Below are 45,595 nucleotides of genomic sequence, written 5' to 3' on the forward strand. Positions count from 1 at the left end.
GCTTAAAATTTAAAGTAGTTTTTCGCGTTGTAATAAGATATATCGCTAGCAATTTTCCCTAATCGATCGATATCACAAGGATATTCCCCATCAATAACCCACTGCGCTAGTAAATTACAGAGAATTCGCCTGAAATAATCATGTCGCGAAAAAGATAAAAAACTTCGAGAATCTGTTAACATACCAATAAATTGGCTAAGTACCCCAGTATCCGCTAACACTTCCATCTGTTTAAGCATGCCACGCTTCGTGTCATTAAACCACCAAGCCGATCCTAATTGCATTTTACCTGCTATTGCATCACCTTGAAAACTTCCCATTATTGTTGCAAGAATAGGGAGATCATTAGGGTTCAATGAGTACACAATTGTACGTGGTAAAGCTCCTTCCCTCTCTAACTGATCCAAGAACAAACGAAGTGGTTGAGCAATTAGGTGATCATTGATCGCATCGAATCCTGTGTCTGGACCAATTTGGTTTAACATCTTTGAATTATTATTTCTTAAAGCATTCATGTGCAGTTGCATCACCCAATTATGCTCTTGATATTTTTCCCCCAAGAAAACTAAGGTTAATGATTTATATTTGACCACTTCAACTGCAGAAATACTTTCCTTATTTCGTACTTTATTGAAAATGATCGATACTTCTTCTTCCGATGCTTGGATAAATTCAAAATGATCAAGTCCATGATCGGAAATTCGACAACCAATCTGGTGAAAATAATCGATTCGCATGCCAAGTGCTTTTAGAAAATCTTGATAAGATTGAATCGTCATTTCCGTTAAGCTTGACAATTGATCTACCCAATCTAAAAATCCTAACGAATCGATAGCTAAACCTTTATCTGGACGAAAACTTGGTTTTACCCGAACGTTAAACGATTGATCTTCAGACAGGCTTTGATGGAATTCTAATGAATCAATCGGATCGTCTGTTGTGCAAATCACTTCAACACCAGATTTTTCAATGAGATCTCTTACGTTTAATTCACCACTATTCAATAGAAGGTTTGCTTTTTCCCAAATTAATGGGGCGGTTTTTTCATCTAACGTTTCATGAATATCAAAGAATTGCTGTAATTCCATGTGCGTCCAATGATACAAAGGATTGCCAATCAATTGTGGTACAGTTTTAGACCAAGCAAGGAACTTCTCATAATCACTCGCATCTCCCGTGATATAGTGTTCATCAATACCCACCGCTCTCATCGCCCGCCATTTGTAGTGATCTCCGGCTAACCATGCCTCTGTTAGTGTTGTATAGCCTCTATTTTCATAGATCTCATTTGCACTAAGATGACAATGATAATCTATGATCGGAAGTTCTTTTACATACTGATTGTATAATCGAATCGCCAAGTCACTTTGCAGTTGAAAATCTTCTCCCATAAATCTTTTCATACTATCTCCCCCATTTAGATATTGTTCCAACACTGACCAAGCTTAAGAAAACAAAAACCACCGGTTATAAACGGATGGTTTTCGTTTTCGCTATGACCAAGACACAAACAGTTTGCAGAGACACTTTTTGGTTTTTTCCGTTTGCGTCTTCAATCAACAATTATCTTTTACACTGATAACTCGGTCAAACGCTGGTTTTGTATTTCCTGATTCGTCAAATAAAAATGGCCAGTTCTTCCTTCCTACTACCGGAAAATCACTTAACCACGTATACGCATCTGAGATACCCCAAAAAGTCACTGACTCAATTACATCACGATAACTATGAAAAACTTTAAAGAACTGCTGATATCTTTCTGCTTGTAAATACAGCATTTCTTTCGTAGGGCTAGTGACATCCTTTCGTTCATCCTCAAACGAAAACATGGACACATCTAATTCCGTAATATGAATCTTTAAACCAAGTTCTGCATAGCTCTCAATGGATTGTTTAATATCTTTTATTGATGGTTGATATAAATTCCAATGTGCTTGAAGTCCAATCCCATGAATCGGAACACCACGATCAAGCAACCCTTTGACCAATTGATAGATCTTTACTCTTTTCACAGGATCGGATTCATTATAGTCATTATAAAAAAGTGTTGCGTCAGGATCTGCTTCGTGAGCATAGTGAAAAGCATAATCAATAAAGTCTTCCCCAATAATGTTCAACCATTTTGATTGACGATAAAGATCATCACCCTCATCTAATACCGCTTCGTTTACCACATCCCACGCGTGAATTTTCCCTTTATAACGCGAAACAACAGTAAATATATGCTCTTTCATCCGTGCTAAGAGCTCTTCACGGCTTACATCGTTTCCGTCATCATCAAGAAAAAACCAATCCGGTGTTTGGTTATGCCAAACCAACGTATGCCCTCTCATCTTCATATCATTTCCCTGTGCAAAAGCAACAAATTGATCAGCAACATCAAAGGTGTATTTTCCTTTCTCTGGTTGAAGGTTTTCAAATTTCATTTCGTTTTCAGCAGTAATAGAATTAAAGTGTTGTTTTAACAGCTCCTGTTCCGATTGATCTGTATATTTGTTAACAGCTGCCCCAATGATAAAATCTGTTTGAAATTGCTCTTTCAATGTATTCATTAATTATTTCACCTCTTTTTGAATTAAAAATATAAGGGGAAAACTCTGCGTTTCGTATTGCTTGAAGTGTGTGTTAATAAACCTTTGACGAAAGCAACCATGCTTTTCGCCTTAACCCGTTGGTCTAAACCCTTGACACACTTGAAAACAGCTACTCGTTTCAAAAAATATGTTCTTTGTTATCTACATGCCTCACCCCTTAAAATTCACTATACGCCAGAATAAGCCATAAACCCTCCATCAATCGGTACACTAATTCCTGTAACAAATGCACTATAGCTATCATCCACTAACCAAAGCAAGACGCCGTGCAAGTCTTCAGGTTTCCCTAAACGTCCCATTGGAGTATGATCTAGTATTTTTTTCGTTCGATCTGTATATGTTCCATCCTCATTCGTCAATAGTTTACGATTCTGTTCCGTTAAAAAGAAGCCTGGTGCAATCGCATTGACACGTATACCAGTTTTAGCAAAATGAACAGCCATCCATTGTGTGAAATTACTAATCCCTGCTTTAGCCGCACTATAGGCCGGAACTTTGGTCATTGGGGAAGGTGCGCTCATGGAAGACATATTAATAATTGATCCACTAGTCTTTAGCAATTCTTTTGTAAAAACTTGTGAAGGCAACAGTGTTCCCATTAAGTTTAAATGAAACACATGATGAAATCCCTCTTTTGTTAAGTCAAAGAAACTACGAACCGACTCGTCTTCAACATCATCTTCATGGTAGATCTCATTCGTTGTTGAACCATCAGGATGGTTACCACCAGCCCCATTAATTAATAAATCAACTTGACCAAATGCGGAAACCACCTCATCTTTGGCAACTTCCACAAGTTCACGATCTGTTACATCGCAAAAAACAGAAATAGCCTCTCCACCGCTTTGATTAATCAATTCGGCTGCCTTATCTCCTTGTTCTTTGGGATAGTTTAGAATGGCTATTTTCATGCCGTGTTTTGCTAATTCACACGCCATTGATCCACAGAGGACACCCCCTCCACCAGTGATGACTGCTACCTTACCGACTAGATTTGTATGTTTAGTATTCATATTATTCCTCCTCTAGTGAATCCCAAATACCTTGCATATAGACAGCGCCAAGCGCGCGATCATATAAACCATAGCCAGGTCGACCGTCTTCCCCCCAGATCATTCGTCCGTGATCTGGACGTAAATAACCGTTAAATTGATGTTTATGCAGGACCTTAATAAGGCCAACAACATCTACTGAACCAGAGCTATCTTTATGTGCAACTTCATGGAAGTCTCCATTTTCTAAATGAGCAACATTTCGTATATGAATAAAAGGAACACGGTCCATCATAATAAATTTTTCAAAAATACGGTTTAGCTGATTATCACGGTTTGCTCCTAGTGAACCAGAGCAAAGCGCCAGACCATTTTCAGGCTCATCGACAGCTTCGATAATTCGATCTAAATCCGCCTCATTCTTAACAATTCTCGGTAAGCCAAAAACAGACCATGGCGGATCATCCGGATGAATAGCTAATCGAATATCGCATTCTTTTGCCACTGGAACGACTTGCTCCAAAAAGTACACGAGATTTTCAAAAAGTCGATCTTCGGTCATCCCTTCATATTGTTCAAACAGTTTTGCAATTTGCGTCAATCTTTCTGGTTCCCATCCCGGCATGGCGTGACCTTTTGATTCATTTAAAATGCGCTCAATCATTTCATTTGGATCAACATTTTCAATTTGATCACGGGCATAGGCAAGAACAGTTGACTGATCTTCTAAAGGCATTGCTAAATCAGATCGAGTCCAATCAAATATCGGCATGAAATTGTAAACAACTACTTTAACTCCGTATTTGCTCAGTGTTCGTAACGTTGATTTATAGTTTTCAATATACTGATCTCTGGTCGGCAAACCTAGTTTAATGTCCTCATGAACGTTAACACTTTCGATAACATCAAGTGATAAATTGGCATTTTTCGTTTGTTCAAATAACTGTCTAACATCCGCTTCAGGCCAATCTTCTCCAGCAGGTATGTGAAAAATACCTCCAACAACCCCCGTCATTCCAGGGATCTGCTTCATATAAGTGAGTGGAATTTGATCATCTCGACCAAACCACCTGAAAGTCATTTTCATTATAAGATTCCCCTTTTTAATAAATCGTCCGATTGTGTCTATCCGCTATTCCTGACTTTCGATAAAAATACGTATTGATAATATCACGCCATTCTTTAGCATTTTCAAGTTGATGGTTCAATCGTTCTTGTACATCTTGATGACGTTTTGCATCCATAAAGCTGGATAATGCCTCCCACTTTTCCATCATTGATTGAACTTGTTCTACCCCTTGAAAATGCGTATCATAAATGTGCTGAATAACCGTCTTACCACTCTTTAATTTGTGGGTGTAAGGGACATGGTGAAAAAAGAGTAATAATTCATCTGGACACGTTTCTACCTGTTCATAAAGACTTTGATTTTCTTGATGATATTGGCTTGTGTACCCTGTTCCGGTTTCTTGAGTTCGATCAACACCAAGACCGTTTCGATCAGCAAAATGGTACGTCCCCCACGCCATATATTCATAGCCATCAATGTTTGGACCATAATGATGATTTACATTTACCATCCAACCGATTCCAAGAGGAGATGTATAATTTTCATAAGTCTCCCAAGACGGCATAACGATCTCCATTAATAATTTAATAACGGTAGGATGATTTCCAAAGGTTTGCTTTATCCACTCCAAAGCAATCTCTTCTGCTGTTAAATCCGGGTTCCAAATCAAGCGTCCATAACCATATAAATTCAACTGGGCGATCGTGTGTCCTGTCCAGTTATAATCGTTACCTATATTGGATACCGCGACAATTCCTGATATATTATTGTCAAAAACATCTCCACTTACGATTTGTTTAACAGTCGTTCCTTCTCCTTTTGCAAACGTATCAAATTCTAGTACCTCTTTCCATTGTGGAATAAGGTAGACTAAATGACGTTGTTGGCCTAAATATTCTTGGGCAATTTGGAATTCTAGGAACTGATTTGTCTTTTCTAATCCACCAATAAGAGGCGATACTGGCTCTCTCACTTGAAAATCCATTGGACCGTTCTTAATTTGAAGCACCACATTATCGTTAAACGAACCATCAAGAGGCATAAAATGATCATAAGCTGCTCGTGCACGATCAGTTGTTCGATCACGCCAGTCTTGCTTACAGTTATAAACAAAACAACGCCAAATCACTTTTCCACCATAAGGTTCCATTGCTTCAGCAAGCATATTAGCTCCCTCTGCATGATTTCTACCGTACGTAAATGGACCAGGTCTATTTTCAGAATCTGCCTTGACCAAGAACCCACCTAAATTAGGAACAACCTCATAGACGTGTTGAGCAATATCTTTCCAGAAAGCTCTAACTTTAGGATCTAGTGGATCTGCGCTATCCAAACCACCAATTTCAATTGGGGCAGCATAGTTTATACTTAAAAACAATGTTATTCCAAACTGATTGAAAATATCAGATGTTTGTTTGACTTCTGCTAGATACGTATCCGTTATTAATTTTGATTCTATTTGATGCACATTGACATTATTGATTGTAATTGCATTAATACCAACAGAACTTAATAATCTAGCATAGTCATAAATACGTTGGCGATCTTTACTAAATTGATAATCTTTATAAAAAATCGATTCACCGGCATATCCTCGTTCAACTGACCCATTCATGTCGTCCCACTGATTGATCATTCGAATGGCGTTTTTTGGCACTTCTTTTATCGACAATCCTGTTAACTTAGATTGTTGTTGAATTAGACGCAAGAGATGGAAGACGCCATACAAAATAGCGCGGCTTGAACCACCTCGCAACATACTTTTTTCACTGTTTAAATTGATCGTATACATTTCCGCTTTGTATGTAGGATCAATCATTATGATTAACATGGACCTATCCTCTTCATTTCGGACAACCGCTGGTTTATAACCGATCATTTGGTCAAGGCCGAAACTTAACTCATCTAAAGCTCGATCAATAACCTCATTACGATCTTTCACACAGATTGTTGATAATAGATGCATAATTTCTTCTCGATAATCTTGTTGATTGATCGGGTTATATTGTAACCAAGCCCGATAACTTGTTAATTGATCTTCGGTTAAACTGTGAACCAATCGTTCTGAATCTCTAAATTGCATATTCTACGTCTCCGTCCCTTCAGTAAAATAATATAGCGCCCACAGCTAATTAGCCTCAGACGCTATGTTATCCTATTAACCTTTTACTCCACCAATGGTTAACCCTTTAACAAAATACTTCTGTAAGAACGGGTAAACACAGATAATTGGAACAGACACAACAATTGTCATTGCTGCTCGTACGGATTGCGGTGTGACCGTTTCTATTTGACCACTTGCTGATCGAGCAAACTGGTCTGCTGCTCCTGCACCCGAACCATACGCTGCATTTGAATTACTTAAAACCTTCATTAGCTCGTATTGAAGTGTACTTAACTCAGGGATGGATGAGTTGTATATAAAAACATCAAACCATTGATTCCACTGAGCAACCGCAACAAACAATGAGACTGTAGCAATAACTGGTAAAGATAACGGTAAAGCAATTTTGAAAAACTGAGTAAACTCTCCAGCACCGTCTATTCGTGCGGATTCAAATAAGGTTTCCGGTAAACCCTCAATAAATGAACGAATGATAATAATATTAAATACACCGATTAGTGTAGGAAGAATATAAACCCAAAAGGAACCAACTAATCCTAATTCACGATGTAGTAAATAGGATGGAATAAGCCCCGCATTCATGTACATCGTTAATACAAAGGCTAATGTAACGAATTTTTTCATAAAAAAGTGTGGACGAGATATTGTATACGCAACCATTGCTGAGGCGAATACACCAAGTGCTGTACCAATTACCGTTCTGAGTACTGAAGTCAACCCTGCACGTAAGATTGTCGCCTCTGTAAACACATGTTCATAGTTAAAGGTGGTAAACTCTCTTGGCCAAATATGAATACCTCCACGTACAGAATCCGTTGAGACATTAAATGAAATGGCCAGTGTATTCAACATTGGGTATAACATAATGACGATCAAGATTAACATAAGAATGATATTTACCGTATCAAAGATAAGATCATCAACCCCGCGTCTTCTTCCTACTAACTTTTTAAACACTCCCATACTAACCCTCCTTTAAAACAGTCTTGCTTCTCCGAGTTTTTTCGCAATGGAATTTGCTGAGAATAAGAAGATAAATGAAACCACCGTCTTAAACATACCTGCGGCTGTTGCAAGTGAGAAATTCGCCATTGAAATACCATAACGTAAGACGAAAATATCTAAATTCTCTGCGTAATCCATATTCATTGGGTTTCTCAGCAAATACTGTGCTTCAAAACCCGATTCCAAAATGTATCCAATGTTCATAATCATTAAAATAATAACAACGGAGCGTATACCAGGTAATGTAATATAACGAATGCGTTGTAAACGTGAGGCTCCATCTATTTCGGCTGCTTCATATTGTTCTTGATCAATCATTGTAATAGCAGCTAAATAAATAATGGAGTTCCAGCCAACACTTTTCCATACATCAGAAGCACCAATGATGCCCCAAAAATACTCACCGACACCTAAAAACATGATCGGTTCATCGATCAGACCGATGTTCATAAGTAGGATATTCACAATACCGTCTTCCATAGCCAATGCTGATGAGACTAATCCTGCTACAACCACCCATGATAAAAAGTGTGGCATGTAACTAATCGTTTGAACAATCCGCTTAAATTTCACATTTCTTAATTCATTTAGCAATACCGCCAACGTAATGGCTGTTACAAACCCTAGAACGAGGTTAATAATACTCATCGCAAGTGTATTTCGCATTACTTCCATAAAACGTTGATCGGAAAAAAGAAATCTAAAATGTTTAAGCCCTGCCCACTCTGAGTCGAAAAACCCTCGTGCTGGTCGATAATCTTGAAACGCCATTACCCAACCACCGAGTGGTAAATATCTGAAAATAAAGAGCCAGATTAGGAACGGTGCACTCATCCACACTAATTCTTTTTGCTCTCGGCATCGTCGGAAAAAGTATTTAAACCCATTTCTAGGTTTTCTTTGCTTCTTTGGTTTTTTCACTTTTTTTAAATCTTCTGTTACCGCAAGTGGACTTGCTGGTTCTCCCACGATAAACAACCTCCTTTACTTCTCGTTCGTCTATAATTAATTTAGAAAAATAAACGAACCTGTTCATAGCTGCTGCTTTTTATAGTTTGATTGAGTCACAAAACTACGTTTATTTTTCATTTTTTATTTTTCTATTTAATTAACTGCTATCCCGCCTATTTTTCTAAATTAATAAGGCTTAACGATTTCGGGATAAACAAATAAGCTCACTTTATTCATCATCCATTTAACAATAAGGTCGATGGGCAAACAAATGACGTTTGCCCTCGACTTTTTTAAAGTTTTCTTTTACTCAAATTGCCAATTACCTTTTAACCGTTCTTGAACTGAACGTGTGAAGAACGCTTCATATGCCTCAACATCTAAAGCACGATAGTTTGAAACGAAATCATTCCATTCATCTTCAAAATCAGCTGGATCAGCTAAAACGATTCTTGGATAATGACGCTTCAAAATTTCTTCTGATCTTTCCGCAAAGATTGCTGGTTCAGAACCTTGTGGAACGTTTGTACTCCACGCTGGGTACCAAGGACGATCCTGTGGTTGCGCAAATAGTTCTGAGAATGTTTCAATGCCATAAGCTTCTAAATATTCTAGATCATCTTCATCATAGTTTTGTAAAGCAACTGCAGGTTGACGACGTGCCTCCACTGCATTTCCATCAGAGAATGTACCATTAATACGTGGCCAATCCCACTCAAATGTTGTCATACCAAAGTCATCACGGAAATCTTGATCTTCTACAATAGCCATTTGTTCCTCTGTTTGATAGAACATACCATCTTCGTCTACGGTGTAATGTTCACCTTCACGTCCCCACATGACCAATCTTTGGTTCTCTTCTTTAACAAGATTATCAAAGAATTGAATGATACGCTCTGGGTTCTCAGCATCAACCGAAATACCTACACCACGGTTTTGAGTGAAAGCAGGCGGATCAATATATTGGTCCTCTATGCTCTCGTCAAAGGTTATAGGTAGAGCCATATACTCTTTGTCTGGGTCATCCATATCTTCAATGGCAATTCTTGCTTGACCCCACTGCCAACCATAATCAAAGAATCCAAGTACACGTCCTGATGATAATTTAGCTAAATAATCATCGTTGTTCATAACAAACATTTCTCGATCTAAATAACCTTCTGCATTTAATTCATTTAATGCTTGCAAGTAGCGTTTTGCATATTCAGAATCACCATAAACAGAAGCTTCGTGCGTTTCCATGTCAACCATTACACTACCATCATTCGGATAACCCGCAAGGTGATTTGGCACGTTAGAGAAGGTAAAGAAACTTGTATCATAAGTTAATCCCGTAAATGGAATCGTATTCATTCCATCGATTTGAGGATTCTCATCTGCATAGCGTTTAATAATATCAAAGTACTCATCTAATGTGTTAACTTCTGGGAATCCGTATTCTTTTAAAATCCCACGTTGAATCCAGAAAGCACCTTGATCGATATTAGGGTTAGGCATAAATTCGTTAATTGTCGGACCAAATGGAATATAATAAATATTTCCATCCGTCATTGTGAATCGGTCAATATAATCTCCATACATTTCTAAAATATTTGGACCGTGTTCTTCTAATAAATCATTTAGTGGTATAAATGCACCAGCATCGAGTAGCATTTCAATTCCATGGTCTGGAACAATAACATCAGGATAGGATCCACCCGCGACCATAACACCGAGCTTTTCCATTAAATCTCCAACTAAATATTCAACTTGGAAATTAACACCTGTTTGTTCTTCAAACAATGCACCTAATTCTGTTTCATTCGTGTGAAGATCTGAACCAGCTACACCGATGAAATAATGATACGTTACAGGCTCAAGGTCATTTGCTTCTTCTCCAGAATTATTGTCACTATTTTCTGATGTGTCATTAGAATCTGTTGTTGTGTCATCTTCACTTCCGCAAGCAACAAATACCATAAGTAGACTTAAAAGAACGAGTAACAAAAACGATTTCTTTTTAACCACTTGATTAACCCCTTTCAAATTATAAATTTGTTACTTTCAATTATGAAAGCACTTTCATTATATCGTTTACCTTGATATCGATCACTAGGATAAACTATAGACTATCCACTAAAAATTAAAGATTTATTTTTCTTTTCAAAAGACATAATCTCGAACGGACAAGCATATAGAAGTTTTTTGTGGTTTTAGAGGTATTCGTTTCTGGTGCATAATCTGACCATTTAGGAAGTTATTCCGATCCTTCATTCCAGGTTACTGTATGTAAAGACGATCGATTTTTTACGTATTGAATTAGAAATTTAAGAGGCGATATTGGAGGCTTAACTCAGTGTAGTCTCTTCGTAAAAAACAAAATGAAACTATATTTTGTAAGGTCCTGATGGTGACACTTTCCAATTAAAAAGGCAACAAAACAAACATTCAAGCAGCATTATGCTGCTTGAATGTTTGTGAAATTACCTATAGTATTTTCGGCAAAAGTTCTGATCAACTTCATTTGACAAAAGCCTTTTTTACAAATAAAAAGCTATGGACGTTTTTTCCGAGCCGGTGATTCCGACTTGCATGGTAAACAAAGAACTACTCGTGTGCCTTGATTCGGCTCACTTTCCATATGAAACAGAAAATCATTTTTATAGTATAACTTTAATCGGTAGTAAACATTTTTAATGCCTACACTTTCCCCCATACTATCTTCTTGCTTCAATTGTCTTATCAGGTTTTCCACCATACTCTTGGACATGCCTACCCCATTATCGGTAACTTCACACTTAACTCTATTTCCTTCCTTTTTTATTACGACCTTAATATTCCCCTGTTGCTTTATATGTTCAATACCATGGATACTAGCATTCTCAACAAAAGGTAAAAATGATAGGTTAGGAACTAAACAATCTTTTACCTTGGGATCCACTTCCACCTGATAAGATAATTTATCACCAAATCGGTAAGCTTGTATTTCTAAAAACGAATAAACTAAATTAACCTCATTTTCTACAGTGACCCATTCTTTTCCCCAGGAAAGCGAATTCCGGAAAATCCCAGCCATGTTTTCAATAATCTTTGCTGTTTCTTCCTCCCCTTTGATTAAACTTCGCATTCGAATAGTTTCTAGAGAATTAAACAAAAAGTGTGGGTTAATTTGACTTTGCAATGCACTTAATTGCGCTTGTTTTTCCTTTAATTCTAAATCCTTCTTATCCAAATTAGCGGTAAACACTTCATTAAATAATTGATTTATCTTTCGTGTCATTCGATTAATTTGCCTCGCCAACTGACCGATCTCATCTTTTGATTTAACATGCGGATATTCTTCAAAATTTTGCTTTTCTATTTTTTTCATATGCTTAAGGATTTTATCTAAACGCGAATGAAATGACTTTGAAATAAATACAATTGTCAATGTCGGTAAAATAAAATTAATTAGTGCGATAATAAAAATTACCCTACTTGATTCTAGTAATTCTTCATTAAAAATCGTTTGATCAACTACTGCAATGATTTGCCAATCTCTTAAGTAGTTATCTGTAAATGTTTGTGATGATAGGTAATGGCTTTCCGGATACTTTCTATCATAAAAATTCTCCATAATATCTACCGTATTGTTACTGGTGTAGATTACACGGCCATGTGCATCTAACAAATATAAATCACCTTGTAACGTTACATTTTGGATTACTTGGTTAATCGACTGATTGCTTATATCAATTCGAATCATCGTTTCATATCTACTGTTTAAATAAAAATAATTCATTTGATTAAAAACAGATAAGCTTACTTCCTCTTCTTCTGTCATCACTTCAATAATCGGTAAACTAGATTGTTTGGCGCGTGTATACCATTCTTGATCTCTCTCTGTTTCTAAGCTCCGAACGCCACCTGAATAAAGTACAGAAGGATTGTCTGTGTAAAAATTTAACCCCTGAATGGCATTATACAGGGGCATAGTAGTGCTATATTGTTTCAATACATAATTATATCTCTCCACATATTCAATTGGCGTTTGGTAGTGGTGATTAAAGAACTCATACAACCGAACATCTAAGTATAATGTCGTTGCCATCCCGAGTGCCTGGTCAACAAGCTGTCTAAATTGATCATTGGTTTGATCAACAACCAAATCAATATCCATCCGTTTCTGCTCTTGAAATCTTTCCGTTGTCATCACATAAAACACTGAATTTGATACAACAATTGGAAGGAACACAGAAAGAAAGTAGATAATGAGAAACTTATTACGAATTTTTAAATTATTAAATGACTGTGTTAGATGGAATTTTTTCAATTGTGTTATCCGTCCTTTCAAACTAGCGGAGTGCCGAACGAACTTTTTCTTTTAATTGTTTCCCTTTTGTGATAATGGATTGATATTCTCCATTATCAAGCTGATCTTTTTTTTGTTCGAGCCGACGAAATGCATGCGTTGCATTCCACATAAAAAGCCAACCGAAAACACTAGTCAAAAAAACAGGAATAAGTCCAGGAACTAGGTAAAAAAGGGTGTATGCTAATAGGACTGACAGAATTAGTGACGCTATCGTTAAAGGACTAGACAACGCTAGCAACAGCGCTACCTTGAAATTTCTAAAAAAAGGTAGCTCGTAGTGAACATAAACTGGGAATAAGAATACTGCCACAGTGATAAACAAGAGAGCAGACATTACCCAACCTATCGAGAGAATAGTATGTTCAATTCCATTAGCCTCACCTATATATTGAAAATTAAAAAGCAGTATATATCCCACCGGTAACAAAAGGTACCCTAACCCATTTGCCTTTATAAAATCCTTTTTATACGTTTCAAAAAATGTCTTGAATACGGAGACATCCGGATCACCTATTAACCATTTCCTTACTACCGCAAATAGAGCAGCAGTTGCCGGAAAAAGTCCAAAAATAACGAAACCAACAAGGGAAAATGCTAACCACAATAAATTCAAGTATGCGAAGCGCCAAATCCATTCCATTGCGCGATAAAATTTGGTGTGAATAAACCCATAGTTATTTTCCATTTACTTCATCCCTTCTTTTAAGAACAACTGTTCAATTAACTGAAACGCAGCATCTCTATGCGGACTTGTATTTACAACCCCTACAAGCAAGTCTTCCTCCAGATCTAAGCCTAGATCTTGGATGAATAGATGATTGTCTAAAAGAGGAATAGCATATAGGTTTTCCTCCCCATTTGATTCGTCTTCTCGTTGAAACCTCGTGTGATCGACATGATCTGGCAGACGCTCTGTAAACTTATCTAAAGGTGTTAACAAATAAGGATCTATTAAAATATTTTCTAAAAACTCATCAACAACAAATACATCAACTTCTCGATTGATAATCTCTACGGTAAGCCGATCATAAGAAGCGAAATTCATGGAAACTTCAATTTCAAGCCCCTGATTGACTTCCTTCGTCAAATATTGTTCGAAGTATTCGACCATAACCTCTTGGTAAGAAGGTGGTACACTCGAAATGAACATAATATGGATTTTATCTGGATCATGTTCTCCATCTGTACGATTAACCGAACACCCTACCAATAAAAACAAAGTTATACCTATATATAAGAAAAAACGGTATCTCTTATTTTTCATTTCTCCACCCCCGTCACCTTCATGTTAATAGCCCTACCACTAACGGTTGGACATACCAAATAAATAATGTGAAGGTCACAAAATATACAATGATTAGAACAAGATGTGCTTGACCAGACCTATTTTGACGTTTCAATTCTCTAACGCGGCGTATAGCGATCGCACTGATGAGTATTCCAAGCAAAAAGTGGAGGAAGTGACGATAGTCTGTGAAAAAATAAAACTGTAAGACAAAGATCGTGATAAAAAGTAAGATAAATCTATTTTTCTTATGATTCAAAATGTATCATCTCCCTCTTATTGTAACTTTAAGTTTACTATTTGTTAAGCGTTTTCACTAGCAAATAAGTAAAGAGAATCCTTAAAGAAGTAAAGGACTTTTAGGCGGTAATGAAAACAAATCTTTTCATTTCACCTATACTTTTTGAACCAAAACCTATAGATCATGACCTTCTCATGAAAGGCGCTCTCCTATATGATTAGAATAACAACCATACAGAAAGGAGGGCTTATCATTTCTATTAACAGAACAACAGGGTAATCCTTGGGGCGTTTGGAAACAGCTTGGTCGACCAAGCTTTCCAAGTAAAAAACAGATCGATATTATGAAAGCGCCATCAATGCCAGTGGTTGAAACAGCACAGTTACAAGCAAACACCAATGACACGATTACTTTGGAGAAAAACGAAGTAACATTACTCACCTATTTTTCGATCAAAGATGAGACGAAAGATTACGTTGGTTTGGATGATGGTAATCTAACATCCTACTCGATGGATGAAAGGAGTGTATTTTTGTGAATAAAGGAGCTTATTATACTGGTCAGTACCGCAATCTTTTTGCTAAGCTCGGGATTGATTCTGAAGCTGTTGATAAGAAAGTCACGGATACATGGAACCGATTATTTAGCAACAACTACCCAGAAACACAAATTTATTTTGAAACAGATGACGAGATGGGGTACCTTGTTGATACAGGAAACAACGATGTACGTACTGAAGGCCAGTCATACGGGATGATGATGGCTGTTCAAATGGATCGTCAAGATATTTTTGATCGAATATGGAAATGGGTAAAAACCTACATGTATATGGAGGAGGGGTTACACGAAGGGTACTTTGCCTGGTCTTGTCAATTAGATGGAACCAAAAATGCATACGGTCCTGCCCCTGATGGGGAAGAGTATTTTGCGCTTGCTTTGTACTTTGCTTCGAACCGATGGGGAGATCGAGAAGCACCCTTTGATTATTCCCAGCAAGCAACAGCTTTATTAAGCGACTGTATACACAAAGGTGAAAATAACGATGGTTATCCCATGTGGGATCCTGAAACGAAGTTGATTAAATTTGTTCCCGAGGTTGATTTCACGGATCCTTCCTACCATCTCCCTCACTTCTACGCATTATTTTCTGAATGGGCGGATGAGGTAGATCGCCCTTTTTGGAAAGAAGCGACAAATGCTAGTCGACATTATATTCGTGTCGCTGCTCATGAAAAAACTGGGCTTTCCCCTGAATATGCCTTTTATGATGGAAGTCCAAATCATATTCGTGGTTTTGGAGACTTTTTTAGTGACTCCTACCGCGTTGCTTGTAACATCGGTCTTGATTATGAATGGTTTGGTGAACCAGAAACACCTGTCGAAGTGAACGAAAAGATACAACGTTTTTTTGAAGGAGTTCCACCTGAAGATTATCGCCGGTACAAAATTAATGGCGAACCCTTTGGAGAGAAGGCTTTACATCCGATCGGATTACTTGCATCATTAGCAATGGGTTCACTCGCAACAGACGGAGAATTAAGTAACCATTATGTTTTAAAATTTTGGGACACTCCACTTCGTCAGGGAGAGCGTCGTTATTACGACAATTGTTTGTACTTTTTTAGCTTATTATCCCTATCCGGGAAGTTTAGAATTTGGAAATAAACGGAGGAATCTATAATGAAAATTCAAAATCCTATTTTAACAGGCTTTCACCCCGATCCAAGTATTTGCCGAGCAGGTGAAGACTATTATATTGCAACATCTACATTTGAATGGTTCCCAGGTGTGACCATTCATCATTCTAAAGATTTAAAAAACTGGAAGCTTGTTTCACGTCCGCTTAATCGAGTTTCACAATTAGACATGAAAGGGAATCCAAATTCTGGAGGTGTTTGGGCACCTCAACTTTCTTATCAAGATGGGAAGTTTTGGTTAATTTATTCTGATATTAAGGTTACCGAAGGACATTGGAAAGATTCCCACAACTATTTAACGGTTTGTGATACGATCGACGGTGAGTGGTCAGAGCCTATTTATATGAACAGTTCTGGTTTTGATCCATCACTATTCCATAACCCGAATGACGGAAAAAAATACTTTGTTAACATGGTATGGGATCATCGTCAAGGCCACCATAATTTCTATGGCATTGTGTTACAAGAATATGACCATGACCAAAGAAAACTTGTTGGTGACAAAAAAATTATCTTTAAAGGGACAGACATAAAACTAACAGAAGCACCTCACCTTTATTATGTTGATGGTTATTACTATTTACTAACCGCGGAAGGTGGAACTACATTTGATCATCAAGCAACGATTGCTCGTTCTAAAACAATTGACGGACCTTATGATGTGCACCCAGAGAATCCATTGATCTCATCTTTTGCCCACCCACGCATTACTTTACAAAAAGCAGGTCATGGATCCTTTGTCCATACACATACAGATGAATGGTATTTTGTTCACCTAACAGGTCGTGTTTTGCCTAAAAAATCAGATGCTTTGCTTGACCCTAGAGGCTATTGCCCACTCGGTCGTGAAACAGCTATTCAGCGTGTAGAATGGAAAGAGCAATGGCCATATATTGTTGATGGAAATTATCCAAAAGATGAAATTGATGGTCCTAACATAGAAGAACAACCATTCCCTGCTGCACCGGTTAAAGAAGATTTTGATACGGAACAACTGCCGTTAGACTTTCAAACATTACGGATTCCTTTAGGCGAAGATATCGCTTCACTAAAAGCAAGACCTGGCTATTTACGCCTTTCAGGACGGGAATCGTTAACATCGTTGTTTACGCAAGCATTTGTTGCTCGTCGTTGGCAACATTTCCAATTTACTGCAGAGACGAAAGTGGAATTCAGACCTAACAGTTTCCAACAATCTGCTGGGCTCGTTAATTATTACAACACAGAAAATTGGACATATCTCAATATTACACATCAAGAGGAAAAAGGACGTATTTTAGACATTATGGTCAGCGATAATACAGCCTTTTCACAACCAATCAAAGGAGAAGAAATTGTACTACCACAAACAGATGCTCCCGTGTATTTACGAGTTGTTGTTGATTATAATGACTATCACTATGAATACAGCTTAGACGGAACGTCATGGGAGAATGTTGGCCCTGTCTTTTCATCTTATAAACTTTCTGATGACTATATCCAAGGCGGTGGCTTCTTTACCGGAGCATTTGTTGGCATGGCTTGTCAAGATACATCAGGGGAACGCCTCCATGCAGACTTTGACTATTTTAGCTATGATCCCGAATAAAGTGAAACTTCAACCAGTGGGGGTTTTTAGGTATTCCCCCACTGATTGTTAGCCCTAAAGGATGACCTAAAGGCCTTTGAACCATTCGGGGTGCTAGCCTCCGTTACTCCCACGTAAACAACTTGATATTCTCGTTGTTTTGAAGTGGGAGTCTTACGGACGGTTGCTCCGGGATAAAAAGGTGAAGAAAAATTTCAACCCGTGGAGTTTTGGCACTTGATCTAGACGTGGCTATTTCTGTCCTAAAATCATCTGGTGTTCAACATTTTATCTTTTCCTAAGCAACAACAAAGACCCATCTGTGAATCTTCACTTGATTCGCAGATAGGTCTTTTATTTCTTCTTATTCATTTTATATATTGAGTATCCGTTGGCGATAGTTAGATGGTGTCATCCCTTCTTTTTTTTCAAACTGCACAACAAAATAATCAGGGCTAGAAAAACCAATTTGATCTGCTACCTCGTAAATTCGCAGATCAGTCTGACGTAATAGTTGCTTTGCTTTTTCCATTCGTACGTTTAGCAAGTAATCTTTAAAGTATGTCCCATGATTTTTCTTGAACAACTGACCAAGATATACAGGGTTCATATAAAACTCATTTGCTATCTTCTTCAAGGTTAAGTTTTCTTTATAATGCTTATCAATATAGTTTTTCACTTTGTAAATGTCACCACTATGTTTCTCTTTATTTAATTGACACAATAATTTCCCTGCGCTAATGACATAGATTTTCATTGCATCTTTTAATTCAGCTAGCGTTTTTTTCTCTTCACAAACAGCAGTAAGTGAACCTAATCTTGTCTCCTCATCCCCTTCATCTGTTACACGTCGGATCGCACCTTTCAATTCCTTTTCAAGATGAAAGATGAACATCTTAACCGACTCCATCGAAGCGGATATGGTCACTACATCCCTTACCCATTCGTCTACGAGTTGATGAATCATATCAATATTGTTTTCTTCTATTTTTTCTAATATCTGATCAATATATTGATATTTTAGTTGCCCCTCTTCTTCCTCAAATCTTTTTTGGAATACAAGGGGATCATCATGAAGTTGACTATAACGCCGATCACTAGCAATTCGAGCAGACTGATAAGATGCTCGCAATCCCTCGAATCCTTTGTTTAACTCTCCCGCAAAGAGAAAAATCTTTTTGTTTATTTCTTTTTCGATATGCTTTTTGAATCGTAATAAAAATGGGGACAGTCCATTAAAATGGTTGGGAAGGTGTTGTTCACGAAAAACAACTCCAAATTCTCCTCGTTCTATTGGATGAATAAAGATCTGTTCGTCTCCAATAAAGCTCGTAATTGCTTTTATGAGGTCTTGTTCAATCAACTCCCAATTCAGATAATCGCGAATATCGACTATGACATAACAGATGTTCGTCTGACTATCACCTACGAGTAAAGTGATTTCTTTTGGTTTCGGCTCTTCCCTTTCCATGACAATTCGTTGAAATAGACTTGTGTTTAGAAAACGTTTATTTAATTGTTCCTTCATTCGTTCCTGTTCAATGACCTCAGTTAAACTTAAGAATGTATTTTCTAGTTCTTTTTTGTCAATTGGTTTTAATATAAAATCTGTTACACCCATACGAACAGCACGTTGGGCATATTTAAAATCATTATAGCCACTTACGATAACAAATTTTGGAACGTGTGTTGATTTTTGCTTGACAAAATTAATTAATTTTAAACCATCATAAATAGGCATGCGTATATCTGTTAAGACAACATCAGGTTTTTGTTTTAGAATCATTTCTAACGCATCTTCTCCGTTGCTCGCTTCTCCCACCACTTGGTACTTAATTTTTTCCCAATTGACTAAGGCCCGAATTCCTTTTCTAACGAACTGTTCATCGTCTACTAAAACTACCCGATTCATCAAACCCCTCCATAATGTAAGCGTTATCAAAATTTATGCTATAATTTTTTCGTTACATGCTTAGCTATGTTTTTGACAACCACCTTTTCGTTATCCTACTGCTAGGTAGGCTTATGTCAATTACATATAAGTCCTCCTTTTCCTTGTTTGATATTTGTCATCTTTTCCAATAACTTCTATACTTAGTTTAATCGTTATACAAAGTCGTGTCAAGGGGATACGGATTAAGAAATGATTTTTTTATCTAATCCTTAGTCACTCATACTTCTAAACATTTTTATTTTCATGTAATTGCCCCTCTTTAGTTAAGTTTACGAGTAAAAGAAAATTGTTATTTATTTGAATGATTTTCTAATAAAACACCACTTTGTACAGATATGTGTAAATCATTTATTTCAGCACCTGTTACGTTCCTAGTTCTTTATCTATTTTACCAGTCTTCTCTATTAAAAAATTTAAATTTTTTAATAAAAAACTATTAAGAAAGCGCTTTAGTTGTCGATATAGATAATATGTGAATTGTTTCAAAATATTCGTTACTAAACAAAGCAGATGGGATGGTCATATGAAGAAAATCTTTAAAAAAACAAAAAAGTTGCGTAACAAGAAAGGTAAGGAGAAACGGAACATAATGAATTTACATAATCTCAAGCTCATATGGAAGAGAAGAAGTTTAAATAATGTTAGGCTTACATGGAAGTACATGTCTGTATTTTGTTTTATTATTTTCTTGTTCTTTTTATCTTCAACGTTTGTTTTTATCACATTAACAAATGTCCAAAGTGACATGGAAAACCAGGAACAAAGTGTTTCTCGTTCTATTATGTTGTCACAAATGAATTATCTCTTAGAAGAGCGATATAGCATTATTATGCAGTCATTGGCAGAGCCTACAGAAGATCTAACACTTACTTACGCCGAAAACGAAAGCGCTTTCGTAGATATGTTAGATACTGTTGAACCTTATTTTACTACCCCGGAAATGATCAATTTATTGCAGATAATTAGAGACAATACCGAAGAACTAGATAATATGTATTACGATCTCGAAGAAGCACTTTTGGGTCAGCAGGAAGAAGCGGTTAATCAATTTAGATATTTTCGAAGTGTCATAACTACTGCCGACAGTCTAAGAAACAGAACGAACTTTGCCTTAGAACAGTTGCTTCTTAACGTAAACAACGAACGCCAAGAAGCAATCGCTACTACTAATGCGAGTTTAGCATCTTCATCTAATGCTTTAGTTATTTCCTTTATCATTTCCTTAGCTCTTGCAACTATCATGTTAATGGTAATTCATTTAGGAATCAAAAAAAGATTAACAAGGATAATAGGATTTAGTAAGGAATTAACTGGTGGAAATCTAAACCTCTCTGATATAAAGGATTCCGGAAAAGACGAGTTAGGTACAATTTCTATAACCTTAAATGAGACGAAAAACAGATTGTTAGAAACGATGACCCAAATTTCGGAAGTTTCCAAAACGGTTGAAGAAAAAACTGAGTTTCTATCTAAGTTTACGGAAACAATAAGAGAAGGAAGCTCGAATGTATTTGACAATATGCAACACCTAATGGCAGGAATGGAAGAACAATCTAGTACTTTTACTGATGTTTCTGACTCTGTCAAAGACTTTACTGGCCATTTGAGCAAAATTAATAGTGGCAGTCAAACGATGAATGAATCTGCTTCTTTTATTCAGGACATAACCTATAAAGGTAATGAAAAAATGACTAGCTCGAAAAATACTATTAATTTGCTAAGTCAAACAGTTACGGAATCAAATGAGAAGATTCATTTACTACACGAAAGAACAGATCAAATCACTCGTTTTATCCAGGTAATTAAAGATATTGCAGAACAGACAAATTTATTAGCTTTAAATGCCTCCATTGAAGCTGCGAGAGCTGGTGACTATGGTAAAGGTTTTGCCGTAGTAGCTTCTGAAATTAGAAAGCTTTCGGACCAAGTGGAAGAGAGCGTTAAACAAATTGCTAATATCGTTTCTAGTATTAATACGGAAACAAAAAGTGTTACAGATACGTTGGACAAGGGTAGATTGGAAGCCAAGGATAGTGTAACTTCTATCAATGACTCTGGAGAATATTTCAAAGAAATATATCATAATATTAATGAGATGACAGAGAAGGTAAAGGCCAACTCTGAATCGATTAATGAGATGAACACGAAAAATGAATTGATTCAAACAGCGATTCATGAAACAGCAGCTACTTCCGAAAGTGCTGTGTTGAATGTCGAGCAAGTCACGGAAACCATTGAAAACCAGCAACAACAAGTCGATGATTTAACGAAAAAAACCCAAGAGTTAAAGTCTATAACAAATCAATTGAACTCATTTGTTCAACAATATAATTTATAAACTCCATCCAACTTTTTCTATTCGGTCATCTTCTACCTGATTGAAGAAGATTGATAGGACAAACTGTTATAGGTGAAACATATGGACTAATAATGCGACCCAAAAACAAAAACGTCAACTAACCATTTATGGTCAATTGACGTTTTTTGTCTTAGATAGCCCAATCTTCATATTGGAAATACACAACAGAAAAAACCACTATATTAAAGAAAAAAAGGGGGTTTGTACCTTGATTTTTTCTTTCATTTTTTTAGTCTTTGACACGATTCTCTTTCGACAAGTGTTGCATTTGCCTTTTCTACAATCCCGCGCTGTTGCTCTTGCTCGATGGATTCAATAAGAAGTGTTGTTGCTCTTTTCGCTATCCCTGAAAAAGAGATGTCGATGGTTGTTAATGGTGGATTTAAATAAGGTGAGAAAAAGGAATTATCAAATCCAATAATGGATATATCTTGCGGAACACGCAACCCTAGTTCACTTATTGCTTTATATGCGCCCACCACCATCGTATCATTGCTGACAAAAATTGCTGTCGGTGGATTAGATGCTGTTAAAAAATGCTTTGCACCTTCATAGCCACTCGCTTCTGTAAAGTCTCCCTCGTAAATCATATGCTCTGTTACGTCTATTCCTTGTTTTTTTAAGGTTGATTTAAATCCAACTAACCTTTCTATTGCAGATAATTTATTTAAATTCCCTGTAATAATACCAACAGAAGTATGTCCAAGTTCTAATAGATAAGATACCGCCTTAACACTGCCCTCATAGTTATCCGCATTAATATAGATCGCATTATGATTAGCATTATTCACTTCACTCGTGTCAATCATAGCCACTAAATGTTTTTGTGCAATGAGATCAAAGATAAGATCATTTTCTGCTTCTTGTGTACCTACAAAAACGGCACCGTCAATTAGCTTCTGATGGAAGATATTCCGTACCTTTTTCAGATCATTCTTTGAATATACAATCGAGACTAGTGCATAATAATCCATTTTATTTGCCTGGTCAATCACCGCGGTAACAATAGGTGAAAAAAATGGATTTTCATGAATTAATGTATGATCCGTTGTTTTTATGTGATGTAAGTCTTCGTTATCTTTTATATCTAATAAGATGATTGCAATCATTTTGTTTTTCACCCCTGCTAACTTTCTCGCTGAAGCATTGGGAGCGTAATTATATTCTTCAATCGCTTTCCAAACCTTATCTCTTGTAACTTGTGGTATATCTGGATAATTATTTATCACTCTTGATATCGTACTTCTAGATAACCCTAAAATTTTTGCTAAATCTTCACTACGCATAAAGTCTCCACCTATTTACTGATATTTATCCTATTATATCAGAAAATCTAGATGGTTTTGCATCCCATTTTCTAGTCTCTTCTTTCAAATAGAAAAAGGCTGCCATGTAGGTTATAGTAACCTTTTCGACAACCTCTTCGATAGACAAAATTATTGAATTTATCTTACACGTCTATTTTCTATTCATTTTTAAACCAAAACTCGCTTAAATTTGCTGTACCACTAGTAGATACAATATAGACATCATGAAATCCACGGACACTACTATCTAAATTAGGGGTTCCATTCCATTCGTAACTTGACCAATCACCTGTAGGCCCATAATCAACCGTGCCAATTATTCTACCGCTTGGACTACCAATCCTTATATCAAAACTTCCTTGAAGAGGTGATGAGTAACTGACCGCAAACGCATTGTAGCCAGTAGAAAAATTGACATTATCAAACTTGATCCAATTTCCTGAACTAAAAGAACCTACCCCACAATTCCATGACGTAACCCCTCTTGCATCATTAAAATCACACGCTCGTAATTGGAAATCTTGAGCTACTGCTGGTGGTTGTTGGCCCGCTCCTGTACTTGGTGTATACCGAACCCACTCATAATATGCATTTGCATCTTGACCAGCATAACGACCAGCCCATTCATCGATACCATAGGTATTCCAAATGTTCATCATAATTTTACTTGGATTGCTAGGGATATTTTCTGTAGCTGTAGCAACTAACTGTCCATTAACGTACCAGCTAATATAATTTGGTTGCCAGTCAAACGCATAGGTGTTAAAATTTTCGGAAGCATCAAAACCTAAATCATAAAGAATTTCATTTCCACCAACACCGTTCGTGTAATAATTAAACTGAACTTTTGTTGTATCATTCCCTAAAAATTCTATGTCTATCTCATCCCAAGGGGCTCCATTATAGGATGGTCCCGTATAAGTGAAAAAGGATGAAATAACACCAGACACATTTGACGGCTTCATAGAAACTTCATAGAGTCCATACCCGTAAAAATTATTGGTTGCATATTCTCCACTCTCATAATTATATGGGCGTGCGTACGCATCATTTCTGCGTAATGATAATTCTAGTTCACCACCGTTAAAATTCACTCGATTGGCACTCCAATGTGAACCAAAGAAAACGTCATCATTTTTCCATCCATCGGATATTTGCCAGTTATTCGCATCATGGTTGTTAAAAGGGGCAAATAAGCTATCTTCTGTTACTGGATTGTTTGCATAAACTACTGAAGAAACAGATAACATCAATAAAGCGATAACAAGCACAATTAGACTTTTTTTATGTTTCATCATAAATATACACTCCCGTTATAGATTAAGTTTTTTTAAAATTATACCGGTTTCTCTATTTATTTTGATACATTTTTACTATTATCCTGGACGTGTCAACTTGTTTAAATTGAAAACTGTTAAATTTTTTATATAGAGAAGTCGGTTAACAAATGAACTGTTAACCGACTAATACATTTACCTGGATTAGTATAGATAGTCGAACGCTATCTACATTATCCCAGTTTCTTTCTTTTTATGATGAATGAAACACCACCGATGGTGAGTAATAACATACCCGCTAATAGATAGTTAAATACATTTGTTGCAGTGCTTGGTAGTTCACCTTCACCTTTTGTACCATCTTTAGCAGTTTCTTCAGAATCTACGCCTTCAGCAGTTTCTTCATCATTACTTTCAACTTCTCCGCCTTCACCATTACGGTTTTCTGGTTCTTCTGGAGAATCAGGTAATTGAGCTTGTAATTCTTCAATTTTACTGTTAAGTTCATTGATAAGTGTTTCTAAATGAGAAACTTGATCTCCTAAATCGCTATGTGAAGCTTTAAGTTCTTCAATCTCATTTTGTAATTGCTCTACTAATTTTTCTAGCTCTTTAACATCATCGTTATTTTCTAATTCATTAATTCGATTCTCTAAATCATTAATTCTATTTAATAATTCTTCGACGATTGTTTCTGGATCAATTTCAAACACACCATATGTCGAGAAGTGGTCAACTGTCAGACTGATAGTGTTTGTTTCTGGGTTCATATCCCCACCAACAAGTTCCCATTCTTCTGTATCTTCATTATAATAGAAGATCGCTACATCATCATAGCCTTCTTCGTATCCTAACTCTAATACAAATCCAGTTGCACCTTCTGCACCTTGAAGGTCTACTTTGATTACATCGCCAGCTGGTTTACGGTCTTTATTTTGTACTGGTTCTTCTACTGGCTCTATTGAAATCGTAGCACCTTCTGGTAGGTTCGCTGGCATTTTAATCGATGTCTTTGTATCTTTTAATTTTACTACTTCGTTGGAAGAAACAGGTGTTTTCGTTCCACTTTCTACTTCAATGATATTTTCTTCTGGATCTGTTGGATCTTCAACTTTTCTAACCGAAACATTGTCAATGAATACATCATGTGCTTCTTCAGGAGTTAAACCTTCATCATCTTTTCCTAAAGCAAAACCGAACTTAGATGATAAATCAGTTGGTTCTGACATTTCGAAAGAATAAGTAAACGTTTGCAATTCCTCCGTTAATGTGACTGTTTGATCAGAGTATCCTGTCCATATGTCATCTTCTTCACCATTGCGTTGAACTTGCACACGTAATGGTCGATCTAATGTTGATTTCGCATCAAATGAAACCTCATATGTTTCACCTTGCTCAATTTCAACTCCAGTTTGGAACAATTGAATATTCCAATCTGCATCACCGATATTAGTGATAGAAACTTTAGCCTGTCCATCTTCTTCAGAGAAAGTCGCTTTCGCTGGGTTATATGCTTCTCTTCTCCATCCAGATAAAGAATCAAATATTCCGTTTTCTAGAAGGTTCCCCACTTCTACACCTAATGGAAGTCTTTCTAAAAATACATTGTCGATATATACATCATTGTTATTACCACCCAGATTAAATTGAAGGATGGAGTTATTATCTCCTTCAGCTTCCATCGTAAATTGAACGGTATGTTGTTTTGTTTCTGTTGATAAAGAAATGGTTTCCTCATAAACAACTTCTGCATCTGAGTTTGTAAAAGCTACTTGAACATCTCTCTCAGCTTCTGCACTTGCGTCAAAAGTTAATTCGTATTCTCTTCCGTTCTCTAATCGAAAATCGCTTTGTGTTAATTGTACAGAATTGACATCGTTACCGCCATCGGTAATTAATGCGTCAAATCTTCTTTCATTTATTGCACTACCAATATAGTAAGTTGCATCTGCAGTTTCGTCCGTTTGGAATTCCCAGAATCCCATTCTTCCTTCACCTTGATCAAACGTACCATTATAGATATAATTTCCTGTTGGAAGTGGACCTCTTATCATATCCGCAGGGTCAGGATCAGCGATTTTTTCTAATCTAACATCACTAAAAGAAATATCAATATCACTTTGTCCCATATTAAATTCATATCTTGCTTTCACATCAGTTGAATTTCCCATCTTAAATTCAAATTCATACTCGTCCCATTCAGTAGAAATAGTGATTGGATCTTTTCCAGCATAATCCGCCCAACCAGCATCTCCATCTCCACCTATTTTAACTTTTACCGGTCTTTCATCCTCAGCCTTTGCACTAAAGGATGCTCTGTAGGTAGCACCTTGTTCTAGATGTATAGGGGCTTGAAGTACTTGAACAGCGTGTTCAGAAGTTCCACCTGATTCAATTTTAACATCTAATGCGCCGTTATTAACTTCAAAGTCTGCATTTCCGCCATCAGCTTTTGAAAATGTCCAATAATCTGTACTAGCAAAGTCACCATTATATACATAATTACCATCTTCTAGAGGTGCTCTTACTTCTCCAGCACTCTCTGGTTTTTCATGTACTGGATATTCATCTTTTTCGTAAAATCTTACATAATCAACTTTCATTTGTTGTGGAAATACAGTAGACTCGTCAGGATTTCCAGGCCATCCACCACCAACGGAAATATTAAGAATTAACATGAACGGTTGGTCGAATGGTGCAGGATACGTGTACTCATCTGCATTATCAGGATGTTTAGTGAACCAGTCATTTGCAGTATGGAAAAGAACATCATCCACATACCAACGAATTTCTCCAGGTTCCCATTCTATACTAAACACATGATAATCATCAGCAAAAGTTCCATTTTCTAATGTGTATGTCGCTTCTCTTGCTCCCTTTGGTTCACCGTAATGAATTGCTCCATGGACCTTGTGAGGCTCATGTCCTAACAGCTCCATAATGTCAATTTCTCCACTTACTGGCCATGTCCCATAAAATGGCTCATCATTTGGCATCATCCAAATTGCCGGCCACATACCTTGTCCTTCTGGTAATTTCGCTCTTACATCTACCCTTCCATAAGTCAACATCTTCTTATCTTTTGTCCAGAGTTTAGATGAAGAATAGTTATATACTTGACCATCTGGCTCTGTAATATCTTCTTTTCTAGCCTCAATAATTAGATTGCCATCTTCAACCCAAGCGTTGTCCTCTGTATACGATTGTACTTCATCGTTCCATCTACCATTTGTGGGCTCATCAAAGCTCCAATTATCCATATTTATTTCATCACCATCAAATTCATCAGAAAAAGTTAAGTTCCACCCATTATCTTCTGGATTTGAGCTTCTGTCTACACCTGCTCTAGGATTAGCATTTGAACTTTCTGAAGCAGAAACACTACCAATAAAGCTAAAATTAGAACTAACTAAAAGTACTGCTAGTAAAACAATAAATGCTTTTTTAAGCTTCATGCAAAATAACCTCCATTATTTTTTTAGTAAATTGTGTTGCCAAACGTATTAAAGCATCACCCCCTTAAAGAATAGTTGATTATCTATACTACATTGCAGACAACCTACAATATTTTCTTCGATTTGTTATTATTCATGTAGTTGGTTGAAGCTTATTAAAAAGAAACATTTCATTTTAATAAAGCATATAGACAACTAAGCTTACCTACTTTATTCAGAAATACTTTTAGCTACATCCTTAAATAATTACTATTACCACATGATGAAGTGATCTTACTATCTTATAAAATGATAGATTGCTTTTACGTTTGAATATCTAGTATTTTAGAATCGCTCTCTACTAACACGCGTTAGTAGAGCTTTAAAAAAATAGACAATATGTATATTTCTTGAATATTTTGTCTATAGATTATCAATCGAAAGCGCTTTCAGTAATGATTTTAAACGATACTTATTAATAAATCAATCGTTTTTTGAATTTTTTATTGTACAAGCTAGTAATAATGTATTCGTTTACATTTTTTCTTGGATTGTCTATAGTCTTAAAATTGAATATCTCCAATTATTCTCATTTTGCCCGAAAACGTTTTAGATGAAATTATTTGAGGAACTTACGAGTTAGCGTTAAAACCATTATTTAGCAAGGCTTATTCTGCACTCCCTAAAGGTGTTGAAGTAAAAAATTATGTAAAAGGAAATGGAGAGACCTTATTTGGTCACCCACTCCTGTCCTATCATAAATAGTAATAATTGCATTCTATTATTATAAGTGTAAAGGTTTTTTAACATCTTGTATAACAGCAGCACAAGATGTTCTTTCTATTAATCTCACTGGTATTTTAACCGACATCAATTGCTTTTCTATTGTATTGATTTGATCAATGAGAAGATTCGCTGCAGTTTTCCCTATTAACGAAGTCTCCTGCTTGATCGTAGTTAACCCTGGAGTCATATATTTACTAATTTGTATATCATCAAAACCAACGATAGAAAAATCGTTTGGCACATTCAATCCCGCTTCTTGAATTGCTGCAATGGCACCAATTGCCATTAAATCCCCTGCTGCATAAATAGCAGTTGGTGGGTCCTCTAAGTTCAGAATTTGTTTCATTGCTTCTTTTCCACCCTCATACGTAAAGATGCCGCCATCAACAACGTATTCTGGAACTATTGCTAGGTTATTCTTTTTCATTGCTTTATAAAAGCCCTTTAACCTCTGCTCTCCAACATATAACGTCTCACTACCATATAGATGAGCAATCTTTTTATGCCCCAACGAAAGTAAATATTCAACCGCTAGTTCACTTCCATACACATTATCACTATAAACGACATTTGCTCCCCTCATATCCATATCAATTACGACAGAAGGAACATCAGACTCAATTAATTTTTGTAAATTAGGAGAATTTAATGCAGAGCAGACAACAACTACTCCGTCTACACCTCGATATAGAAAGTGGTCGACATATGTTTTCGGTTCATTTCCGATATTATTGGATGCGAAAAGAAGATCGTAACCTTCCTTCTCAGCGAATTTCTTAAAGCTTTCAATCACAGCATTAAAAAATGGATGCTCAATTCCTATTCCCGAATCCTCAACAAAAACAACACCAATTGTCCATGATCTTTTCGTTGAAAGCGCTCTCGCACTTGAATTAGGATAGTATCCTAATTCATTTACCGCTTCGGAAATGATTTTTTTTGCCTTCTCTCCAACATCAGAGTAATTATTAAGCACCTTAGAAACCGTACTAATCGAATATCCTGTTTTTTTCGCGATGTCATAAATCGTAACCATAACTTTATTCCCCAAATCTAGGTAATGTATTATCAGACTGCATTGAATTTTTTGAAAATCGAATAATTCAAACTCATCAACACGTAGGCAAAAACGCTAATACCTATTGCGATAAACGCCGTCGGGTAATTTACAGCAATAAGCATATAGGCAAAAAGCCATATTAACTGCATCAATGACAACCCTGGTCGAGCAAAAACTAAACCAACAGCGGTTTTAAAATAGCGAATTGTTTTTTTGTGCTTGAAGTGAGCCATAACTGAAAAGGTATTGAGAAAACTTAGCACAACAACGGTTGCTACACTAAAGATAACAATATAAATATACAAATGAATAGAGCTAGTATAAAAGTATGAAACAAAAGAAAAGTTCACATATATAATATAAAACAAAACCAAAAATAATGCACCTATAAGATTTGAGGATACAAATTCGGCTTTATAAAAAGCAAGGTAACTTCGAAACAACGGAATATCTTTCTCTCCTTTTAACCATTCTCTAATCAAACGGAATACTGCAACTGTTGCTGGCATAAAACCAAAAATGCCTAGTCCAGCGAGAGTAAAAACAAGCCACAAGAAATTTAAAACAATGAATCGATAAGCTGTTTCAGCGATCATAAAAATCATTCTGTTCATTATTATCACCTCATATATGAATATTACAACCGAGAAAATATAGGTGATTCCCAATTAATCTGGAATCACCTAAAATGCATATCTCCTCAATGCTAAGAAATTAACCTAAATTTTTTTGAAGAATGTAATCAAGCCTTTTAGGTCATGCTTTAAGGTTAACAATCAGTGGTAGAATAAATATCCTGCCACTGATTAAAGTTGATTTATTTTACTGCACCTTCAGACAAACTTTGAATAAATAAACGGTTGAACATTAAGAATACAAAGATTAGAGGCACGGTTGCCCAGAATGTCCCTGACATAATCATACCATAATCCATTTGTCTTGAGTCATTCAATGCACGTAACGCTACTTGTAACGTATGCACCGCTGGATCTCGTAGTACGACAAGTGGCCATAAGAAATCATTCCACACATGCATGAATACGATAATTCCAAGCGTCGCAAAAGCTGGAAGAATCATTGGTACTACAACATTCCAATAAATACGGAAATTTGAGCACCCATCAATTTTTGCCGCTTCAACAATTTCATATGGTACACCCTCATTGATATATTGCCTCATCCAAAAAATACCGAAAGCATTAATTAAACCTGGCACAATGATCGCTCTAAAATCATTTAACCAATTTAACTCCGTAATAATATAATACTGCGGAATTAAGCCTAGTTGGGGCGGAACCATCATTGTTACTAGAATCAATCCGAAGAATATGTTTTTACCTTTGAACTCTAATTTTGCAAACGCATATCCTGCTAAAGAACATAGAAATAGCGTTCCAAAAGTAATCGATGCAGAAACGAATAATGAGTTCCACATCGCTCCAAAGAAATCAATATTATCTGTTACCTTTTGAAAGTTCTCAACTAAATTTGTTCCTGGTGTGAATGGTGGTGGAACAGAATTTATTTCACGATTTAATCGTGTCGCCATGATAAACATATAATAAAAAGGAAACAAAGAAACTAAAGATCCTCCTACTAAAACCACATAAACAAAAAATTTCTTTATGGAGAATTTCCCTTCTCCAACTTCTCTTGTTGACATATTCACCCCTCCTAACTAACTTTACTTTTCTTTGTACGACCGATCAGACTAGATATCCCTAGATTCAGTGCTGTCAATGAAATAATAATGACAAATAGCACGATCGCTGCCGCAGATGCAGTTCCAAATGTATTATATACAAATGCATCTCTCCATAAGTAAGCAACTACAGTAATTCCTTCTTCTCTAAAGCCACGTCCTAAAAAGATCAATGGCTCTGTGAATAATTGTAAACTTCCGATTGTAGCGGTAAACACAACAAACATTACAATTGGTTTTAACATCGGTAGGGTAATTAGACGAAGCTGTTGCATGATGGTTGCTCCATCAATTTTTGCTGCTTCATACAACTCTCTTGGAATACTTTGCATTCCAGCTAAGAAGATAATCGTATTGTAACCAACCCAACGCCAGAATACCATTGTCGCAATTGCAAATTTAACTGGCCAATACTCTGCACCCCAACGAATTGGACCTACATCAAAAAGGCTAAGAATGTAATTTGCAAAACCAAAAGGCTGGTTATTAAATACAAGCCCAAAGATAATTGCCACAGCAACAATTGACGTAATATAAGGTAAGAAAATTAATGTTCTAAACACATTACGAAAGCGGATAAGTGTTGAATTCAAGGCAAAAGCTATCACCATCGAAACGAGAATCTGTGGTAGCGTTCCTAGCAATCCAATTAAAAACGTGTTTTTAATTGATGAGTAAAAAATGGGATCGGAAAAGATAAATCTAAAGTTGTTCAAACCATTAAATGTCATTGGGTCTAAACCATCCCAACGAAAAAATGATAAGTAAAAGCTAAATAGCATTGGAAACAAACCAAAAATGGCAAATAAAATGAAGAACGGAGAAATAAAGAGATAAGCCGCTACCGCCGTGCGTTTTTTATCAGTAAGTCGATTGTTCTTTTTCGTTTTCTTCAACTTTGCTACCCCCTTGCAAAAAATATTGTATTACTTTCAAAAAATCTTCGGTCTTTTGACAATGTAGTAACTAGATTGTTGCACAGGACCGATACACTTTGTTGATTTTTTTACTATTCACTAAGATTGTTTCATTTATTCTTATTTTACCAAAACAAAACCACCTTAGTAACTAGTTGTATATAATAAATCATTCAATTTCGTATATCCTAATGATTTTTGATCAAATTCAGAATTTCCAATAACTGGCGTGCCCTAGAAGACATTAATCTTTTAGGGCACGCGCAATTTTTTTATCGTTGTAAAATTCTTTCAATTCTACTTACTGCTGCATCCCATTCCTCATCTGGGTCACTACCTGCAGACATGTTATCAATCGCTTCTTTTAATTCTTCATCTACTGGGTAATATAAACGACCTTTGTATACTGGAATTACTGATTGTGCAGCTTCAGAGAATACTTGTGCTGTTGCAATTCCTCCGAAATATTCATCTTCATAGTCCATAAATTCTGGCATATCATAAACTTGTGGAGATGACGGGAATAAACCATAGTTCAAGAATGCTTCTAATTGTTGTTCTGGAGCTGTTAACCATTCGATAAAATTGTAAGCTTCTTCAGCATGTTCACTTTCTGAAGGAACAGTTAGGTAAGATCCACCCCAGTTTCCAGCACCTTCAGGCATTGTTGTAATTGACCAAATTCCTTCTTCAGGGCTGTTATCTTTGATTTGTCCTTGCATCCAAGCTGGAGCTAGCATTGTTGCGTAAGTTCCTTCTTCCATTCCAGCAAACCATTCTGGAGTCCAAAGTGGAATATCTCCTACTAAACCTTCATCAAACAAGTTCGCAACATAATCATATGCTTCTCTAATTTGAGGATGGTCATCAATAATTAATTCATCATCTTCATTGAAATATTGTTGTGTTGCTTGGTCACGACGCGCGTTGAATACTAGTTCTCCTGCGTCCGTCATTAACTTACCAGTTTCTTCATAGATTTCTCTAGCAACTGCTTCATAATCTTCCCATGTGTTAACTAATTCATTAACAGCTTCTGGAGAAGAATCAAATCCTGCTTCCTCAAAAACATCTGTACGATAGAACATTACTGTTGGTCCAATGTCTGTTGGAAGACCAAATTGGAAAGTACCGTCTGCATTTCCTCCATTTTGGAATACCCAATCAAGGAAGTTGTCTTCTACATCGGCTGCTCCTAAGTCAAATAAATTGTGAAATGCATCCTCTGCATTACGGTAACGCTCAATCTGAGCCTCTTCTACCATTGCGATATCTGGTGCACCACTACCTGCAGAGATTGATGTGAATAGGTTATCATGCACATCATTCATGTCAGCGTTTTGAAGATTAATGGAGATATGTGGATTTTGCGCTACATATTCTTCGATTAATACATCGTAGCCAGTATTACCAAACTCCCAGAATACTAATTCGATCTCACCATCACCGAAACTTTCCTCTGTTGTTTCCGGATCATTTGCTGAATCATTTGCAGAATCGTTATTATCGTTTCCGCCACCATTACACGCTGCTAATAATAAAATTGCTAAAACCATAAATGCCGTTAATTTTAAAAATTTTGACATCATACTTCCCCCTTGGAAATTTAATTTGGTTGACTTGGTTAAAAAAACTTAATAGCAAAACACGTTATCCCTGCTTCGCCATCACCTCCTTTAAGTTTCATTTCACCTTTGTAAGTCATTGATGTAATCGCTTTCTATTTGCGCATTAAGATCCGTCTTATTACAAGTAAATGTCTTGAGGTTACTTCTCGGATTCAGAAGCACCTCGAAACAATTATATATCACTGAAATTATTTCACTTCGAAAAATTTATTGCTAATCACTTGTTTATACCAATAGAAGCTATCTTTCTTGGTACGTTCTAACGTCCGATAATCAACATAGACAATACCAAAACGCATCGTATATCCTTCTGCCCATTCAAAATTATCAAGCAGCGACCAAGATACATAACCTTTAATATTAACTCCTGATTTCATCGCACGATCTAGTGCGATCAAGTGTTGTTGCAAGTAGTCAATTCGTTTACTATCCTTGACTCTCCCAGCTTCTTTTTCATCATTGTAGCATGATCCATTTTCCGTAATGTAGATCGGCACATCACCATATGTTTTCGCAATATGAGTTAATACGTTATAAAAACCGTCTGGATAAATGTTCCAACCTATATCTGTTTTTTGATAACCAGTGTCTACGCGTTCATGCTCAAACATTCCTTCGTTTTCTTTGTAACGACCAACACTGCCAGTGTAGTAATTGATACCTAGAAAATCAATTGGTTGATTAATGATCTCCATGTCGCCTTCTTCAATGTGTAGTTGAGCTCCATTTTCCTCGAATATATTAACTAGAGTTTTTGGATAAGACCCTTTAAACACCGGATCAAAAAACCAATCAATGAAAAATGCGTTTGCGCGCTCACAAGCGTCAATATCTTCTTGCTTATCACTATAAGGTTCATTCCATTCAGCATTTGGCGCATATCCTATTTGACCTTCCACGCCAAGCTTCCGGAAATGGATAACAGCTTTTCCATGTGCGACATTCATATGGTGCGCAGCATCGACAGCTAATTGTAAATCTTTATTTCCCGGTGCATGTACACCAAAATAATTAGATAAAAATGATGCACACCAAGGCTCATTAAATGTAATCCAGTGTTTAATTTTTCCTTGGAACTCTTTAAACATTACCTTAGCGTAGTTGGCAAAAGCTTCAATCGTCTTTCGATTACCCCAACCCCCATTATCTTGTAATGCTTGTGGGAGATCCCAATGGTACAGTGTACACATCGGCTCAATCCCTTTTGCTAGCAGCCCATCTACTAAGCGGTGATAATAATCTAAACCTTCTTGGTTCACTTCTCCGGTGCCATTCGGGAAGATTCTTGGCCACGCTACCGAGAAGCGATAAAAATCTACACCTAAGTCTTCCATAATTTCAATATCTTCTTCATAACGATGATAACTGTCACATGCAACATCACCATTATCTCCATTCTCAACTTTACCTGGAGTCTTAGAGAAGGTATCCCAAATGGACATTCCTCTTCCACCTTCACTTGTAGCTCCTTCTATTTGATAGGAAGCTGTAGCAACTCCCCATTTCATGTCTTTTGGAAACTGTATAACCGCCATAACGAAACCCCTTTCGAAAAACCGATAAAAAAACCAATACCTTTACTATTTGTATTGTTATTTAAATTTATGCAAGATTTTAGATCTTTTTATTTTTTATGAAAACGGAAACAATTCGTTAAATCCAACTTTTGAACTAATAATCAATTTCATGTAATCGTTGAAATCAACCGAAACCGCTTTCTTTTTTCATTATAAACCGCCTAAGAATAAAAAGCAATAGTTTTTTTGAAATTTTCGAAAGCGCTTTATGACCAAAGAATCAAATCGATCTTTTCGCGTATTCATTTAAAAACTTTTCTGTTTTAGACTTTGGATGAAATACTTACCGTTATCATCCAATTATTCTGAATTATTTATATCATCTTCACTATATTTCTTAAACACGAGCAGATATAAGTAGCGAATTTTATCGGTTAGAAAAGACTTTCCCATACATTACTATCACTTTTTAGCTAGTTAACTATCTGTTATAGATGTAAGTATCGATATAATTCTCGACTTTATTTAAATCATCTAAAATTGGATAAATGGGGTTTAGGAATACCACTACTCCGTTTGTTTGTTTCTTCACGTTTTCCGTCGTAGTATATTCAAAGAATAGATTTGTTGAAATGTAGTTTAGTTCATCTATAGCTGGCTCATCTCCACTAAGTTGAAGCGAGATTTCTACCATTGAATCGGCAGGAATCGAGATAGGTAATTGGATATAATCATCAAAAATGTTTTCTCCTATTTTTATTTTCGACATACTTAGCGTTAAGAAATTTTTTGCGTGTATCTTTTCTAATTGAATGGCTTTTTTTGCTTCAAATTGATAGACAACCTCATCACCACTTTTGATTATCACGGACGACATATCATTTGGTATTATAGTAGGAATAAAATCCTGGGTGAAGATATTACCACCTTCAAAAGAATGAACGATAGGGGTGGTGAATTCAACTTTAATTGATTCACCATTAATATTTAACACTAACTTATTGATAACAATTTCATGACTTACTTTCTTTTTTGGAGTGACTGTAATCATGAAGACATTTGTGTAGTAATGTTTGTACTTATGTTTTTTTATTTTATCGATCGTATTATCAACAATTTCAACACTAAGGTTTTCAGTGTTCGTACCCTCTAGACCTATATGCTCATATTTTTTTATTTTGTTTTTAGAAAATAATACGAGTTCAAAAGATAAAGATGATTCATTTTCAGAAGAAATAAGAACTTTTTCAGCATTTGAATAAAAATCTAGCATACCGTTATTTGAACTGAGTTGAGAACAAGACAATAAGACAGACGCTAGCAATACTATCATAATAGATAATTTTTTATTCATGGAATTCCCCTCCGAAAATATTAATTTTAGGTTAGAGAGTAAACAAAAAATGTTGACCCACTAGTATTCTATCTAAATAATACTGAAAAAAATCTCAAGTGGAACAATGCTGGTATTTCTTTCAAACGTTAAGAATCTACAAGTGTATCAAATGAATCAACTTTAATAACTATACTTATGTTGCTGCTTCCATTGTTTCCGTTTTGTTAACGCTCAAGAATAGCATACTGTAATTTTTTTGAAATGTATAGAAGTTTTTTCAATTTTCCAACGTGTTTAGTTCTATATTTGGGGATTTTTGTTTGTTATAATCTAGATATCTGATCACTCCCTAGAATTAAGTAAATCTTCAACATATTTTAGAAAGTAACACAATAGTATCTTCCTATACCGGACAAACAAAAACCCCATCTATACTTAAGGCTTAGATGGAGTTTTCCTTATTTCATACACTGATGATACCCAGGAAACATTTACTTTGAAAAAACAAGAACGCAGGTTTACTTACCCCCTACTTTCATCAACATTAAAACTCCTTCAACTTCTGCTTTGCTTGATCATCACCTTTTAAAGCAGCCTTCCTATACCAATATTTAGCTTTCTTACTATTAACATGGGTTCCTATTCCATTCTCATAACAAAGGCCAAGATTAAACTCTCCATAAGAGTCGCCCTGTTCAGCGGCCATTTGATACCATGAGATCGCTTCAACGCCCAGGCCATTTTCCACCGCCTCATGGCCTAATCGATTTGCTGCAAACACATCACCATGAAGCGCAGATACGGTAAACCATCGTTTGGATTCTTTCATGTCTAATTTTGTTCCAACAGCCTTTTCATACATATAGCCAAGTGTGTACATTGCTTCTGGAACACCTTTATCAGCAGCTTTCTTAAAAAGTTCTAATGCTCTTTTTTCATCCTTCTCCACATACTCGCCACGTAGATACATATCCGCATAATTGTTCAAGGCATCGCCATGCCCTTTTTCGGCAGCTTCTTTATAAGAAAAGTAGGCTTTTTCCAAATCACGCTCGATAACATTTCCAACAAAATACTCATTACCTAGCCAATAAAGCGCATCGGCATTACCAATATCTGCTGCTACTTTGAACCAGTCAAAGGCCCATTCATCACGCTCAATCGATTTATAAAAATGAGCCAGTTCGACCTGGGCATCGGTGTTACCTGATAAGGATTTTCCATACAGAGAAATCACTTTCTCTTCTTCCGCTTCATCAATATAGATTATCTCTGGATCAGTTGTGGGGTCCATCATTTCAGATAAAATAATTTCCAAATCACGCACTAAAATATATTTATATTCCTCCTGAAAGCTAATCACGTTCACTAATTGCGTATATAAGATATCAATATCGTCAGGAAAACTACTTTGGGAAGAAACACATTCCTTCAAAATCAAAAAAAGTTTTTCAAGAAATTGATCACTTGCATGTAGATTGAGAAGAATTTCAGCAGCATTCCTATAACCGTTTTTATATAATTTCTGTTGCAGTTCCACTTGAACGACACCTTTCTAATATCTATATGTAGAGTCTGACTCATGTTTCTCACAACAAATTACCTACCTAAATAATTTCTCCTAAAAAAGAATTTTATTACATTCCTTCATTGTATGAAAAAATATTATTAGATCGCAATCGTATCCGAGATGAAATATTTTTTACGTAATTGTTTTGAAGATAATTCTTTTTCATTATGCTGTAAGATAAGGCGACATAAAATAACTTGAACTTTACTTCCCTTAAATAAATTTTCAAAAATACAAGACATCGCAACCCTTAGTTCTGAAATTTCACTACATAGGGATATTCGTCATTAAACATACGACTCAATCTTAAATAAACAGGAATCAATTCCTTGTATACTTTTACATGCTGCTGATTCGGTAGATTGTTATCTATTGTTCCCACCATTTTAGATACAATAGTAAAATCATCGATTTCTCCAAGTGCATAGAGTCCTAGAACAACTGCACCCAGACAAGAGCTTTCTACACTTTCAGGAATTTGTACTTCTTGGTTGAATACGTCAGCAAGCATTTGCCTCCATAGCGGCGACTTGGCAAACCCTCCCGTTGCATGAATCTTTTCTGGAATCCCTATTTGTTCTTCTAACGCAAGTAACACCGTATATATATTAAAGTTGATCCCTTCCAATACCGCTCGCATCATATGTTCTCTCTTATGATGCATACCTAAGCCAAAAAAAGAACCTCTTGCATTTGCATTCCAAATTGGTGCACGTTCTCCAGTCAAGTATGGATGAAAAATTAAACCCTCAGATCCTGGCTTTACTTTACTGATTTTTTCGGTGATAAGGTCGTACGGATCAACACCTAATTCCTTTGCCTTCTCTACTTCTTCATAGCAAAACTCATCCCGAAGCCAGCGTAGCACCATTCCACCATTATTTACAGGACCTCCAATAACCCAATGATCGTTTGTCAATGCATAGCAAAAAGTTCTCCCTTTTTGATCTGTAACGGGTTTATTTGTCATTGTACGAATAGCACCACTTGTTCCAATCGTCAACGCTACAACTCCCGGTTCGATTCCATTCACGCCTAAATTAGAAAGAACACCATCGTTTGCTCCAATGATAAAAGGCACATCTATACTCAGTCCAAGTTCCTCAGCTAATCCCTTCGATAGTCCTTGAATTTTGTGTGTAGTAGGTACAAGTTTTGATAAATGATCAGCTGTAATACCTGCAACCTCTAAGGCCCCTTTATCCCAATCTAATTCTTCCAAATGAAACAACCCTGTCGCCGACGCAATAGAATAGTCAACGATGTACTCACCGAACAACTGATGCAACACATATTCTTTTATTGAAATAAACTTATACGTTTCTTCAAAAATTCGAGGTCTTTCATGTTTTAGCCAAATAATCTTAGCTAGCGGAGACATCGGATGAATTGGAGTTCCTGTACGCAAATAAATTTCATGCCCGTTCCATTCTTCTTTTAGCTTTTTCACCCATGGTTCTGCACGTTGATCTGCCCACGTAATACTGTTGGTAATTGGCTTTCCATCTTTATCAATTGCAATCAAACTATGCATCGCTGCGCTAAAAGAAACGAGTAACAATTTCTCTGAACTAATCCCACTAGCACTTAGCGCTTTGCGAATCGATGTTTTTACTGCTTGATAGATCTCTTCGGCCTTTTGTTCAGCCGCACCCGGAACTGGAGTAAGTAATGGATACTCGACAGCATACTGCGTTTGAACCTTTCCTTCTCTATCAAAAAGCACCGCTTTTGTACTTGTTGTACCAATATCGACACCTAATAAATAGTTTTTCATAATTATCCTCCGCTAAAACTATTTTGATGATATTTATTTATTTCTTAGCTAATCATTCTGAAAACTAAGTTCATGTTTTTCAACAGAATCCAAAAAATAGCGCGAACAGATTTAACACGTTTATTTTTCAATTTTGTTAGCTCTTCTTGCAATCGATTAATCGTGAATCAAGTGACCGACATACAACAGCTCGATGTCTTGATTTGGCTTTCCGATGATCGTAATCCCAACCGGCTCCCCCGATTCCCGTTTGAACCCTGGCAAGGTTAATGCCGGGTAACCTGATGTCGCATAAAGGGACGTAGCATAGTTACTTAACGTAACAAGGAAATCAACGGATTGAAAGGCTTCATCCAGTGCTTTTGTTGTGATCGTTTGATTAGCTTTTATCAACTCGTCAATCTCTACTTTTGTAAATGTGTGACTCCTTGCTTTTTCAATTAAATCTTGTCCATAAGGGATGGTATTGTCAGAATCTTTTTCGTTAAATAAAAAAACATCGGAAAGTGTGATTGGTTGATCCGTCGTTTTAAAATAATCACGTACGCCCGCATTAAATTGATAGAGCAACACATTCGTGATATCGACTTCATGTGCATCTTCATTCAATGTTATCGGCACACAATGGACGCCCGCTTCATTCAAGCGTTCAATAAATGTGTTCATGATCGTTTCATCTTGATCACGATATGCCTGTGTGATCGCTCGATCCGTAAGCTGACCAAATCGATACGACGTGAGGGGTTGGTGAAAATCTTCAAACGTCTCTTTAAACGTTGCCATTCCTTTCAGTAACGTGTAGCAATCCTTCACGGTATTCGCCATTGGCCCTGCGGTATCATGCGCTTGAGCGATGGGGATAATCCCTGCTTGCGAGACAGTCGTTAAGGTTGGTTTCAATCCGACAACGCCGTTCTGACTTGCGGGATAAATAATAGAACCGGCCGTTTCTGTCCCAATTGCCACAGGACTCATCTTGCTGGCTACGGCTACTGCACTTCCCGAACTTGAGCCACCCACGTCAAATCTTCCAAAAGGGTTCTTCGTCTGCCCACCAACAGCTGAATAACCATTCGCGCTTTTGGTCGTCATAAAGTTCGCCCACTCGGATAAATTCGTCTTTCCTAAAATAAGTGCCCCTTTTGCTTTCAATGCTTGGATGATCTCCGCATCTTCTTTACTATGGAAATCTTTTAAGATCGCTGCACCCGCTGTTGTTGGTAAGCCTGTCACAGCAATATTGTCTTTAACAAGGACAGGAATTCCGTATAACAGATCACGAACGTCATCATAAAAACAAGCCTCCGCTTCATCAATCACAGCTTGATTCAGCGTAATCACCGCGTTGCTGTCTTTTGTTTCAAGAACCCGGTTATAAAAAGCTTTTGCAATGTCTGCGTAGGTTGCTTGCTCTGTTTTAACAAGCATCTGCAAACCATCAAGATCACTGGATAGGATTTGCTCTTTTAACACATGATCGATCTTTTCAATAACCTCTGTCCGTTCAACTTGATAACTAGATACAGGTGGTGTTTCATATTGTTTTGTTCGTTGATCTTTTATATACGATTCACTATTAAATGACATCGATTCACTTCCTTTGCTGTGTTTATACTATAGATAAGTTTAGCATAACATTGTTTAATTATAAGGGTCAGCCCCTCACGTGGACAAGTGTGCAGGGATAGGGGACAAACTTGATCCTGGGTGCTTCCTCCTGCTTAATCATGTTTTTCTCTTTACAAAAAGGGAAAATATAAACAAATCGTTAAATTTATCATAATAGATTCTAGAAGCTAGTAACTAAGACAATATGCTATGGTTAGAGAAAGGATAGGGGAAATTGCGAAATAGAAGTTGGGTGATTGGAAATATTATCATAGGTGCAGGATCTATCATTATTTTTCTTTATGTTTTGTTCGGATTTTTTTGGCAGAATCCAAATTTAGTACCATGGTATCTTGTACTTCTCATCGTTCTCTTTATTTTATTTAATACAATAATCATTAAAAAACACTCACTAACAACCTGGATAGTAACCCTGCTTATCGCGATGGGGTCAGCAGGGATTACTTATTTGCTTCACTTTTTATTTGTAGCAAGATGATCTTATTATGAAGAAGCAGGGGACTGTCCTCTGCTTTTTCTATTTAGCACCAGTTCATTGACTAACATTCTTATTGACTAAAGAAGCAAGATTCCAAATTTATATTGGTTTAGTTGTACATTCGGTTATGCCAGTTTTCTAAAATGGTTGCTATATTTTCGCGTAATTTACAACAATCATTTTTGTATCGCAATCTGAAATAATATCCTCGCAAAAAGTTGATGACATTTGATTTCTTCCAAAAGAAGTTCAATGTATATCCTTCTTCTTCTAATAAATCATTTAGTTCTTCGGAGATATTAGAAAGCCAATTTTCATTTTTTTACTCCTTCATTATTAAACTGAATAGCATGAATTAAATCGTATGTTGACACTGGTTTACCATCTTGATCTCTGACTGGCTTTAACCGTCCGGTAATTTCAAAATTAAAGCTATCAAAACGACATTTGCAGTAAAGAATGACAATTTGCTCTGGAAGGATAAAGAGCATGGTATAAAAAACGAAAAGAAACAAGCATGTGAAAAATAATTCTTCTATTTTCCCCGGTTGAACGATCCGTAGTAACGGTACCATAACAAGTACAATTGGCCCCCCTACAGCCGTTGCAAAGGGCAACAAGGACTTGGTCTCAAATTTTTGTCTCAACTGATCTTTCGAAGAGCCTTTTCTATAATACCCTTTTTTCAGTAAAATCATAAACCTTGTCCAAGTAATCACAAAGACTAACACCCCACCTAATAATGTCGTTTTAATAATAAACATTAAGGTATTCAAGTCAGAGGTAAACGTCGAAGCTATTATAAGTAACGCCAGAATATAAGATGATACTCCAAAAACATTTTGCGAAACAATAATGCTGAGTAAATATTGTATTTTCTGTGATCGCATATAAACACTTGGAATCATGTAAATAATCATGAAGACAGTCAGTATAATGGAGAACCAGAGATGATTAACAAACACGCTCCTATACAGAGGGAAATTTGATTCTACACCCGCGAAATGTTCTAACCATAAAAATAAAGCTTGAATTAATATAGCTCCAAAAAAAGTCGCGGCTAAATTACTTGGATCTTGTCTTCCTGATTCAAATGGTCCCCTTAAGACCAGAAAATCCACTTCGGATATTTTTTTCAACAAATCAATCACCTCATTAAATTTTCTATGCGTTATATTACAATTTTTTTAATTTCAGTTTCCCTATCACATAAAGTGAAACTTCAATCAGTGGGAGTTTTTAGTTATTCCCCCACTGATTGTTAGCCCTAAAGGATGACCTAAAGGCCCTTGAACCATTCGGGGTGCTAGCGTCCGTTACTCCCACTTAAACAACTTGCTTTTCTTGTTGTTTTGAAGTGGGAGTCTTACGGACGGTTGCTCCGGGATAAATATATTCCTAAATCTGAATCTAGTAGGATATCAATTCTGTGACAGTTGCTCTTCATCCATTGCCCAACATTACTTTCATCAATACCCTTTCCTTTCCTTTCATTGTTTTATCTTGTAAAAGTCGAAGCTGCTAATGTGCTTCTTGTTGATTTAGGACGATAATGTGGAGTTGCAAATCTAGCGTTGCTTTTTGGCCTGCTTTTCCGGTTTTAAGAAACTTCCTAGTATACCAAAACGTATTGCCCCCACTCAACTAATTTGGGAGCTTCTTTGGTTGGTGAGGTAAACTTCTATCTATTATTCTGTATTTTTCTTTTCCTATAGGCTTTCCTATAAACCAAGTTCAATCTTTAATGGCCTTGTCAAATTCGTCAACTAGATTCATAGTCAACCTCCTCGTTAAGCAAGCTCTATCTATAATATACAACAAGAGTAAAGTTATAAAACAAACGGATAATCTCATTTTCATTCCTACAAGCAGCTTTAGATACAATTATAGTAGTCGAAAAAGAGCCAACCCCTCCCCATGAACATTCGTCCACAAAGATGGCTGACCCTAATCAATTATACTTCCGCTTTGTTTTTCTTCATAAAATTCTTCGATAATGTTTTTATTAATTCCGCATCAATTTCGATGTCTTTTTCATACGCGTATTTCATCGAGTAACCTAAGGCCATTGTTAAGCTCCCTGCAATTCCAGCACCTGCAATGGAGCCTGCTCCAGGGATCAATTTGACAGCTTGTCTAAAGATACTTTTGCCGATATTACCTGTTACTGCAGCTATCGCCAATTCTTTTGCTTTCCCTTTAGACAAAGGTTTTTCGTATAAGGTTGCTAACTTTACCATTAGCCCTACTTGTATAGATGTGATGGGAACGATATCTGATCCAGGTATTGGAGTTACTCCGACAGCACCTGCAGATGTTGCTGCACTTAGGATCCACTTGTTCGCAATCGGTGACTTTTCTTTCACATGTTTCGCGAATAAGATGTCCTTACCTTTACGTTCTAAAAAACTCATTATTTCATATCTTAACTTGTCTATGTTTTCACCAGTTTTTGATGAAATTGGCACGACCTTAAATTTATTATCTGTATTGTCTTTAACAAATTTCACGAGGTTAGGGATATCTTCGGCAGCATCAATTTTATTCAACACAAAGATAATTTCTTTGTTCACTTTACTAATCGTTTTAAAATGTTTTCTTTCCCCTTCAGAAAAAACGGTACCTGCGGCATTAAGAAAAAACAGAATCACGTCTGCTTCCTTATAGAACTTCAACGTTTCCTCTGAATTTTCCGTATGAATATCATCTAAACCAGGTGTATCTGCGAAAATGATTTTATCCTTGTATTTATATTTCTCAACAATTACGGTTTCCCCAGGTTGAGCCCCCACTTTCGCGACCTCATCCCCGATTAATTGATTGATCGTCGATGATTTACCTGCATTTACATCTCCAATCATCGCAAACAGTATTTCCTTATCTAATTGTTGATTAACCTGATTCATTGCATCATCAAAACTTCTATCAAAACCTTCTCCACTAAACTCATACTCCTCCAAACCAAATACGCTCCTTCCACTGACCACAATTTTTTTCTACTAATA

The 45,595-nt window shown here is 36.4% G+C and carries 30 protein-coding genes and 3 pseudogenes; 4 read left to right on the forward strand and 29 right to left on the reverse strand.

Translation table 11 applies throughout. The features are described 5' to 3' along the window. Positions 1-2: 2 nt before the first annotated feature. From uxaC to OWO01_RS13825, 12 genes are all read right to left on the reverse strand, one after another. Positions 3-1,403 carry a glucuronate isomerase gene (gene uxaC, locus OWO01_RS13770; RefSeq protein ID WP_268781044.1) on the reverse strand — a complete coding sequence of 467 codons (1,401 nt, stop codon included), beginning with the start codon at positions 1,401-1,403 and terminating at the stop codon, positions 3-5. Positions 1,404-1,556: 153 nt separating this feature from the next. Then, a complete protein-coding gene (locus OWO01_RS13775) occupies positions 1,557-2,552 on the reverse strand; it encodes an endo-1,4-beta-xylanase (RefSeq protein WP_268781045.1) in 996 nt (331 codons plus the stop codon). A gap of 209 nt (positions 2,553-2,761) precedes the next feature. Next, a complete protein-coding gene (locus OWO01_RS13780) occupies positions 2,762-3,607 on the reverse strand; it encodes an SDR family oxidoreductase (protein ID WP_268781046.1) in 846 nt (281 codons plus the stop codon). 1 nt (position 3,608) lies between these two features. Beyond that, positions 3,609-4,673 (reverse strand): mannonate dehydratase, encoded by a 1,065-nt coding sequence (gene uxuA, locus OWO01_RS13785; RefSeq protein WP_268781047.1) that lies wholly within the window; start codon positions 4,671-4,673, stop codon positions 3,609-3,611. 16 nt (positions 4,674-4,689) lie between these two features. Further along, the gene (locus OWO01_RS13790; RefSeq protein WP_268781048.1) at positions 4,690-6,738 is read right to left on the reverse strand and encodes an alpha-glucuronidase family glycosyl hydrolase; all 2,049 of its coding nucleotides are present in this window, start codon (positions 6,736-6,738) and stop codon (positions 4,690-4,692) included. Positions 6,739-6,813: 75 nt separating this feature from the next. Then, positions 6,814-7,743 carry a carbohydrate ABC transporter permease gene (locus OWO01_RS13795; protein WP_268781049.1) on the reverse strand — a complete coding sequence of 310 codons (930 nt, stop codon included), beginning with the start codon at positions 7,741-7,743 and terminating at the stop codon, positions 6,814-6,816. A gap of 12 nt (positions 7,744-7,755) precedes the next feature. Beyond that, entirely contained in the window at positions 7,756-8,619 is an 864-nt protein-coding gene (locus OWO01_RS13800; RefSeq protein ID WP_268781072.1) for an ABC transporter permease, read from the reverse strand. A 423-nt stretch (positions 8,620-9,042) separates the two neighbouring features. Further along, complete coding sequence (locus OWO01_RS13805; RefSeq protein ID WP_268781050.1) at positions 9,043-10,743, reverse strand: extracellular solute-binding protein; 1,701 nt, start codon at positions 10,741-10,743, stop codon at positions 9,043-9,045. Positions 10,744-11,269: 526 nt separating this feature from the next. After that, a complete protein-coding gene (locus OWO01_RS13810; protein ID WP_268781051.1) occupies positions 11,270-13,027 on the reverse strand; it encodes a sensor histidine kinase in 1,758 nt (585 codons plus the stop codon). A 22-nt stretch (positions 13,028-13,049) separates the two neighbouring features. Continuing rightward, the gene (locus OWO01_RS13815; RefSeq protein WP_268781052.1) at positions 13,050-13,754 is read right to left on the reverse strand and encodes a YesL family protein; all 705 of its coding nucleotides are present in this window, start codon (positions 13,752-13,754) and stop codon (positions 13,050-13,052) included. Continuing rightward, positions 13,755-14,333 carry a hypothetical protein gene (locus tag OWO01_RS13820; RefSeq protein WP_268781053.1) on the reverse strand — a complete coding sequence of 193 codons (579 nt, stop codon included), beginning with the start codon at positions 14,331-14,333 and terminating at the stop codon, positions 13,755-13,757. 19 nt (positions 14,334-14,352) lie between these two features. Next, entirely contained in the window at positions 14,353-14,613 is a 261-nt protein-coding gene (locus OWO01_RS13825) for a hypothetical protein (protein WP_268781054.1), read from the reverse strand. A gap of 253 nt (positions 14,614-14,866) precedes the next feature. Here OWO01_RS13825 and OWO01_RS13830 point away from each other — a divergent pair. From OWO01_RS13830 to OWO01_RS13840, 3 genes and pseudogenes are all read left to right on the forward strand, one after another. Then, positions 14,867-15,133 (forward strand): annotated as a pseudogene (locus tag OWO01_RS13830) (GH39 family glycosyl hydrolase); the annotation flags it as partial. Then, positions 15,130-16,260: a family 8 glycosyl hydrolase gene (locus tag OWO01_RS13835; protein ID WP_268781055.1), complete on the forward strand. Its 1,131-nt coding sequence runs from the start codon at positions 15,130-15,132 to the stop codon at positions 16,258-16,260. The pseudogene OWO01_RS13830 and the gene OWO01_RS13835, both read left to right, overlap by 4 nt. A 15-nt stretch (positions 16,261-16,275) precedes the next feature. Then, entirely contained in the window at positions 16,276-17,880 is a 1,605-nt protein-coding gene (locus tag OWO01_RS13840; protein WP_268781056.1) for a glycoside hydrolase family 43 protein, read from the forward strand. 352 nt (positions 17,881-18,232) lie between these two features. On the opposite strand, the gene OWO01_RS13845 is transcribed toward OWO01_RS13840, so the two are convergent. After that, positions 18,233-19,771, reverse strand: a complete 1,539-nt coding sequence (locus OWO01_RS13845; protein WP_268781057.1) for a response regulator transcription factor — start codon at positions 19,769-19,771, stop codon at positions 18,233-18,235. A gap of 631 nt (positions 19,772-20,402) precedes the next feature. Here OWO01_RS13845 and OWO01_RS13850 point away from each other — a divergent pair. Continuing rightward, positions 20,403-22,151 carry a methyl-accepting chemotaxis protein gene (locus OWO01_RS13850; RefSeq protein WP_268781058.1) on the forward strand — a complete coding sequence of 583 codons (1,749 nt, stop codon included), beginning with the start codon at positions 20,403-20,405 and terminating at the stop codon, positions 22,149-22,151. Between the two features lie 242 nt (positions 22,152-22,393). Here OWO01_RS13850 and OWO01_RS13855 read toward each other — a convergent pair whose 3' ends face one another. From OWO01_RS13855 to OWO01_RS13930, 16 genes and pseudogenes are all read right to left on the reverse strand, one after another. After that, entirely contained in the window at positions 22,394-23,458 is a 1,065-nt protein-coding gene (locus OWO01_RS13855; RefSeq protein ID WP_268781059.1) for a LacI family DNA-binding transcriptional regulator, read from the reverse strand. Positions 23,459-23,637: 179 nt separating this feature from the next. Continuing rightward, positions 23,638-23,961: pseudogene (locus OWO01_RS16075) on the reverse strand (carbohydrate-binding protein); the annotation flags it as partial. A gap of 75 nt (positions 23,962-24,036) precedes the next feature. Next, positions 24,037-24,774, reverse strand: a pseudogene (gene bglS / locus OWO01_RS16080) (beta-glucanase); the annotation flags it as partial. A 215-nt stretch (positions 24,775-24,989) separates the two neighbouring features. Then, complete coding sequence (locus OWO01_RS13870; RefSeq protein ID WP_268781060.1) at positions 24,990-28,211, reverse strand: carbohydrate binding domain-containing protein; 3,222 nt, start codon at positions 28,209-28,211, stop codon at positions 24,990-24,992. 763 nt (positions 28,212-28,974) lie between these two features. Beyond that, complete coding sequence (locus tag OWO01_RS13875) at positions 28,975-30,012, reverse strand: LacI family DNA-binding transcriptional regulator (protein WP_268781061.1); 1,038 nt, start codon at positions 30,010-30,012, stop codon at positions 28,975-28,977. A 32-nt stretch (positions 30,013-30,044) separates the two neighbouring features. Continuing rightward, on the reverse strand, positions 30,045-30,650 hold the full coding sequence (locus OWO01_RS13880) for a YesL family protein (RefSeq protein WP_268781062.1): 606 nt from the start codon (positions 30,648-30,650) through the stop codon (positions 30,045-30,047). Positions 30,651-30,853: 203 nt separating this feature from the next. After that, a complete protein-coding gene (locus OWO01_RS13885; protein ID WP_268781063.1) occupies positions 30,854-31,699 on the reverse strand; it encodes a carbohydrate ABC transporter permease in 846 nt (281 codons plus the stop codon). Between the two features lie 11 nt (positions 31,700-31,710). Continuing rightward, positions 31,711-32,634 carry a carbohydrate ABC transporter permease gene (locus OWO01_RS13890; protein WP_268781064.1) on the reverse strand — a complete coding sequence of 308 codons (924 nt, stop codon included), beginning with the start codon at positions 32,632-32,634 and terminating at the stop codon, positions 31,711-31,713. A gap of 293 nt (positions 32,635-32,927) precedes the next feature. Beyond that, positions 32,928-34,241, reverse strand: coding sequence for an ABC transporter substrate-binding protein (locus OWO01_RS13895; RefSeq protein WP_268781065.1), 1,314 nt, complete (start codon positions 34,239-34,241; stop codon positions 32,928-32,930). 230 nt (positions 34,242-34,471) lie between these two features. Beyond that, positions 34,472-35,818, reverse strand: a complete 1,347-nt coding sequence (locus tag OWO01_RS13900) for a GH1 family beta-glucosidase (RefSeq protein WP_268781066.1) — start codon at positions 35,816-35,818, stop codon at positions 34,472-34,474. A 463-nt stretch (positions 35,819-36,281) separates the two neighbouring features. Then, positions 36,282-37,154, reverse strand: a complete 873-nt coding sequence (locus OWO01_RS13905; protein ID WP_268781067.1) for a hypothetical protein — start codon at positions 37,152-37,154, stop codon at positions 36,282-36,284. A gap of 526 nt (positions 37,155-37,680) precedes the next feature. After that, on the reverse strand, positions 37,681-38,676 hold the full coding sequence (locus tag OWO01_RS13910) for a tetratricopeptide repeat protein (RefSeq protein WP_268781068.1): 996 nt from the start codon (positions 38,674-38,676) through the stop codon (positions 37,681-37,683). 280 nt (positions 38,677-38,956) lie between these two features. Further along, positions 38,957-40,483: a gluconokinase gene (gene gntK / locus OWO01_RS13915; RefSeq protein ID WP_268781069.1), complete on the reverse strand. Its 1,527-nt coding sequence runs from the start codon at positions 40,481-40,483 to the stop codon at positions 38,957-38,959. A 156-nt stretch (positions 40,484-40,639) separates the two neighbouring features. After that, a complete protein-coding gene (locus tag OWO01_RS13920) occupies positions 40,640-42,070 on the reverse strand; it encodes an amidase family protein (protein ID WP_268781070.1) in 1,431 nt (476 codons plus the stop codon). A gap of 834 nt (positions 42,071-42,904) precedes the next feature. Beyond that, positions 42,905-43,732 carry a hypothetical protein gene (locus OWO01_RS13925; RefSeq protein WP_268781071.1) on the reverse strand — a complete coding sequence of 276 codons (828 nt, stop codon included), beginning with the start codon at positions 43,730-43,732 and terminating at the stop codon, positions 42,905-42,907. A gap of 813 nt (positions 43,733-44,545) precedes the next feature. Further along, on the reverse strand, positions 44,546-45,496 hold the full coding sequence (locus tag OWO01_RS13930) for a GTPase (protein ID WP_268781073.1): 951 nt from the start codon (positions 45,494-45,496) through the stop codon (positions 44,546-44,548). Between the last annotated feature and the right edge of the window lie 99 nt (positions 45,497-45,595).

The sequence above is a fragment of the Natronobacillus azotifigens genome (assembly GCF_026805325.1).
GTDB lineage: Bacteria > Bacillota > Bacilli > Bacillales > Amphibacillaceae > Natronobacillus > Natronobacillus azotifigens.

Bases quoted from the DNA above. Each gene is read 5' to 3' on its own strand.
- OWO01_RS13820 (WP_268781053.1), bottom strand. From the start codon at position 14,333: ATGAAAAATAAGAGATACCGTTTTTTCTTATATATAGGTATAACTTTG.
- OWO01_RS13775 (WP_268781045.1), bottom strand. From the start codon at position 2,552: ATGAATACATTGAAAGAGCAATTTCAAACAGATTTTATCATTGGGGCA.
- OWO01_RS13790 (WP_268781048.1), bottom strand. From the start codon at position 6,738: ATGCAATTTAGAGATTCAGAACGATTGGTTCACAGTTTAACCGAAGAT.
- OWO01_RS13795 (WP_268781049.1), bottom strand. From the start codon at position 7,743: ATGGGAGTGTTTAAAAAGTTAGTAGGAAGAAGACGCGGGGTTGATGAT.
- OWO01_RS13780 (WP_268781046.1), bottom strand. From the start codon at position 3,607: ATGAATACTAAACATACAAATCTAGTCGGTAAGGTAGCAGTCATCACT.
- OWO01_RS13800 (WP_268781072.1), bottom strand. From the start codon at position 8,619: ATGAGTGCACCGTTCCTAATCTGGCTCTTTATTTTCAGATATTTACCA.
- OWO01_RS13880 (WP_268781062.1), bottom strand. From the start codon at position 30,650: ATGAACAGAATGATTTTTATGATCGCTGAAACAGCTTATCGATTCATT.
- uxaC (WP_268781044.1), bottom strand. From the start codon at position 1,403: ATGAAAAGATTTATGGGAGAAGATTTTCAACTGCAAAGTGACTTGGCG.
- OWO01_RS13895 (WP_268781065.1), bottom strand. From the start codon at position 34,241: ATGTCAAAATTTTTAAAATTAACGGCATTTATGGTTTTAGCAATTTTA.
- OWO01_RS13900 (WP_268781066.1), bottom strand. From the start codon at position 35,818: ATGGCGGTTATACAGTTTCCAAAAGACATGAAATGGGGAGTTGCTACA.
- OWO01_RS13855 (WP_268781059.1), bottom strand. From the start codon at position 23,458: ATGCGTAGTGAAGATTTAGCAAAAATTTTAGGGTTATCTAGAAGTACG.
- uxuA (WP_268781047.1), bottom strand. From the start codon at position 4,673: ATGAAAATGACTTTCAGGTGGTTTGGTCGAGATGATCAAATTCCACTC.
- OWO01_RS13815 (WP_268781052.1), bottom strand. From the start codon at position 13,754: ATGGAAAATAACTATGGGTTTATTCACACCAAATTTTATCGCGCAATG.
- OWO01_RS13870 (WP_268781060.1), bottom strand. From the start codon at position 28,211: ATGAAGCTTAAAAAAGCATTTATTGTTTTACTAGCAGTACTTTTAGTT.
- OWO01_RS13875 (WP_268781061.1), bottom strand. From the start codon at position 30,012: ATGGTTACGATTTATGACATCGCGAAAAAAACAGGATATTCGATTAGT.
- OWO01_RS13840 (WP_268781056.1), top strand. From the start codon at position 16,276: ATGAAAATTCAAAATCCTATTTTAACAGGCTTTCACCCCGATCCAAGT.
- OWO01_RS13920 (WP_268781070.1), bottom strand. From the start codon at position 42,070: ATGTCATTTAATAGTGAATCGTATATAAAAGATCAACGAACAAAACAA.
- OWO01_RS13885 (WP_268781063.1), bottom strand. From the start codon at position 31,699: ATGTCAACAAGAGAAGTTGGAGAAGGGAAATTCTCCATAAAGAAATTT.
- gntK (WP_268781069.1), bottom strand. From the start codon at position 40,483: ATGAAAAACTATTTATTAGGTGTCGATATTGGTACAACAAGTACAAAA.
- OWO01_RS13905 (WP_268781067.1), bottom strand. From the start codon at position 37,154: ATGAATAAAAAATTATCTATTATGATAGTATTGCTAGCGTCTGTCTTA.
- OWO01_RS13930 (WP_268781073.1), bottom strand. From the start codon at position 45,496: ATGAATCAGGTTAATCAACAATTAGATAAGGAAATACTGTTTGCGATG.
- OWO01_RS13845 (WP_268781057.1), bottom strand. From the start codon at position 19,771: ATGAATCGGGTAGTTTTAGTAGACGATGAACAGTTCGTTAGAAAAGGA.
- OWO01_RS13850 (WP_268781058.1), top strand. From the start codon at position 20,403: ATGAATTTACATAATCTCAAGCTCATATGGAAGAGAAGAAGTTTAAAT.